General features: G+C 67.8%; 47 protein-coding genes and 2 pseudogenes. 21 read left to right on the plus strand and 28 right to left on the minus strand.

The window, feature by feature from the left end; translation table 11 throughout:
- Positions 1-139: 139 nt before the first annotated feature.
- From CKY28_RS17670 to CKY28_RS17680, 3 genes are all read right to left on the minus strand, one after another.
- Positions 140-388 (minus strand): hypothetical protein, encoded by a 249-nt coding sequence (locus CKY28_RS17670; RefSeq protein WP_095999724.1) that lies wholly within the window; start codon positions 386-388, stop codon positions 140-142.
- Between the two features lie 104 nt (positions 389-492).
- Positions 493-879, minus strand: coding sequence for a type II toxin-antitoxin system VapC family toxin (locus CKY28_RS17675; protein ID WP_095999725.1), 387 nt, complete (start codon positions 877-879; stop codon positions 493-495).
- Positions 876-1,169, minus strand: coding sequence for an AbrB/MazE/SpoVT family DNA-binding domain-containing protein (locus tag CKY28_RS17680; RefSeq protein ID WP_095999767.1), 294 nt, complete (start codon positions 1,167-1,169; stop codon positions 876-878). The genes CKY28_RS17675 and CKY28_RS17680 overlap by 4 nt, the downstream gene beginning before the upstream one ends.
- Before the next feature lie 240 nt (positions 1,170-1,409).
- On the opposite strand from CKY28_RS17680, the gene CKY28_RS19185 reads away from it, so the two are divergent.
- From CKY28_RS19185 to CKY28_RS17705, 5 genes are all read left to right on the plus strand, one after another.
- Entirely contained in the window at positions 1,410-1,973 is a 564-nt protein-coding gene (locus CKY28_RS19185; protein ID WP_095999726.1) for a recombinase family protein, read from the plus strand.
- 570 nt (positions 1,974-2,543) lie between these two features.
- Positions 2,544-3,560: a phosphoribosyltransferase family protein gene (locus tag CKY28_RS17690; protein ID WP_217989615.1), complete on the plus strand. Its 1,017-nt coding sequence runs from the start codon at positions 2,544-2,546 to the stop codon at positions 3,558-3,560.
- A gap of 333 nt (positions 3,561-3,893) precedes the next feature.
- Positions 3,894-4,298, plus strand: coding sequence for a hypothetical protein (locus CKY28_RS17695; RefSeq protein WP_095999728.1), 405 nt, complete (start codon positions 3,894-3,896; stop codon positions 4,296-4,298).
- 258 nt (positions 4,299-4,556) lie between these two features.
- Positions 4,557-4,682 carry a hypothetical protein gene (locus tag CKY28_RS19400; RefSeq protein ID WP_425442551.1) on the plus strand — a complete coding sequence of 42 codons (126 nt, stop codon included), beginning with the start codon at positions 4,557-4,559 and terminating at the stop codon, positions 4,680-4,682.
- Between the two features lie 1,179 nt (positions 4,683-5,861).
- The gene (locus CKY28_RS17705; RefSeq protein WP_095999730.1) at positions 5,862-10,091 is read left to right on the plus strand and encodes a Calx-beta domain-containing protein; all 4,230 of its coding nucleotides are present in this window, start codon (positions 5,862-5,864) and stop codon (positions 10,089-10,091) included.
- A gap of 33 nt (positions 10,092-10,124) precedes the next feature.
- Here the strand turns inward: CKY28_RS17705 and CKY28_RS17710 are convergent, their stop codons facing one another.
- Together CKY28_RS17710 and CKY28_RS17715 are read right to left on the minus strand one after the other, a co-directional pair.
- Positions 10,125-11,510, minus strand: a complete 1,386-nt coding sequence (locus tag CKY28_RS17710) for a DUF1501 domain-containing protein (RefSeq protein ID WP_095999731.1) — start codon at positions 11,508-11,510, stop codon at positions 10,125-10,127.
- Between the two features lie 6 nt (positions 11,511-11,516).
- Positions 11,517-13,409, minus strand: coding sequence for a DUF1800 domain-containing protein (locus CKY28_RS17715; protein WP_217989616.1), 1,893 nt, complete (start codon positions 13,407-13,409; stop codon positions 11,517-11,519).
- A 147-nt stretch (positions 13,410-13,556) separates the two neighbouring features.
- On the opposite strand from CKY28_RS17715, the gene CKY28_RS17725 reads away from it, so the two are divergent.
- Entirely contained in the window at positions 13,557-13,814 is a 258-nt protein-coding gene (locus CKY28_RS17725) for a hypothetical protein (RefSeq protein ID WP_095999732.1), read from the plus strand.
- Positions 13,815-13,859: 45 nt separating this feature from the next.
- Here the strand turns inward: CKY28_RS17725 and CKY28_RS18430 are convergent, their stop codons facing one another.
- Complete coding sequence (locus CKY28_RS18430) at positions 13,860-15,830, minus strand: M10 family metallopeptidase (RefSeq protein ID WP_176473183.1); 1,971 nt, start codon at positions 15,828-15,830, stop codon at positions 13,860-13,862.
- 5 nt (positions 15,831-15,835) lie between these two features.
- Positions 15,836-16,282: a hypothetical protein gene (locus CKY28_RS17735; RefSeq protein ID WP_095999733.1), complete on the minus strand. Its 447-nt coding sequence runs from the start codon at positions 16,280-16,282 to the stop codon at positions 15,836-15,838.
- A gap of 387 nt (positions 16,283-16,669) precedes the next feature.
- Between CKY28_RS17735 and CKY28_RS17740 the strand changes: the two genes are divergently transcribed.
- Complete coding sequence (locus tag CKY28_RS17740) at positions 16,670-18,313, plus strand: NHL repeat-containing protein (protein ID WP_141243996.1); 1,644 nt, start codon at positions 16,670-16,672, stop codon at positions 18,311-18,313.
- Between the two features lie 100 nt (positions 18,314-18,413).
- Entirely contained in the window at positions 18,414-19,523 is a 1,110-nt protein-coding gene (locus CKY28_RS17745; protein ID WP_141243997.1) for a glycosyltransferase, read from the plus strand.
- On the opposite strand, the gene CKY28_RS17750 is transcribed toward CKY28_RS17745, so the two are convergent.
- The 4 genes from CKY28_RS17750 to CKY28_RS17765 form a co-directional block, all read right to left on the minus strand.
- Positions 19,490-20,653 carry a glycosyltransferase family 4 protein gene (locus tag CKY28_RS17750; protein ID WP_095999736.1) on the minus strand — a complete coding sequence of 388 codons (1,164 nt, stop codon included), beginning with the start codon at positions 20,651-20,653 and terminating at the stop codon, positions 19,490-19,492. The genes CKY28_RS17745 and CKY28_RS17750 overlap by 34 nt on opposite strands.
- Positions 20,650-21,783 (minus strand): glycosyltransferase, encoded by a 1,134-nt coding sequence (locus CKY28_RS17755; RefSeq protein WP_095999737.1) that lies wholly within the window; start codon positions 21,781-21,783, stop codon positions 20,650-20,652. The genes CKY28_RS17750 and CKY28_RS17755 overlap by 4 nt, the downstream gene beginning before the upstream one ends.
- A complete protein-coding gene (locus tag CKY28_RS17760; protein WP_095999738.1) occupies positions 21,762-22,883 on the minus strand; it encodes a glycosyltransferase family 4 protein in 1,122 nt (373 codons plus the stop codon). Before CKY28_RS17760 ends, CKY28_RS17755 begins: the two co-directional genes overlap by 22 nt.
- Positions 22,884-22,999: 116 nt before the next feature.
- Positions 23,000-23,266: a hypothetical protein gene (locus tag CKY28_RS17765; RefSeq protein WP_095999739.1), complete on the minus strand. Its 267-nt coding sequence runs from the start codon at positions 23,264-23,266 to the stop codon at positions 23,000-23,002.
- Positions 23,267-23,961: 695 nt separating this feature from the next.
- On the opposite strand from CKY28_RS17765, the gene CKY28_RS17770 reads away from it, so the two are divergent.
- Together CKY28_RS17770 and CKY28_RS17775 are read left to right on the plus strand one after the other, a co-directional pair.
- The gene (locus tag CKY28_RS17770) at positions 23,962-24,567 is read left to right on the plus strand and encodes a serine O-acetyltransferase (RefSeq protein WP_245841922.1); all 606 of its coding nucleotides are present in this window, start codon (positions 23,962-23,964) and stop codon (positions 24,565-24,567) included.
- A 130-nt stretch (positions 24,568-24,697) separates the two neighbouring features.
- Positions 24,698-25,446 (plus strand): annotated as a pseudogene (locus CKY28_RS17775) (IS5 family transposase).
- A gap of 100 nt (positions 25,447-25,546) precedes the next feature.
- On the opposite strand, the pseudogene CKY28_RS17780 reads toward CKY28_RS17775, so the two are convergent.
- The 4 genes and pseudogenes from CKY28_RS17780 to CKY28_RS19205 all read right to left on the minus strand — a co-directional run bounded on the left by CKY28_RS17780 (position 25,547) and on the right by CKY28_RS19205 (position 27,593).
- Positions 25,547-26,567: pseudogene (locus CKY28_RS17780) on the minus strand (IS481 family transposase).
- Between the two features lie 49 nt (positions 26,568-26,616).
- Positions 26,617-26,874, minus strand: coding sequence for a hypothetical protein (locus tag CKY28_RS18880; protein WP_095999740.1), 258 nt, complete (start codon positions 26,872-26,874; stop codon positions 26,617-26,619).
- A gap of 25 nt (positions 26,875-26,899) precedes the next feature.
- Complete coding sequence (locus CKY28_RS19200; RefSeq protein WP_245841923.1) at positions 26,900-27,307, minus strand: LbetaH domain-containing protein; 408 nt, start codon at positions 27,305-27,307, stop codon at positions 26,900-26,902.
- Positions 27,308-27,452: 145 nt separating this feature from the next.
- Positions 27,453-27,593, minus strand: a complete 141-nt coding sequence (locus CKY28_RS19205; RefSeq protein WP_245841924.1) for a hypothetical protein — start codon at positions 27,591-27,593, stop codon at positions 27,453-27,455.
- Positions 27,594-27,737: 144 nt separating this feature from the next.
- Here CKY28_RS19205 and CKY28_RS18885 point away from each other — a divergent pair, with 144 nt between their 5' ends.
- Both CKY28_RS18885 and CKY28_RS18890 read left to right on the plus strand, forming a co-directional pair.
- Entirely contained in the window at positions 27,738-29,099 is a 1,362-nt protein-coding gene (locus CKY28_RS18885) for an O-antigen ligase family protein (protein ID WP_176473184.1), read from the plus strand.
- A 5-nt stretch (positions 29,100-29,104) separates the two neighbouring features.
- On the plus strand, positions 29,105-30,058 hold the full coding sequence (locus CKY28_RS18890; protein WP_176473185.1) for a glycosyltransferase family 2 protein: 954 nt from the start codon (positions 29,105-29,107) through the stop codon (positions 30,056-30,058).
- On the opposite strand, the gene CKY28_RS17800 is transcribed toward CKY28_RS18890, so the two are convergent.
- Positions 30,055-31,191, minus strand: a complete 1,137-nt coding sequence (locus tag CKY28_RS17800) for a glycosyltransferase family 4 protein (protein ID WP_095999741.1) — start codon at positions 31,189-31,191, stop codon at positions 30,055-30,057. The two genes, CKY28_RS18890 and CKY28_RS17800, sit on opposite strands and share 4 nt — an antisense overlap.
- Before the next feature lie 203 nt (positions 31,192-31,394).
- Here CKY28_RS17800 and CKY28_RS17805 point away from each other — a divergent pair, with 203 nt between their 5' ends.
- Together CKY28_RS17805 and CKY28_RS17810 are read left to right on the plus strand one after the other, a co-directional pair.
- Complete coding sequence (locus CKY28_RS17805) at positions 31,395-33,302, plus strand: hypothetical protein (protein ID WP_095999742.1); 1,908 nt, start codon at positions 31,395-31,397, stop codon at positions 33,300-33,302.
- 551 nt (positions 33,303-33,853) lie between these two features.
- The gene (locus tag CKY28_RS17810) at positions 33,854-34,648 is read left to right on the plus strand and encodes a hypothetical protein (protein WP_141243998.1); all 795 of its coding nucleotides are present in this window, start codon (positions 33,854-33,856) and stop codon (positions 34,646-34,648) included.
- Between the two features lie 86 nt (positions 34,649-34,734).
- Here the strand turns inward: CKY28_RS17810 and CKY28_RS17815 are convergent, their stop codons facing one another.
- The 4 genes from CKY28_RS17815 to CKY28_RS18895 all read right to left on the minus strand — a co-directional run bounded on the left by CKY28_RS17815 (position 34,735) and on the right by CKY28_RS18895 (position 38,680).
- Entirely contained in the window at positions 34,735-37,197 is a 2,463-nt protein-coding gene (locus CKY28_RS17815) for an Ig-like domain-containing protein (protein WP_095999744.1), read from the minus strand.
- Positions 37,198-37,359: 162 nt separating this feature from the next.
- Positions 37,360-37,890, minus strand: coding sequence for a hypothetical protein (locus tag CKY28_RS17820; RefSeq protein ID WP_095999745.1), 531 nt, complete (start codon positions 37,888-37,890; stop codon positions 37,360-37,362).
- A gap of 128 nt (positions 37,891-38,018) precedes the next feature.
- Positions 38,019-38,525 carry a hypothetical protein gene (locus CKY28_RS17825; protein ID WP_095999746.1) on the minus strand — a complete coding sequence of 169 codons (507 nt, stop codon included), beginning with the start codon at positions 38,523-38,525 and terminating at the stop codon, positions 38,019-38,021.
- Positions 38,525-38,680 (minus strand): spike base protein, RCAP_Rcc01079 family, encoded by a 156-nt coding sequence (locus CKY28_RS18895; protein ID WP_176473186.1) that lies wholly within the window; start codon positions 38,678-38,680, stop codon positions 38,525-38,527. Before CKY28_RS18895 ends, CKY28_RS17825 begins: the two co-directional genes overlap by 1 nt.
- 142 nt (positions 38,681-38,822) lie before the next feature.
- Between CKY28_RS18895 and CKY28_RS17830 the strand changes: the two genes are divergently transcribed.
- Positions 38,823-40,202: a lipopolysaccharide biosynthesis protein gene (locus CKY28_RS17830; protein WP_176473187.1), complete on the plus strand. Its 1,380-nt coding sequence runs from the start codon at positions 38,823-38,825 to the stop codon at positions 40,200-40,202.
- 1 nt (position 40,203) lies between these two features.
- Positions 40,204-41,406 (plus strand): glycosyltransferase, encoded by a 1,203-nt coding sequence (locus CKY28_RS17835; protein ID WP_095999748.1) that lies wholly within the window; start codon positions 40,204-40,206, stop codon positions 41,404-41,406.
- Here the strand turns inward: CKY28_RS17835 and CKY28_RS17840 are convergent.
- On the minus strand, positions 41,397-41,903 hold the full coding sequence (locus CKY28_RS17840) for a hypothetical protein (protein WP_095999749.1): 507 nt from the start codon (positions 41,901-41,903) through the stop codon (positions 41,397-41,399). The genes CKY28_RS17835 and CKY28_RS17840 overlap by 10 nt on opposite strands.
- Positions 41,904-42,439: 536 nt before the next feature.
- Between CKY28_RS17840 and CKY28_RS17845 the strand changes: the two genes are divergently transcribed.
- On the plus strand, positions 42,440-42,922 hold the full coding sequence (locus CKY28_RS17845) for a CatB-related O-acetyltransferase (RefSeq protein WP_095999750.1): 483 nt from the start codon (positions 42,440-42,442) through the stop codon (positions 42,920-42,922).
- Between the two features lie 136 nt (positions 42,923-43,058).
- On the opposite strand, the gene CKY28_RS18435 is transcribed toward CKY28_RS17845, so the two are convergent.
- The 3 genes from CKY28_RS18435 to CKY28_RS17855 all read right to left on the minus strand — a co-directional run bounded on the left by CKY28_RS18435 (position 43,059) and on the right by CKY28_RS17855 (position 47,166).
- Positions 43,059-43,835, minus strand: a complete 777-nt coding sequence (locus CKY28_RS18435) for a hypothetical protein (RefSeq protein WP_141243999.1) — start codon at positions 43,833-43,835, stop codon at positions 43,059-43,061.
- A gap of 70 nt (positions 43,836-43,905) precedes the next feature.
- Positions 43,906-44,844 (minus strand): glycosyltransferase family 2 protein, encoded by a 939-nt coding sequence (locus CKY28_RS17850; protein ID WP_176473188.1) that lies wholly within the window; start codon positions 44,842-44,844, stop codon positions 43,906-43,908.
- A 99-nt stretch (positions 44,845-44,943) separates the two neighbouring features.
- On the minus strand, positions 44,944-47,166 hold the full coding sequence (locus tag CKY28_RS17855; RefSeq protein ID WP_095999752.1) for a cadherin-like domain-containing protein: 2,223 nt from the start codon (positions 47,164-47,166) through the stop codon (positions 44,944-44,946).
- Positions 47,167-47,558: 392 nt separating this feature from the next.
- Here CKY28_RS17855 and CKY28_RS17860 point away from each other — a divergent pair, with 392 nt between their 5' ends.
- Together CKY28_RS17860 and CKY28_RS17865 are read left to right on the plus strand one after the other, a co-directional pair.
- Positions 47,559-48,134 carry a polysaccharide biosynthesis/export family protein gene (locus tag CKY28_RS17860; RefSeq protein WP_095999753.1) on the plus strand — a complete coding sequence of 192 codons (576 nt, stop codon included), beginning with the start codon at positions 47,559-47,561 and terminating at the stop codon, positions 48,132-48,134.
- A complete protein-coding gene (locus tag CKY28_RS17865) occupies positions 48,131-49,576 on the plus strand; it encodes an outer membrane beta-barrel protein (protein ID WP_095999754.1) in 1,446 nt (481 codons plus the stop codon). Before CKY28_RS17860 ends, CKY28_RS17865 begins: the two co-directional genes overlap by 4 nt.
- Positions 49,577-49,666: 90 nt before the next feature.
- Here CKY28_RS17865 and CKY28_RS17870 read toward each other — a convergent pair whose 3' ends face one another.
- The 3 genes from CKY28_RS17870 to murB all read right to left on the minus strand — a co-directional run bounded on the left by CKY28_RS17870 (position 49,667) and on the right by murB (position 54,281).
- Positions 49,667-51,790, minus strand: a complete 2,124-nt coding sequence (locus CKY28_RS17870; protein WP_176473189.1) for a GumC family protein — start codon at positions 51,788-51,790, stop codon at positions 49,667-49,669.
- 137 nt (positions 51,791-51,927) lie between these two features.
- Positions 51,928-53,235: a UDP-N-acetylglucosamine 1-carboxyvinyltransferase gene (locus CKY28_RS17875; RefSeq protein ID WP_217989617.1), complete on the minus strand. Its 1,308-nt coding sequence runs from the start codon at positions 53,233-53,235 to the stop codon at positions 51,928-51,930.
- A complete protein-coding gene (gene murB, locus CKY28_RS17880; protein WP_217989618.1) occupies positions 53,232-54,281 on the minus strand; it encodes a UDP-N-acetylmuramate dehydrogenase in 1,050 nt (349 codons plus the stop codon). The genes CKY28_RS17875 and murB overlap by 4 nt, the downstream gene beginning before the upstream one ends.
- 346 nt (positions 54,282-54,627) lie before the next feature.
- Here murB and CKY28_RS18900 point away from each other — a divergent pair, with 346 nt between their 5' ends.
- Both CKY28_RS18900 and CKY28_RS17885 read left to right on the plus strand, forming a co-directional pair.
- On the plus strand, positions 54,628-54,765 hold the full coding sequence (locus CKY28_RS18900; RefSeq protein WP_176473190.1) for a hypothetical protein: 138 nt from the start codon (positions 54,628-54,630) through the stop codon (positions 54,763-54,765).
- 292 nt (positions 54,766-55,057) lie between these two features.
- Positions 55,058-56,347, plus strand: a complete 1,290-nt coding sequence (locus CKY28_RS17885; protein WP_095999773.1) for an exopolysaccharide biosynthesis polyprenyl glycosylphosphotransferase — start codon at positions 55,058-55,060, stop codon at positions 56,345-56,347.
- A 106-nt stretch (positions 56,348-56,453) separates the two neighbouring features.
- Here CKY28_RS17885 and CKY28_RS17890 read toward each other — a convergent pair whose 3' ends face one another.
- Positions 56,454-57,242 carry a hypothetical protein gene (locus CKY28_RS17890; protein WP_141244000.1) on the minus strand — a complete coding sequence of 263 codons (789 nt, stop codon included), beginning with the start codon at positions 57,240-57,242 and terminating at the stop codon, positions 56,454-56,456.
- Positions 57,243-57,671 lie beyond the last annotated feature (429 nt).

The raw sequence follows: 57,671 nt of genomic DNA on the forward strand, positions 1-57,671 counted from the left end.
TCGTAAAGGTATATAGCTGCTGCGAGGCAGGCGACGCCGCCCAGCACCACCGCAAGGTTTCGCCGTCCGAAGACTTGCCACGCGCTCATTGGCCCCAGATGATCACAACGAGCGTCCGCTTTCCACCCATTGCGGACGTTCAGATGCTATTCTCCTCGCCCTGGTCCCCACGGAGGAGCTCTCGCCGGAGCTCCAGCAACATAACCTGCGGCTGGAGCCGGAGCAGCGCCAAGGTGAGCCCGCCAGATGCGGTCCCGAGAAGCAGGCCGCCGCTCACGAGCACCGGTCCCACGGCCTCGCGCTGCGCAGGGGTGGGGTTTCCGGTGATGCGGAACACCCACACCGCCCATGGCACGATCACCACGAGCAACGCGACCGTGAACGCCAACGCAGCAAGGAGCGCCCCTCGCAGCCGGCGGACATGCCGAAGCTACACCTCGACCAGCCCCCGCCCTTGTTCGAGCGCCTGCGCGCTCGCCGCTTCCGCTCCGTTCACCGGAGGTGCTCCAGCTTAAGCCCGTCCACCTTCACCTTGCGCCATTCCCGGTCGGCGGTGATGGCCGGCACGCCGAGCGTGATCGCCAGGGCCATGCAGGAGCGATCGCCCAGCCCGCGGCCGAACTCTTTGGTATGCTCATGCAGCGCTGCGGCCGCAAAGGCGGCGTCTGCATCATGAGTGTGCACGTCCAGCCTTAGCTCGGCCAGGAGTTCGCGGATGACGGGCTGCTCGAGACCGCTCAGCATGAGTTCCTTCACGACCTCCTGGAGGTTCACCGCCGAGATCGCCGCTCGCCCGACATGCGGGGCCACCTTGTCGCCGCCCGGCTCGTCGCGAACCAGCGCCAGCACGGCGGACGCGTCCAGCACCGCCGATGTCACGCCTTCTCCCCCGCGCCCTCTGACGCATCGGTTGCGTCACCCACATCGCGAGCCGCTTCCTCTCGCCTGTCATCAAGGAACTGCTCGGTGGTGCGCTCAACCTTGGCATGCTGACGAAAGAGCGCCCGCGCGCGAGCGACCCCATGCCCGATGGGCGTCAGCCTGACCTCGTCGTTCTCTAGCGTCAGGATGACCTTGGCCTCGCCCTGAAGACCCATCGCCTTCCGGACCGACTGGGGCAGGATCATACGGCCATTCTCGGCCACCCTGATGTCCATCGTAATCGTCATGTAGACCAACTCTCGCGTGGTAAGTGGTACAAAAGCCGGCAGTGACATTTGCGGCGATGTGTCGCAAGTAGCTTAGCTGGCACTTGGTCGGGCAGAGCCGTTGAATAGACGTCATTTAGGGTATACCCAAGCGGGACGGGTACCCGGAGCTGCTACTCACGTCCGATTAGGATTGCTCGCGACATTGTCGGACGCTAGCTGTCCTGCGTTTAGATCCACACGGGACAGTTAGGGATCAACATGGCCGTATATGGCTACGCGCGCGTGTCCGCGACCGATCAGGACTACTCGATCCAGGAGCAAGCACTCCGCGCGGCCGGCTGTCAGGTGATCCGGTCGGAGAAGCGCACCGGCACCAAGCTCGAGGGTAGGGCCGAGCTCGACCTGTTGCTCCAATTCCTGCGTGAGGGCGACACGCTGGTCGTGACCCGCGTGGACCGGCTCGCGCGCTCGCTGCGCGATCTCCAGAACATCGTGCACGAGCTGAAGGGCAGGGGAGTGGCGCTGAAGGCGACCGAGCAGCCGATCGACACGAGCACGGCGGCTGGCAAGGCGTTTCTCGACATGCTGGGCGTGTTCGCCGAGTTCGAGACGAACCTGCGCCGCGAGCGGCAGATGGAGGGCATAGCCGCCGCTCGCGCGCGGGACGTGTACAAGGGTCGGCCGCCCACGATCGACGCTGCCGAGATTAGGCGGTTGCACACGCAAGAGAAGCTCGGGCCGGCGGCTATCGCGCGCAAGCTCGGCATCTCGAGGTCATCGGTATACCGCGTCGTGCCCGAAATCGTGAGCGGGGCTAAGTAGAGCCGGGTTTTAGCGCCAGGCTCGCTTGAGCCGCTGCACCTCCTTGTTGACCCATCATAGCAGGACTAGCGACGTCCGGCGGGGAAGCTCGCACGTCGAGCGTCGAAGGAGATCGATGATCTTCTCCAACTGCGGCTCGACCGCATCTCGCGCGGCGTGGCGCTCGCCCGGTGCGACGCAGCAATCTGGTGCGCGACCGGCATCGGGCGCGTGCCGCGGGGTGACCACGGAAAACCAAAACAGATCTGACGTAGACGTCGGTGTTGCATCACAGCGGCGCGGACCTGCGCATTCCGGGCTGCTGTAACTCGCCGCTTGCATCGGTTTTTTAGATCAGATGGCTATGGAAGAAGTCAGGCAGGAGGCACGTCGGTCGGCAGCGGTTCTGTGACAGCCGACTCGGTTGATGGCGCATCCGGCACCTCAGCTCGCGATATGAGGACGACGTGCCACCCACTCGACTCTGTCAATAGAGAAAGAAATCCTGCAAGCCGTTGGACTGATCTGGCGTTTCTTCTAGAACGCGCGACAGGCGGAACAACGATGGGGGAATTCGTGCATTACCGATCAATGGACGATCTGAACCGCACGATCCAGGGCTATGTCGGCTTGCTGCCGCGCGAAGTCGACCTTGTTGTCGGTATCCCGCGAAGCGGCCTGCTCGCAGCCAATCTGATCAGCCTCGCGCTGAACCTACCGCTTGCTGACCTGGACGGGTACCTGGAAGGTCGGATTCTGTCATCGGGCAAAACGCGTCGTAAGGAGAGTTTTGACTGGCCCGCGCACGCGTTCAAATGCGTCCTTATCGTGGACGACAGCACCCGCACCGGCGCAGCGATGCGGGAAGCGCGTTCGAAAATCGCGGCGGCCGGCCTGTTGGACCGCTGTTTGTTTGTCACGGTATACGGGCCGGAGAAGGACGTAGTTGAGCTGGACATCGTTATGGAGCGGGTACCGGAGCCGCGAGTGTTTCAGTGGAACATCATGAACCACGTTATCTTAGAGCGTTGCTGCTTCGACATCGACGGCGTGCTCTGCTTAGATCCAACAGCTGACGAGAACGACGACGGGTCGAAGTATGCAGCCTTTCTAAGCTCGGCACGCCCGCTATTCCTGCCGGGGCGCAGGGTCGCGCACTTGGTGACTAGCCGTTTGGAACGCTACCGTCCCGAGACCGAAGCCTGGTTGGCCGCTAACGAAATCTCTTACGGTAAGTTGTGGATGCTCAACGCTCCCACAGCCGAAGAGCGCCGTCGCCTGAACGCCCACGGCGCGTTCAAGGCAGAAGTTTACCGGCACGTCGACGCGCAGCTTTTCGTCGAAAGTGAGGATCGGCAGGCGGTCGAAATCGCGCGGCTGTCCGGCAAGCCGGTGCTCAGCATCGAGACGCAGAGCTTAGTGTTGCCCGAGACGCACTTGAATCACAGCGAGCGTATGCGCCGCCGAGCAATACGGCTGCGGGAACAGTCGTCGAGCGAGCGGCGCGGGTGGCGGCGTTCACTGAAGCGGGCTATACGGCGATTGCTAGGCGACAACATAGCAAACAAGCTTCGTCGGACGAGATGGAGAGCAAAGGTTTCGTCGTAACGCGAAACCGCTAACGCGACCGATTCCGTTCCACCGATTGAGGACTCCCGCTCTTCAACTGAGGCGATTTGTGACGGACTTGAGCGGTTCAGTCATCCTATGCGCGCCAGTTTGCGTGCTATACCCCGTATGCGCGCATCCAAGGAGAGGGGTCGTGGCCATAATCCCAGCTCGGTTTAATTTAACACCTCGAGTGCCGACAGTTCCGTTGAAGCGGTAGTAACGACACGGTGAGTCACGCTGACGCGGCTCGCGCAATGAGAATCAAAACTGGCAGGCTGAGCGTGTAAGCTATTTCGCATTCTATTCTTTGGCGACTCGATCACGCGCGGCGTGATCGGCAGCTCCACCGATACGGAGAGCGGCGGCTACCGGACGTACATGCAGGAGCGTTTAGGCGCCCTGGACGTCGCGGTGGATATGGTGGGCTCGCTGCGCGACAGGCCGGACCGCATCGACCTCGACCATGAGGGCCGGCGCGGCTGGACGGTCAACCAGCTGAATGGCATCGACGCGCAGACGATCAGGACGCATTGGCCCGACGCCGTCCTGCTAATGGCAGTCACCTACGACAGCGCCAGGGACAGTTCGACGACTATATTCGCCGACCTGCGCGCTGATCATCAGCATTACGGACGCCGCTCGGGACATCGCCCTGTGCGTCGCCTCCGTGCCGACGGTCCGCGTCGGGCAGCAGCCGGCGACTCGGGCGGCGCGTGTCGACGATTACGTTGGTAAAATGTTGCGCTGATTGCCGAGCTGGCAGCGGCGGGGCGCACCGTCCACTTTGTCGACATGCGCTGGTGAACGACCGCCGACAGCTCCGCGCCGCCGACGGACAACGGGTTGCACCCGAACGCGCAAGGCTAATTCGAAATTGAAGATTACTGGCTCGACGCGCTAGAGCGCGATCTGGGGCTTGGTGAGGGCGTGATCGAGGCCGATCAGGACCGGTTCGACGGCATCGAGATCCTGATCGGCTCTGCGTTCGACGACGTGCTCACGGGCGATGCCGGCGCGAACCGGTTGGCGGGCCGCGGCGGAAACGACATGAGCGATGTTGAGCGCGTGGACGCCCACGCCGGGCTCGGGATCGGACGCGATCATCAGCCTCTCCGCTAAGACCGGGACGGTGCTGCGGTTCGCCATCTCGGTGCCGTGCTCACGCACCACGCTTATCGAGCCGTCCCGGCGCACCACCGCGGCCGCGTCGCGACCGGCCGTGGCGGATGCGAATACTTCCTGCTCCTTGATCAGCCTTCGGCGCTTCGGGCACCGCCACGCGAAAAAGATCGCCTCCTATGCGAGGACGGCCGAGGCGAGGTACGTCGTCAGCCAGACGAGCGCGAACACCCGCGACCGGTGCACTCCAGTTCGGTAGCACCTCTCCGAGAGTTGTCATCCACCGGCCAAGTCTACGACGAGGCTCACGCCGAGGCTCGCCAGCCATGATCCTGCCAAACTTGCGCGCGGACACGCCGTCGCACTTCCGTACGGCTACTTGAGCGTCGCTGAGCTTGGCCTGGGCAGTCGCGAAATCCCGCTCCGCCGCGGCGGGTCCGCCTGTTTCATGATGGACTGGAGCTCGGCGTTCCTCAGCGACTTCCGGACATCGTTCTCGAAGTCAGTTATCACGTTCCCTCGTGCGATGCCCCGTTTCACGCAAGGCTATCCTGCAAAGAGGACGGGCGTCGAACCGGACGCGGCCGGGCAAAACCGCCATGTCCCGCTCGCCCCTGCCGCTGGCTTCCGAAGCTGAAGTTCCGGTCGGAACTTCTCCGGAGCCTATAAGCTAGATCCGCACGAGCACGGCTAGCAAGTTGCCGTCCACCGGCTGCTCGCTCACGTCCGTGCGGCCCTCACCATTCATGTCTGACCGCTGTGCTTAGCGGGAGTCGGGCGTCCGCTTGGAGGAATTGGAATGCTTGGACCGACAACGTGGAGCCATGTCTGTCGGCGCAGGACTCGCCGGGGGCGGGTCGGCGGGTGGCACGAAGCCATTTGCCAGGCGAGGATCGACAGTTTCGGCCGGCACCCACATCGTCGAGCACTCGCTCGGATCGACTTAGCAGATCACCCGCGTACCCTGAGCTAGCGACGGTGGTGGCGTGTTCCCTTCACCTGCTCCAGCTTCCGCGGCGATCTAGCGCGCACCCTTCCGACACCCCGTCCCGAATTGACGCGGCCTTTTCGCGCGCCGGCCGCATCGGGTCATTGAACTGTCACCCGCCCGACCTAATCGCTGGCCGATCAAGAGCCGGGGCGTTGTCGCCACCCGGCCTACAGGGAGCAGCGTGAACCATGCCGACCAGCGTCTTCGTGAACGAGTTCCATTACGACAACGCCGGCACCGACGCCGGCGAGTTCATCGAGATCGCGGGTCCGGCGGGCACCAGCCTCGCCGGCTGGTCCGTCGTCTTCTACAACGGCAGCAACGCGCCGACCGCGGCGGTACCCTATCGCACGCTCGCGCTGTCGGGCGTGATCGACGACGAGGGCGGCAGCGGCTTCGGCGCGCTGTCCTTCGCGCTGCCGGTCGACGGCCTCCAGAACGGCGCCAATGACGGCTTCGCGCTGGTGAACGCGGCGAACGAGGTCGTGCAGTTCCTGTCCTATGAGGGCGTGATCACGGCGGCGGCCGGCGCGGCGGGCGGGCCCGCCGCCGGCCTCACCAGCACGGACGTCGGCGTTGGCGAATCGAACGGCACGCCCGCCGGCTTCTCGCTGCGCCTCGCGGGCGCGGGCACGACCTATGAAGGCTTCACCTGGCAGGCGCCGGCCGACGACACGCCGGGCGAGGTGAACCAGGGCCAGACGTTCGGCGCCGCGCCGCAGCCCGGCCGGCTCTCGATCGCCGACGCGTCAGTCGTCGAGGGCGACGCCGGCGAGACCGACCTCGTCTTCACCGTGTCGCGCACGGGCGGCACCGCGGGCGCGGTGTCGGCGACTTATACGATCGGCTTTCCCGCGGGCGGCGCGGACGCGGGCGATCTGGCGGCGGGCCAGCCGCTCACCGGGATCGTCAGCTTCGCCGACGGCGTCGACGAGGCGACGGTGACCGTGCGCGTCGCCGGCGACACCGCCGTCGAGGCGGACGAGGCGTTCACCGTCACCCTGAGCGCGCCGGAGGGCGGCGCGACGCTGGACGACGCGGCCGCGACCGGCACGATCACCAACGACGACAGCGCGGCCGCGGGCGGCACGGCGTTCATAAATGAACTGCTTTATGATCCTGCTGGGGCTGACAGCAACGAGGCGGTAGAGATTGCGGGCACGGCCGGGCTCGACCTGACCGGCTGGAAGCTGGTGCTCTACAACGGCAATGGCGGCGGCGACTATCAGACGATTAATTTGTCGGGCACGATCGACGACGAAGACAACGGCTTCGGCGCACTATCCTTCCCGACGCCCGGCATCCAGAACGGCGCGCCGGACGGCCTCGCGCTGGTCAACGCGTCGAACAACGTCGTCCAATTTCTCTCTTATGAAGGTGTCTTCGCCGCGACGAGCGGCCCTGCCCAGGGCCTGACGAGCGAGGACATCGGCGTCGCACAGACCGGCTCGGAGCCGAACACGCATTCGCTGCAGCTGAAGGGCGCCGGATCGGAGGAGGGCGATTTCACCTGGACCGCCGCCAGCGCGTCCAGCTTCGGCTCGATCAACGCGGGGCAAGACTTCGCCGCGCCTAACCCGAACGGCTCGTTCCGGGTAGGCGACGCGAACGTCATGGAGGGGAATGGCGGCACGTCGACGATCGAGTTCACCGTCCGGCGCGCCGGCGGCACGGATGGCACGGCGACCGTCGGCTATTCGGTCGCGTTCGGCTCCGGTTCCGGCCGGGCGGACGCGGCGGACCTGTCGGGACCGACGGGCGGCACGCTGACCTTCGCGGACGGCGAGGACGAGCGGACGATCGCCATCCAGGTCGTCGGCGACACGGCGAGCGAGCCGGACGAGACCTTCACCGTCCAGCTCGCGGACGCGACGGGTGGCGCGGACATCGCCGACGCGACCGCTACCGGCACGATCGTCAGCGACGACATCGCGACGCTCCGCATCCACGAGATCCAGGGCGCGGGGCACCGTTCGGCCTATGAAGGCCAGGCGGTGGTCACCTCCGGCGTCGTCACCCAGGTGGTCGGCAACGGCTTCTACATCCAGGAGCCGAACCCGGACGCGTCGCGCGCTACGTCCGAGGGCATCTTCGTCTTCACCCGCACTGCGCCCGGCGCGGCGGCGACGGTGGGCAACCTCGTCCGCGTCACGGGCGAGGTGGGCGAGTTCCGGCCCGGCGCCGACCCGCTGAACCTCACGGTCACGCAGATCGCGCCGAGCGCCGCGCTGGAAGTGGTGAGCACCGGCAACGCGCTGCCCGGCGCCGCGCTGATCGGCCCTGACGGCCTCGCGCCGCCGACCACGATCATCGAGGACGACGGCTTCTCGAGCTTCAATCCCGCGACCGACGGCGTCGACTTCTACGAGAGTCTGGAGGGCATGCGCGTCACCGTGCAGGACCCGGTCGTGATCCAGCCCACCAACGGCTTCGGCGAGATCTGGACGCTCGCCAGCCGCGACGGCGCGGACCTGCTCGGCACCAACCTGTCGGCGGACGGCCTGCCCGTCGTGCGCGGCGGCGAGGGCGGCCTGGGCGTGGTGAACCAGCTCGCCGGCTCCGACTTCAATCCGGAGCGCATCCAGATCGACGGGTTGTCCGGCGACCTGGCGGACGTGGCGACGGGCACGGTGCTGGCCGACGTCACGGGCATCCTCTCCTACAGCTTCGGCAATTACGAAGTGCTGACCGCGTCCGTGACCGTGGCGAAGACGGCCGCGCCGACGCAGGAGACGACCGCGCTCGCGGGCGCGGACGACGCGCTGCTGCTGGCGAGCTACAACGTGCTCAACCTCGACCCGAACGACGGCGACGGCGACGCGGACGTGGCGAGCGGCCGCTTCGACGCGATCGCGTTCGACATCGCGACCAACCTCAACTTGCCGGACGTCATCGTGCTCCAGGAGGTGCAGGACGACGACGGTTCCGTGAACTCGGACGTCGTTTCGGCGAACGGCACGCTGTCCCTGCTCTCCGACCGGATCTTCGCTGCGAGCGGGATCCGCTACAGCTTCCAGGACAACCCATTCATCACCGACGACCGGAGCGGCGGCGAGCCGGGCGGCAACATCCGCGTGGCGTTCCTCTATCGGCAGGACCGGGTCGACCTGGACGAGGCGTCGGTCGCGACCCTGGTCGACCCGGCGGCCCAGGCGAACGATCCCGCCAACCCCTTCTACGCCGCGCGGCCGCCGCTGGTCGGCGATTTCCTGTTCAACGGCGAGCGGGTGACGGTGGTCGGCAACCACTTCACCTCCAAGGGCGGATCGAGCCCGCTCTACGGTTCGGTCCAGCCGTCCGTCGCGGGCGGCGAGGTCCGGCGCGCGCAGCAGGCGGACGTGGTGAACGACTATGTGGAGGCGCGGCTCGCCGCCGACGCCGGCGCGCGGATCGTCGTCGCGGGCGACCTGAACGAGTTCCAGTTCGAGGAGCCGCTCGGCGTGCTCACCGGCGTGCTCGAGCTCGACGGCGCGACCCTGTCGTCCGGCGGCGCGGCGGAGCTCCGGAACCTGACCGAGCTCCTGCCGGAAAATGAGCGCTACAGCTACGTGTTCGAGGGCAACGCGCAGCAGCTCGACCATGTCCTGGTCACGAACGCGCTGTCGTCGGGCGCGGCGGTGGACGTCGTCCACATCAACCGCGACGGCTTCGCGGCGGACCACGACCCCGTCGTCGCGCGCCTGGTGATCCCCGCCGCAAACCCGGGCTGCCCCGTGCTGGACCGCGAGGGCACGGTGGACGGCTCCGCGGCGGCGAACGAGGTGCTGACGGGGTTCGCCGCCGCCAACACCTTCTTCTTCGACGTGGAGGCGGCGAGCGGCCGCGACCGGATCACGAACTTCGGGCGGAACGACGTGCTGGCGACCAGCCGGGCGCTGTTCGACGGCAACCGCGACGGCGTCGTCACTTTCGGCCGCGACAACCGGCTGGGGCTGGACGGCCAAAACGGCGGCGACACCGTGGCGCTGCCGGGCGTCGGGTCGCTCCGCTTCCTGGGCGAGGCGTGCGACGGCGTGTTCGTCTACGCGGACGCCCGGGTGCGGCCGAGCGGTGCGTTCGAGGGGACGCTGGGCGACGACGTGCTCGCCGGTGCGGCGAACGGCGCGCGCGTGGAGGACTTCTTCTACGACACGGCGCTCGGGATCGACCTGGGCGACGACCGGATCGAGCGGTTCGACGCGAACGACCGGCTCGTCACCACCGTCGCCCTGTTCGACGAGGACGGCGACGGCGTAATCGAGTTCGGAACGGACGGACGCTTCGATTTGTCGGACGGGTCGGGCGATCTGGGCAGCGTCGCGATCTTCGGCGCGGCGGGCGAACAGGTCCGGACCCTGCGGTTCGACGGCACGGTCGCCGCGAACGGCGTCACCTATCACCGCTACAGCTTGGTCGACGATCCCACGTTCGGCGGCTGAGCCGGCATGGCGGGGCCGGTCGGGGCCGACGGATCAGACGAATCCGAGGTTCCAGCCCGACCGGTCCCAGTTGCCCAGATTGGGCAGCACGGTCGTCAGGTCGCCGTCGGCGACGCCGAACCACGACGCCAGCGTCGCGGCGTACTGGTCCACCGACGTCGAGGGCAGGAGCCGGCCCGCGCCGACGTCGTCGGAGGTGTTGCTGCCGATCTGGGGCGCGCGGCCGTAAAAGCGGCGGCCCTTGACCGCGCCGCCCATCACCCAGTGCATCGCGCCCCAGCCATGGTCGGAGCCGTCGCCGTTCGAGCTCAAGGTACGGCCGAAGTCGGACGCGGTGAAGGTCGTGACCTTGTCCGCCACGCCCAGCGACATGGTGGTGTCGTAAAAGGCGCGCATCGCGGCGGCGACGCGGGCGAGCTGCGCCGGATGCTTGGTCAACAAGCTGTCGTGGTGGTCCCAGCCGCCCAACGAGACGAAGAAAACCTGCCGCTTGACGCCGAGATCGGCCGAGGCGGAGATCAGCCGCGCGACGAGCTTGAGCTGGTCGGCCAGGGTCTCCCCCGCGGGGAAGAGCGGGAAGTTGTCCGCCGGCGCCCCCGCGAGCGCGCCGTTGACGCGGCCATAGGTGTCGAGCGCGCGCCTCACGGTAGCCGAATAGTCGTCGGCGAACAGCGTCTGGCCGCCTTCCGTCATCAGCTGGCGCAGCGTTTGAGCGGCGGTGGCAGAGCCGTACAGCGTCCGGCTCTCGCGGAGCAGCGACACGGGGCCAGCGCCGCCAATCGTGTAGGGGATCGCCTGGCGGCCCGACACGTACACCGCGTTGCCGCTGGCGTTGATGCAGGTCAGCGCCGCCGCGCCGTTGCCGGCATAGACCATGTCGCCGATGCGGCCGCCCCAGCCGGTCTCCGCGCCTTCGGGGTTCGACGCCTGAAAGAAGCTCTGCTGGTCGTTGTGGCTGAACAGCTTGGGCGGGATCGGCGCGGACCTGGCGACGTACTGCGCCTTGGTGAGCGGCTGCTCTAGCGTGCCGACGTTCAGCACTATCGCCATCTTCCCCCCGTCGAACAGCGGCAGCAGGGGACTGAGCGCGGGCGCGAGCGCGTACTCCCGGCCGTCAGGCAGCGCCTGGTCGGGCCGGAGCGCCGTAGCGGCTAAAGCGTCGCGCCCCAGCGCGAGCGTGGGACGGTATCTCTGGTACAGCGCGTGGCCCGCCGCGTCATAGGGCGGCAGCGTGTTGGCGTAGTCGTTGCCGCCGTAGAGGAAGACGCACACCAGCGCTTTGTAGTCGGTGGCGGTCGCCGCCGCGGCCTCGCCGATCCAGCCCAGGCTACCGACGAACGGGGCCGCCGTGCCCGCGAGCGCGAGCTGGGCGCCCCGGGTCAGAAAGGCGCGGCGGGAGAGCTGCTGATCGATGTGCATGGGGGTTTACCTGAGGACGAGGGCGTCGGGGGTGGCTAGTGTTAACATGATCGAGACGCCGACGCGGTTGATCGGCCCGTCCGACTTGGCGAGCCCGATGCCCTCGACCACCTGCTCGATGCGCGACACGGTGGCGGGCGGCAGCTGGCCGGCGGTGAGCAGGAGGTTGACCTCCGCCACCAACGCCTTGGCGTCCGTCGCCTTAGCCAGGATCGCCGAATAGTCGGCCGATAGGTCGCCCGCGCCCGAGGACACGGCGGTGTACATGAAGTTCATAAAGGCGAGCACCGTCTGCTCGTTGACCGCCTGGAACTCGGGCGCGGTCAGCTTGGCAGCGCTGAGGCTGGTGTTGGGCGGCGTGTAGCCCGGACGGAACCACCCGAAGACCGACGGCGCGTGCCCCACGCCGTGGCCGAGCTTGTTGTGCGGCGCCGAGGTGTTGCCGATGTTCCAACGGTCGCCGTTGGAGCGGGCTTGGAAGGCGCGCGCCCAACCGGTGAAGCGGTGCACTGGGTCGCGCAGTCGGCCCGCCGCCCGGTTCGCCAGCGCTTGCGCGCCGCGCACCTCCGGGTCGAGCAGGATCGCGCGCGCTACCGCGGCCAGATCGCCGCGCACGCCCTTGCCGTTGTCGGCGAACACGCGGGCGACCCGCTCGATGTAATGCGGCGACGGATTGCTGGTCGTGAGCCGCTTGATCAGGTTGCCGGCGATGAAGGGCGGCACGTTGGGGTGGTGGAACAAGGCGTCGAGCGCCGCGGCGATTGCGGTGGCGCCCGGACCGCTGACAGTGGTCCCTAAAAAGGTCGACGGCCCCGCCTCGTGCAGCCCTTCGTCCATCACGAGCGGCTCGCGCAGCCGGTGGGGCGCGGCGACGCCCGGCGCCTGCACCATGCCCGTCATCACCCGCGCGAGCTGCGACACGTCCTCGGAGGTGTAGGTCTCGATCGGCTGGCCGCCGCCGAGCTTGGGCGTGCCGTCCATGTTGAGCTGGTGGAGCCCGATCGTGAAGAGCTGCATCAGCTCGCGCGCGTAGTTCTCGTCGGGCATCGCGCCCGTCTTGGGATTGGCTTTCCGGTTGCCGAGATAGGTGAGGAAGGACCCCATGGCGACGTTGCCGGTGACGGCGCCCAGCAACGTGCGGTAGTTGCCCAGCGCGTTGTCGAGGAGCACGTCGGCGTAGGCACCCATGGCCAGCCCGCGCCACTGCACGCCCAAGCCCTCCATGCCGACGACGAGGAAGTCGAGCAGCGCGACCCCCATCCGCTGCCGCAGCTGGTCGGGGCCGGCGATGAGCTGGCGCCAGCAGGTGTTATCCCACCCCCAGTTGGTCTGCCGGTAGAATTCGGCGGCGTAGTTCGCCCCGATCAGCCAATCCCAGTGGCTGCCAAGCCGGGGCGTGGTGAGCTGTTCGTCGATCCAGCCCTCGAAGCCGAGCGCCACGACGCGGTCGATCTCGGCCCGTGTCGCGCCCATCGTCGCCTGGAGGAGGAAGCGGGCGGCCTCCGTTTCGGTGACGGGCGCGCGGACGACGTTCACCGGCTCCGACGGTTGGGAGGGAGTGGGGGTCGGGGTGGGCGAGGGCGTCGGGCTCGGCGAAGGCGATGGCGTTGGTGTGGGAGTGGGCGACGGAGTAGGCGACGGCGTGGGGGTCGGAGTGGGCGTCGGGCTCGGCAGCGGCGCGGGCGTGGGGGGCGCCACGGGGGCGGGCGTCGCGACCGGCGTCGGCGCCGGGACAACGGTGACGGGCGCGCTCGCGGCGGCGCTCCCTGCCTCGCCGCCCGAGTCGCCGCACGCCGCGAGTAGCAGCCCCGCTGCGGCGGCGGACATGCCGGCCGGCGGCGCGCCCGTTCCGTTCTCGGCGGGCAGTTCTTCGCGCGCCGCGCCGGCGTGCTGGGTCATCGGAAGCAAACCTCAAGGCGGCGGCCGCACCTGTCGCGGCGCCTTCACGCTCGCTTCTGCCGGGAACATGGTTAAGGACTTGTTTCGCTGACCGTCTCTCCGGCGATGGCCCGGCCGGGAACGGGGCGATCGGGACTGGAGGCGGACGTGGCGAAGCAATCGATCGGGGCGTTGGCCGGATGGAAGCGGTCGGAGGTGGAGCACGGCGTCGTGCTCGCGCTGCAGCTCGTCCGGTCGGCCGACGCCTATCGCGAACGGGATTTCGACGTGGTGGAGGTCACGATGAACGACCGCCAGCTCCGCTCGCTGGCGCGCGACCTCATCCGCGCGGCGCACGCGCGGGGGCTGGACCTGCATGCGCGGCCGGCCTGGTGGCGCTTCTGGCGGCGCCGGCGCCGGCGCTGACGTTCGGGGCCGGGCGGGATGGCCCGGCCCCGAAGCGCTGAGGCGTCAGCCGACGCGCAGGTCGGCCAAGCCGACGTCGGACCCGAGCGCGCTGTAGACGTAGTAAGTGACGCCGTTGCGCACCACGCTGCCGTCGAACTCGAGCTGCGACAAGCCGGACGCGCCGTCGGAGAGCGCCACCGTGCCGCCGTTACCAGACAGATCGAGCACGCCGCCCGAGAACGAGATGATCCCGTCGCCGTTGCCGTCGGCGATGGCGGTGGTGGTGACCAGCAGGTCGCGCGAGGTGAAGCGCACCGTGTCGTTACCCGTGGTCGGCGCCGCGTTGCCCGTGTCGAAGAAGAACACGTCGGTCGTCGAGGCGCTCGTCGACCCATTCATGGTGTCGTCGCCCACCGTTCCTTCGCTGACGCGCTGCCCGGTCCCGGCTACCGGCCGCGCCCCGCGCTCGGCATAGAAGAATAGCCCGTCCGCGGAGCCCAGGTAACGCAGGCCCCGCGACCCGGCCAGCAGCACCGAATCGCCGTCGGTGTCGAGCGCGAGCGCCCGGTTCGAGGAGAAGGTGATGATGCCGTCGCCGTTACCGTCGCTGATTGCCTTGGTGGTGGCGAGCGCGTCCGACCGGCTCCAGTCTGCGATGCGGTCCGCCCCCGACGTGCCGGCAGTCCGGAGCTCGAACAGGTCGGCTCCACCCTTGCCGCTGAGCACGTTCGCGACCGAGTTGCCGATGATGCGGTCGTTGCCGCCGCCGCCCACCGCGTTCTCAATCGTGGCACCATATGCGATCGAGATGTTGTCCTTGAACAGCGGACTCTCGATGTCATAGGTCGCCTTCAGCGCCTGATAGGCGTCGAACACCGCTTGGGTGCGCGGCGCGAGGCCGGCCGCCGCGCGGTTGGCGTTGATCTGCTCCAGCGTCAGGAACTGCTCGATGCCGCCGCCGGACGAGAAGGCGCCGGGATTGAGGTCGATCGTCGACGGCGTGTTCCAGCCGGAGAAGTCGATCGTGTCGGTGCCGCCCGCGTCCCAGATGGACACGATCGGCCGCGCGTTCTTGCTGAAGTCGTACTCGGCGCGGTTGGCGGTCGAGTTGAAGCCGTACACGGTGTTGCCGGTCCGGGTGGTCGTGTCCGCGCCGTAGATCGCCTGAATCGCGGCGATGTCGTGGACGAGCGGCGTCGCGGCGTAGGCGAAGTTCAAGAGCGACCAGTCGATGTGCTGCGCGCCCGTCTCGTACGCATCGAAGTAGCTCATGATGCTGTATTGCGCCGAGTCCTGCGCATAGGATGCGTCGTTGCGGTAGGTGATGGGATCGGGCTCGCCGTCGCCGTCGTCATCGTCGAGCGCGTCGTAATCGCCCGGATGGCTTAGCCCGAGCGAGTGGCCGAGCTCGTGGACCATGGTGGTCTTGGCGTAGTAGCTGTCGGCGAGCGGCGTGAAGTTGGACGACACGAACCCGTCGATCCATACGTCGCCCGACAGCTTGCCGACCTGCCACGGGCCGTAGAGCTCGGAGTAGGTCTCGTCCAGGATGTCGCCGAACGGGAGGTAGGCGTAGGCCTGCGCGCCGCCCGTGTCCGTATTGGCGAAGGTGATGTCCGCGTTGGCCGCGCCGTCCGTCCGCTCCGTGATCGAGATGCCGATCAGGTCGTCCCACAGCGCGATGCTCTGGCGCGCGACGGCGCGCTGGCCGTTGGTGAAGGTGGAGAAAGTATTGATGTTGACTTCGGAGAAGCCGACGGTGCCGTCCTCGTTCAGGTAGTAGCTGTTCGCCAGCTCGCGGAAGCTGTTCCAGAAGGCGAAGGTCAGGTTGGTGTCGCTCCCGCCCAACGCGCCGTAATTGTTGGTGTACCAGTCCCAGCCCGTGCGGTTCAGGTTCTCGGACACGGTGCCGACGTCCCAGATCGGCTTGCCGCGATACGCGCCGCCCGCCTGCGGGTCGAGCGACTGCGCGTCGACGGTTTCGCCGCGGTCGCCCGGCCAGTCGCGCTCGGCGGGACCGATGATGGAGGTCATACCACTCATAACTTCTCCCCTTTGGTGATCGGCAATATGTCGAAGCCGCGGCGCGCGCGCCACGGCAGGACCTGGTCCAGGGCGCGCGCGACCGCCGCGGCGCAGGCCCTGCGTCCGGCGGGCGCACACCACGCGAAGCGGCGCGGCAGCAGCTCGCCCTGGCTCTCGTCGAAAGCGGCGGCGCGGCGCGCCGAGAGCGTCAGCGCCCGCTCCGGCCCGTCGGCGGCGAGGGCGACCGACAGGATCACCGTTCCCGTGAGCTCCCGCCCGCCGGCGCCCGTCGGCCAGGCGGCCACCGCCATCGGCGCGCCGCGGCGCACCTCGCGCACGAGATCGGCGCAGGGGACGAGCTCGGAGGGGAGCGCGCACTCGATCGCGAGCGTCTCCACCCCGCGCCAGAACGGCGCGGGCAACTGCGCCGGGACGCCGACGGCCAGGGCCAGGGCGTGCACCGACGGCACGATCGTTGCCGCAGGATCAACCATCTAGGATGTTGGAATCACCCGCTTCCGCGGCTTTGTCAAACACTGTCTGGATTCGGCGCGACGGTTGTCCTGCATGGGGCGCAAAGCATTGTGGCTGAACAACATAGTCGTAACTGTCCCGAAACGGTATCGGCTATAGTAAACAAAGCGTGTACGGAAATTGATCGAGGATAGCACCGTCCGCTAAATTCCCCCGAGTCGTTTGGGACGGGGAAAGAAATGGGCGAGCTGAAAATCTCTTTCGGAATAAGCGGGACCGAAGAAGCCTGGTACATCGCGAGGGGTTCGACGCCGGGATTCGCGGCGATCGACGTGTCACGACTCCCCGGACCCAAGCCGGAATTCACCGGACCCGTGCAAGTCTTCACCGCGTTCGAGCGCGAGACTTGGTCGGGCAAGATCTTCGCCAACCAAGTCGCCGCACGGACCGATGCGTCGGGCACGGACACGTTCGATTACCTCTTCACCTGGAATAAGGTGAAGAACGTCCAGCTGCTGTCCGACACCGCGCAGTCGGTCGTCCTGGACGGCTTCGTCCATGTCGACGCGCAGATCGGCGTGGACGACGTCGCGGCCACGTCGCTGATGCTGGTCGGCGCCAAGCGCGCCAACGTGATCACCGGGCTGGGCGACGACAAGGTCGACATCCAGATGGTGTCCGACGTCAATTCGAGCTGGGTGGACGATTTCCGGGTCGCGACCGGCGCGGGCGACGACCTCGTCAAGCTGTCCGGGCTCGATGTCCAGGCGCAGCTCGCGGCGGGCGACCGGACCTATTTGGAGGCGGTCAACAAGCCCGGCCTGCTGCTCACCAACTCGGGCGTGGGCGGCAATGCCTATGTGGACCTCGGCGCGGGCGACGACCGGTTGTTCGGCTACGAGAGCAACGAGTGGGTGATCGCGGGCACGGACGACGGCGCGGTCGAGCAGGTGCTGGCGACGGCGCCGCCCAAGGGCTTCGGCTACGCCGTGGGCGGCTCGACCGCCAAGGGCGGCTGCGCGAGCGTGCTCTACAAGATCGACCTGGCCACCGGCGCCGCGACCGCGGTAGGCGAGGTGAAGCTGCAGATCGGCTGGCTGCCCATCACCGGGCTGGAGATCGAGTCGCTCAGCCTCAATCCCAAGGACGGCCAGCTCTACGGCTTCGCGAGCAAGTTCGGCATCCTCGACGCGTTGGTGAAGATCGACCCGCTGACCGCCAAGACGACCTACATCAAGCTCAACTGCAACAACCTCCACGCCGAGCTGCAGGACATGGCGTTCGACGCGGCGGGGAACCTGTACCTGGCCGTGAACGGCGACTTCCTGCAGGTCGACACCAAGACCGGCGCGATCAAGACGCTGGGGAACGACACGCTGGACTGCAAGATCGGCGCGCTCGCGATCGACGCGTCGGGGCGCGTGTTCGGCCTGGCGGAGCTCGGCGTCAAAGGCACGATCGTCTATGAGATCGACCGCGCGACGGGCAAGACGATCGCCGCGCACAAGATCGCCGGCCTCGACAAGAACTCGGCGATCGAGGGCATGTCGTTCGACAGCGCGGGCACGCTCTGGGCGGTCGACCGCGTCACGGGCGCGACGTACAAGATCGACCTCGCCGCCAAGAAGGCCGTGCTCGCCGCGACGACGCTGAGCGACAAGCAGCAGTTCGGCGACGGGTTCGAGGCGCTGGCGATCGACGGCGCAGTCGTGAAGACGCTGGTCGACCTGAACGCGCTGGGCGGCGACGTCGTCACCACCGGCCTGGGGTCCGACCGGCTCTATTATGCGGCGGGCGACGGGGTCGACACGATCACCGACTTCGACGTGGCGAACGATACGCTGCACATCGCGGGCTACGCCGCCGACCGGGTCAGGATCGACGTGTTCAACGGCGACACGTTCATCCGCTTCACCGACTCGAGCCCGGACGGCTTCGTCGACGACGCGATGATCCAGCTCTCGGGCGTCGCCAACTTCGCGCTGTCGATGCTCAAATTCGAGGACACGCCCTGGTGACTGACGCCGCAGCGTGACCGCGGCGCACGGGCGTGGCAGAGGGCCGGGGGTGGACGACCGCCCAGGCCCCGAGCCGCGCCCCAGGCCGCGGATTCTGTTCGTGATCAACTCGATCGGGAGCGGCGGCGCGGAGCGCGCGCTGGGCCGCATCCTCGACGCCGCCGGCGACCGGCGGGGCCGCTACGAGCTGCACCTGGCGCTGCTCGACCGCGAGCCGGAGATGCGCGCGCTGCCGATGCTCGACGGACGGCACCGGCTCGACGCGCGGGGCGGCCTGCTCCGGAGCGTCGTCCAGCTCCGCCAGCTGCTGCGCCGCCTGCGGCCGGTGCTGGTCGTCAGCTTGCTTGTGCGCGCCAACATGGCGACCGCGCTCGCGGCGCCGGCCGCCGGCGCGCGCGCGGTGCTGTGCGAGCGCATGCACCTGTCCTCACACCTGGCCGGGCGCTACCGGGGCGCGAAGCTCCGGGCGCTCCGCCTGCTCGCCCGGCGGCTCTACCGGCGCGCCGACCTCATGCTCGCGGTCTCGGAGGGCGTGCGGCGCGACCTGGTCGAGCGGTTCGGCATGCCCGCGGGCCGCGTGCTGACGATCGAGAACCCCTACGACGTCGACCGGATCGTCGCGGGAGGCGCGCGCGCGCCCTCGATCGCGCTGCCGCCCGCGTTCATTGTCGCGGTCGGCCGGCTGGTCGCCGCGAAGGGCTTCGCGCTGCTGATCGACGCCTACGCCCGCGCCGACCCGCCGCTGCCGCTGGTCGTGCTGGGGGAGGGGCCCGACCGCGCGCGCTTCGAGGCGCAGGCTGCGGCGGCGGGGCTGGGGGAGCGGATCCGCTTTGCGGGCTTCGTGGCCGACCCGTTCGCGGTCATGGCGCGCGCCGAGTTCCTGGTGTCCGCCTCGCACAACGAGGGCTTCCCCAACGCGATCGCCGAGGCGATGGCGCTGGGCGTGCCCGTGGTCGCCACCGACTGCCCGTCGGGTCCGGCCGAGCTCCTGGGCTCTGAGGCGGGGGCTCCGGGTGAGGTGGCGGAGGCGCCGTTCGGCCTCGTGGTGCGCGACGGCGACCGCGACGGGCTGGCGGACGCGATAGGGCGGATGGCCGACCCGGGCTTGCGCGCGCGGCTGGCGGCGGCCGGGCGGAGGCGGATCGAGGATTTCCGCGCCGAACGGATCGCGGAGCGCTACTGGGCGGCGTTCGACCGGTTCGCCAGCTGACGAAAGATGCGCAGGTGCGCCTCGACCGCGGCGGCGGGGTCGTAGCGCGCCGCGATCGGCGCGGCCGCGGGCCAGGGACCCTCGCGCGGGCCGGTCGCGGCGATCACGTCCGCGATCGAGTCCGTGTCGCCGACGGGGAAGTAGCGCTCGGGCGGCAGGCCGAACTCGCGATGCGCGGACAGGTCGGACAGCGCCACGGGCGCGCCCGCCGCCAGCGCCTCCAGGACCACCAACCCGAACCCCTCCATCTCCGACGCCTGCAGCACCAGCGCCGCGTGCGCGTAGAGCGCGGATAGCTCGTCGCCCGCGCGAAAGCCCAGGAAGCGCACGCCCGGCCCGGCGGTCGCATGGAGGTGCTCCTCGTACCGGCGGTCGCCGATCGAGCTTCCGACGATGACCAGCGGCAGCGCGCCCTCGCCCGCGCGGGCGTGCGCCGCGATCAAATCCTCAAAGCGCTTGGTCGCGTCCAGCCGGCCGACCGCGAGCAGGTAGCCGCCATGGACGAGGCCGTGCGCCGCCAGGAATGCGCGCCCGGCCTCGGCGTCCGTCGGGGCCAGGCCGTGGCGGATCACGACCGTCCGCTCCGCCGCGTCGGGATAACGGCCCAGGAACTCGGCCTCGAGCGCCGCGCTGACGCAGACCACCCGGTCGGCGAATCGGGCCGCGAAGCGCTCACCCAGGCGCAGGAACGTGCGGGCGGCGCGTCCCCATTTGGGACGCTGGAAGTCGGAAGCGTGGTGCGTCACCACCGCCCGCATGCCGAGCAGCCGGGCCAGCGGTGCGAAGAAGCCGGGCCCGATACCGTGGAGGTGCACGATCGCGGCGCGGAGCCGCCAGCGCGCGTACAGGACGGCGAGCGGCGTGTGGAGCAGCGTCTCGAGCGCGTCCTGCGGCGGCGACGGCAGCGCGACGCAGCGCGCCGGGCCCAGCCGGTCGCGGTGCGGGTCCATGTAGCGCCGCCGTCCGATCAGCGTCACCTCCAGGTCGGGCGCGGCCGCCGCCAGCTCCGGGTAGAGATGCTCGCAATGCGTCTCCACGCCGCCGATCACCCGCGGCACGCCGCGGAATCCGATCACCGCGAGGGGAGTGGACGACGGATCGTGGATCGCCTGCCGTTGCGTCCCCGTCATCGCAGAACGGCGTCGAACGTCGCCCAGTAGCGCTCGACCGCCCTGGCGACGCCGAACTCCTGCGCGCGCCGCCGTCCCGCCTCGCCCTGCGCCGCGAGCCGCTCGGGCGAGGCCTCCGCGTCGCGCAGCGCGGCCGCGAGCGCCTGGCGGTCGTCGACGGGCACCAGCGTGCCCCAGTCGGTGGCCAGCGTGCCCCGGACCTCGTGGCGCGGCCGGTCGGCGAGGATCTCCGACGGGCCGGAGGCGCAGTTGGTGGCGAGGACGGGCACGCCCAGCGCCATCGCCTCCACCAGCGCGTTGGGGAAGCCCTCGCCGTTGGACGCGCTGACGTAGAGCGCGGCGCGGGCCAGCACGGCGAACGGGTTCGGCCGGAAGCCGAGCAGGTGCACGCGCCCGCCGAACCCCAGCGCGGCGACCCGAGCCTCCAACGCTTCACGCTCCGGTCCTTCGCCCAGGATCACGAGCGGCATGTCGACGCCCGACTCGGCATAAGCCTCGACGAGGAGGCCCATGTTCTTGGTCTCGGTCAGCCGGCCCATGGCGGCGATGAAGGGCGTCGCGACCGGCAGTTTGGCCGGCTCGCGCCCCCGTGCGACGATCGCGTCGATGTCGACGGGGTTGGCGATCGTCACGATGCGCTCGCGCCGGACGCCGTAATTGGCGGCGAGGTCGTCCGCCACGCCGCCCGACACGGCGACCACGCGGTCGGCGTGGCGGTAAGCCGCGCGGACGAGCAGCCGGGCGAGCCGGTTGCCGCTCAGGTGCGCGGAGGTGTTGACGCGTTCGCTGATCACCACGCGCCGCCCGGTCAGCCTCGCCGCCGCGACCGCGATGATGTTGGCCCGGGTGAGGAAGCTGACGATGAGCGCCGGCCGCTCGCGCCGGACCAGCGCCAGCACGCGGGCGAGCCCCCGCGCGAGCGAGCCGCCGGTGCGCAGCCGCGCGACGGGCAGCCAGTCGGGCGCCCGGTACGCGTCCGGATCGTCGTCGAGCAGCGCCAGCGCGAAGGGTGCGTCCGCCATGCGCGGCCGGGACGCGGAGAGGAGCGTCAGCATGACGCGCTCCGCCCCGCCGCCCGCGAGCGAGTTGAGGAGGAAGCGGACCCGTGTCACCGCGCCGCCGCGCCGCATAGCCGGTCCATGATCGCCGCCGTCTCGGCCGCGATCTTGTCCCAGTCGTAGCGCTCGCGCACCGCCGCCCCGTCCACCGCGAAGGTTTCGGGCGGCAGGCGGAGCTTCGCCGCGAGCGCGTCCACCGATCCGACGGGGAAATGGTGGGACGCGGGCAGGCCGATCTCCCGGTTGGCGGCGATGTCGCTCAGGAGCGTGGGCGTATCCATCGCCAGCGCCTCCAGCGCCGCGATCGGCAGCCCCTCGTGGTGGGAGGGCAGCACGAACAAGGACGCGCCGGCGTAGAGCGAGCGCAGCGCCTCGTGCGGCTGGAAGCCCGCGAAGACCACCTGCGGCCCGGCGCGCTCGAGGAGGCGGCCGGCATAGGCGTCCGCATGGTCCGCACGCCCGGCGATGACGAGCTTGCGACCGTCGCCGGACGCCCGGTGCGCGTCGATCAGGTCGTCGAAGCCCTTTTCCGGCACCAGCCGACCAACGCCGAGCACATAGCCGCCCGGCTCCAAACCCAACCCCGCCAGCACGGCGGGGTCGGGATCGCGCGACGCTCGCGCGAAGGTGAGGCTCGCGCCGTTGGGTACGAAATGAATGCGGCCGGCGCTCCCGGGGAACCGGCGGCGGAGCGCCGTCGTCACGTCCTCCGACACGACGATGACCTCGTGCGCGTGGCGCACCGCCACCCATTCGGCGAACCGCAGCAGCGCCTTGGCGGGGCGGCTCCACTTGGCCCGGTCGTAATCGCGGCCGTGGTGCGTCAGCAGCACGCGCAGGCCCAGCGCGCGCGCCAGCGGCACCGCTAACCCGGGACCGATCGCGTGGAGGTGGACCGCCGAGCAGCGCCGGGCGAAGCGGAGATAGGCGACCGCCCAGAGCGTGTGCGCGATCGTCTCCAGATATTTGTTGCGGACCGCCCAGAGAGGCAGGAGCGAGACGCCCCGCCATTCCCGCGCGTCTCGGTCCACATAGGGCGCGCGCATCGCGACGGCGATGTCGCCGTCGGGCCTGAGCGCCTTCAACCGCGGATAGAGCTCCTCGGCATGGGCCTCGATCCCGCCCATCACCCCGGGTATCCCGCGCAGCCCCGCCACGCCGATCCTCGTCATGCGCGCCATTCGTCAGGCGCGCGGGTGGGCGGGAGCGGGGGTCGGGCGCATAGCGGGCACGATGTATCCCGCGCGCGCCGGCCCCGCAACAACGCGTCGTGGGCCGCCGCGGCGCGTCAGCGGATGACGACGGCGCCCAAGCCGAACACCGCCGCCCAGCCCAGCGCCCCCGCCGCGGCCGCCGCGAGCAACCGGCCGAGCGGCAGGCGGAGCGGGGCGGGCTCCGGCTTCATGAAGAATCCGCGCAGCGCCGCGTCCGACACGCGGCGCTGGAGGTCGCCCGCCGGGGTGGCGCCTTCGGGCGGCAACGGCGCGGCGGGCGCGCCGCCGCGCCGGGCGGTGCTGGGTATCGGATCGGCACGGGGCGCGTAAACTGGACTCATGTTAGTCGCCTTGACACTGTTCGAGGCGCGGCCTAGCCGGTCACCGGTTCTCCAACGCCGAAAAAAGGCGGCTTCCGTCAAGTTAACCATCAGTCGGGAAGGGTCGCGCAGCACAAAGATTCTCAGGGTGGGTCACCGGGCTATGCACGACCAAGAATTGCGGCATTTGGCGTTCGATCTGTACGGACGCGATCGTCACTAATTAATAGCGCGCGCCCGTTTCGTTCTGTTCTTCTGAAATGACGCCCGGCGGGCGGTTGTTCGATACGCTTCGTCGGTATTTCGGCCGGCGGGCCTAGCTCTTCTTGAAGAGGTGCTGCGCGGCCAAGCTCCGGCGCGCGCGTTGATCGCGGCTGCACGCTCTATCCTCAAGGTAGCCACTCAATAGCGTCGGCGTGGAACGGCTTGGGGAGCAGCGGATTCGAGGTTTCAGGACGTGCCCCATCGGGCAATGGTGGAAAGTTTCAACGTCTTTGAACGCAGAGTTGGATCTGCCCTCTCCGCCGACTATGCCGGGGGGTGTGGTGCAATCCTACGCCTAGGTGGTCGAGATTAACATGTTCAAGTCGCCATTCCATGTTCCTCAGGATCGCTTGCCCACCTTGGCGCAACCGCATACCCGGGGCTGTGCCCGAAGCTGGAAGGAGCTGCGACTTCTCCTCAGCGCCGATCTCTACCGATATCCAGGATCAGGAATGTTCAAGTGGCTGAAGCTGTTCTTATTTAACGCGGGCTTCAAGTACATCGCGCTTGTAAGGATAGTCGGTTTCTTAAAGGTTAACCGTATTACCAGATACGTTCTCTACCCTCCGGCGAAGCTGATCCTACTGCACTATAGGCATTTGTACGGCATGGCAATCGCCGAGTATGCAGATATCGGACCCGGCCTGTTCGTGACCCGCTTTGGAGGCATCTACATAAATGGTGATTGTCTACTCGGGGCGAACGTAAATCTCAGTCCTCTGATACTCTTTGGCCAGACAAATCGAGGAGAAGTCATTGGATCGCCTGTCATAGGTAATCGTGTATTCATCGCATCTGGAGCGAGGGTCACGGGCGCCATTACAATCGGCGATGATGTTGCGATTGGCGCGAACGCTGTAGTGGTGAAAGATGCTCCTCCAAGAGCGGTCCTTGCAGGTGTTCCGGCGAAGATAATCTCAGACCGTGGCTCTGAAGGGTACATTAATCGTCAAGTGCCGCCCGAGGTTATTGCAGCGTGTGCCCGAGCACGCCGCGACTCAGGTGGTCCTGATGCAATTTGGTATCCGCCAGATATGCTTGAGCAAGAGGCTTTATAGTAAATGAAATCACGGCCTCTCCAGTTCACGGGAAGACAACTTCGCAAAGTCAGATCTAGGGTCAGGACCTAATAACGCTGGTGTGGAACGGCTGGCGGCGTAGCGGATCCGGGGTGCCAGGAGGTGCCCTATGGCCGAGCTGTTCCTGCTGTCGGAGGCGCAGATGCGCCGCATCGAGCCGTTCTTTCCGTTGCAGCGCGGCTTGGCGCAGGTGGACGACAGGCGGGTGCTGTCGGGCATTATCTACGTCATCCGCAACAGGCTGATGTGGCGAGACGCTCCGCCTGCCTATGGCCCGCACAAGACGCTCTACAACCGCTTCGTTCGCTGGAGCCGGGTCGGCGTGTTCAATTGCATCTTTGCAGGTCTCGCGGCCGAGGGCGGCGCACCTGACCAGCTCATGGTAGACGCCACACACCTGAAGGCGCACCGGACTGCGGCTTCCCTGCGTAAAAAGGGGCTCTTCCGCGCCGTATCGGCCGCACCAAGGGCGGCCTGAATTCCAAGCTCCACGCTGTCTGCGACGAGTAAGGCCGGCCGCGGGTGCTGCTCCTGACGGAAGGCCAGGTCAGCGACTACAAGGGAAGCGCCACCATGCTGCCCGCCCCGGTGCTCATCGCCGACCGGGGCTACGACGCCGACTGGTTCCGTCAGGCGCTGCGTGCCCGCGGCACGCGACCGTGCATCCCCGGTCGCGCCGGCCGTTCACGCCAGGTCCGGCACGGCAAGAAGCTCTACCGCTCACGCCACAAGATCGAGATCATGTTCGGCCGCCTGAAGGACTGGCGACGCGTCGCCATCCGCTACGACCGATGCGCCCACACCTTCATGTCCGCTATCGCCCTCGCGGCAACGGTTATCTTCTGGCTACAGCGGTAGTGAGTTCTGAGCCTAAGCGAGAAAATTTTCGATTCAATGCCGTTTTAGATTAATTTGATACGTGGGATTGCTGACATTAAGTTCAGATTTTAGGATTTTATTAATTGGGCAAGATATGTTTCAGAACTCGCAAAAGGTCCTGCAAACGAGTCGTCAAGCAGTAGGAGTTCGGTCCCGGTAATTGGTATTGCGGGTTGCTGTTGAAGCAGTTGAGCTGGTCGGCCCACGTTTTGCAAATGGGTTCGTAGAGTTTGAGGCCGCGTAGGGTCTTTAGTCGGCGTGCGAAGTCGTAGGCGGCGATGAAGTCCTGGAGGTGCGTCTCGAGCTGCGCGTGCGTGTCGTAGTGGTAGCGCTTGACGATGGCTTCCTTGATGGTCCGGTGCATGCGCTCGACCTGCCCGTCGGTCCAAGGGCGCTGCACCTTAGTGAGCCGGTGCTCGATGCCGTTCTCTTCGCAGCACATGTCGAACATGTAGGTGCCTCACTGTGCTGTGGACCCGTCGAAGTATCTGGGCGGGAAGGTGAACCGGATCTCGTTGTCGGTCAGGACGGTATGTATGGTGTACGGCACGGCTGCGACCAGCGCTTCCAGGGACGCAAATGCGGAGACCCGGCTGGTGTTCTTGGTAAGCTGGACAAAGACGAATTTGAGTGTGCGATCGATGGCGACGTACTGGTAGAGCTCGACTTCGGCGGTTCTGACCTGGCGGTGTCGATATGAAAGTAGCCGATCGGGTAACGCTTCAACTTCTTTCGGGCCGGCCTATCGCCGTCGACCTCAGGCAGCTGGCTGATGCCATGCCGCTGCACACAGCGGTGGAGCGACGACCTGGTGAGGTGCGGGATCGTGGCCTGGAGCGCGTAAAGGCAGTCGCCAGCGGCAACAGCGTGTGCCGACGAAAGGCGACCACCACGGCTTCCTCTTCGACCGTCAGCGAGGTTGATCTAGAATCCTTCGGACCCGTGGGCAGGTCGGCCGTCGAGCGCCTCTTCCACCTGGCGACGGTCTTCTGGTTAACGCCGTGGCGCTTGGCCAGCGCTCTCAGGCTCAGTTCATTCCGCTATATTGCTCGACGGACAGCCGCTGTCGTCCGGGCGCTGCCGTGTAGAACCTGGCCCATAGTGCCTCCTTCCACTCGCGCGTAGATGGTGCACAATCAAAGCCTGGGATCAAACACCTAGATCACGCTGGGCGGCGCGCGCGTCGGTGATTGGAAGCAGGGCCGCTATCCCCGGCTCGGCGATGCAATTTGCGTGTTCGCGGGCGCCAAGCTCGTCGGTGACCTCTCGGCCGGCGACGGTACCGTGGTGGGCGCTAACGCCGTGATCCTGCAAGATGTACCCGCCTACCACAATGCGGTGGGCGTGCCGGCGCCCCAGATTGCTCGCCGGCCACGCCGTCGCGCTGCCGCCAGCGATGCGCGTCATTACTTAAGAGCGGAAGCCTGCCGCGTTAGGGAAAGCCGGGCGGCACTCGCCCTACGAAGGCGTCGGCCCAGCAGCGCATCATCTCGGTGGGCACCTGCCGAGTGATATAGCCGTGCGATCCAGCGGTGGAGGGGAGCTTTGCTAGCACCCCGCCGACGACGCCCATGGGCGGCACGTCTTTGGTGACCACCGCGTTCGAGCCGATCGAGCTGTCGTCGCCCACGCTGATATGGCTGACCACCTTGGTGCCCGCGCCCATGAACACGCAGTCGCCTAGCACCAGGCTGCCGCGCTGCGCGCCGCAACTCGCCTGGCCCAGCATGATGCCGTGCGTCAGGTTGCAGTTGCAGCCGATCACCGCACCGCCATTCATGTAAATACCGCCGAAGCGGTTGATGAACAGGCTGGACCCAATCAGCATGTATTCGGGCATTGCGAAGCCGAAATTGTATCGGCTGCGCAGCAGGACGAACTAGGCGAGCGGCTAAAGGCCAAAGGCCATCGCCAGCTTGGTGCGCAGCCAGCCGCATAGGCGCATCTGCACCGTATACTGTGGGCCGGCGTGAAGGAATATTGTTTCAGGAACGGTTGGCGCCCGTCCGCCCTTCATAGCGGTAGAGGTCGGCGGCCAGCACTGCGCGCAACGACCGGTACTGCTTGATGCAGCCGCGCCGGTGCGGCTTGCCCGCGTCGTTCAGCTCGGAGTCCCCGTCCATCATCGCCCGCCCCCATTCCGTGGGGACGGACGCTTGGCCCGGCTCCGACGGCTGTCAACGTGCGCCGGGGCCAGGGGGTAGAGCCCGCGTCCAGCGGCGGGGCGGCCGGTAGCGCGCAGGCGGGGACTGGGCTAAGGGTCGCCGCCTATGGAGACCACGTCCCTTCTCGCGCGCGCCCTGCCGGTGCTCGCGCTGGCGCCGCTGCTCATTCTCGGGCTGCTCGCCGTGCTAGCGCTGACCCGCAGGCTGCCGTCACCGGCGGGGCGGACGCTGGTGATCGTGGTCGGCATGCGCCCGCTCCTGTCGGCCGCGTGGCAGTTCACTTTCACCTCGTCGCCCGTCGGCCTCAGCTGGAACGCGCTCTCCTCCGTCCTTTTCTTCGCCGCCGGCCTGTTCGTGCTCAGGCGGCGCAGCATCTCGCTCCTGGTGCTCGCGCCATTCATCCCGCTGCTCGGGGTCGCGATGCTGAGCGGCGCGATGAACGACGCGCTGCCGGACCTGGCGACCTATGCGACCAAGCTCGGTTACCTCGTCGTGGTCGCGCTTCTAGTGGTGGACGCGTCGGAGCGCCACGGCGGCGACGCGGTGATGCGCACCCTGGCGCTGGCCCTGGCCTCGCCGCTGGTCCTGCAGATCGCAGGCCTGGCGCTCGGCATCGTCAAGCAGAGCGAGCTCGACGGGTCTGCCGCTTATATCGGCGGCTATCAGCACGAGGCGTCCTTCGCCGTCCTGCTGTGCGGGACCATGCTCGCGATCTGCCTCGTCCGGCGCTTCGATTTCCGGCTCAAGCTGGCGATGGTGGGATGGGTTCTGCTCGGCCTGCTGCTCGCCAACTACCGCACTGCGCTGCTCGCGATCGCGCCGCTCGTCGCCCTATCGCTGCTCGCGGACGGGGCGCGGCGCTTCCTGCCGGGCCAGCGCGCGATCATGGGCGCGATGCTGGCGGTGCTTGTCGCGGCCGCGGGGCTGGGCATGGCGGTGACGCTGCGGGAACGGTTCGCCGACCTGGGCGTGTTCGTCAGCCGCAATACGGAGCTGATCAAGCCGCCATACACCTTTTCGATCGAAGACCGGCACGTGTTGAACGGCCGCCCGCTCATCTGGAGCCAGTACTACTACGCCTGGGACGAGGGTACGACGATGCAACACGTCTTCGGGTTCGGTCCCGAGACCTGGACCGGAAACTTCCGCGTCTACGCCCACAACACCCTGGTGTCGGCGCTCTACGAGGTGGGCGTGGTCGGCGTCATCTGCTATCTGCTGCTCTGGGCATGGTTCCTGCTGCTGGCGTTTCTCGCGCCCGGTCCGGTGCGCGCCGTCCTGGTCGCGGCCCACCTCGCCTTTCTCCTGCTCAACATGGCGACCATGCCGATGTGGAGCATCGAGGGGCTGATCTACTACGGGCTGCTGTGCGGCTATACCGCCTACCAAGTGCGCGGCCGGCTGCGCGGGCCGGCGCGGGCACCGGTCGCGCCGCGCTTCGCCCGGACGGCCGCGGCGCGGGCCTGATCGCGATGCCGCGCGTGTCGGTGGTGATCGCGGCTTACAACGCCGCCGGCTATATTGAGCAGGCGCTGGACAGCGTGGCGGCACAGACAATGGGTGACTGGGAGGTGCTGGTCGCCGACGACGGTTCCGCCGACGACACCTGCGCGGTGGTTGAGCGCCGCGCCGCCGACGGACGCATCCGCCTTCTCCGCGCCGAGTGCAACGGCGGCCCCAGCGCCGCGCGCAACCGGGCGATCGACGCGGCGCGGGGCGACTGGATCGCGGTGCTCGACGCCGACGACCGCTGGCGCCCGAAACGGCTGGAGCGCATGCTCGCGGTCGCCGAAGGGGAGGGCGCGGCGATCGTCGCCGACAACTACGTCCGCTACGACGAGGGCGCGGGCCGCGAGCTCGGCGCGGTGCTGCCCGTTGACGACGGCGTCTCGGCCATCACGCCCGCGCGCTTCCTCGACAGCGAGCGCCCGTTCGGGAGCGTGCGCTTCGGCCTGCTCAAGCCGGTCGTCTCGCGCGCGTTCCTGAATGCGCACACGATCCGCTACCCGACCGAAATCCGCTACGCGGAGGACTTCCACTTCTTCATGCGCGTGCTGCTCGCGGGCGGGAAGGGCGTGCTCGTGCACGAGCCCTTCTACCTCTACACGCTGCCGCGGAGCATGGCGTCGAGCGCCGTCTCGGGCGGCACGCGCACCGTGCCCCGGCACGCCGACCGCTTGTGGATCGCCGACACGCTCCTCGCGCTCCACGGCGACGCCGCCCCGCCGGAGACGCGCGCGGCGCTCCACCGCTACCGCCGGAGCATGCGGACGCTGGGCGAGGGGCATCGCGTCCACGACCTGTGGCGGAGCGGCCGCCGCGCCCGCGCGCTGCTGCTGGCGGCGACGCGCCCGCTGGCGGTGCTGAGCTACGGCTGGACGCTGCCGAGGGCCAAGCGGCTGCGCGCCCGCCTGCGCGGGCGCTAGGCCGCCCCGCGCTCCAGCCGCTCGTAGATGGCGTTCACCTCCGCCGCCTCGCGGGCGGGGGCGAAGTCGGCGGCGATCCGCGCGCGCTCGGCCGGCGTCGCGGCGACCGCGCCCGGGTTCTCGAGGATTTCCAGCGCCGCAGCGGCGAAGGCGGCCTCGTCGGCGTCGATTGCGACGAGCCGCCCGCCCGGCCAGCGCCGCCCGATCTCGCCATGGCCCGCGTCGTCGGTGGCGATCCAGGGCGTGCCGAGCAGCGCGGCCTCGATCGGCGTGCGGCCGAACGGTTCGTTGATCGCCGGCGCCATCAGCAGGTCGAGCGCCGCGATGTTGTCCTCCGCGGGCATCATGAACCCCGCGAACGTCACCCGGTCGGCGATCCGCAGCTCGGAGGCCAACGCCTCCATTTCCGGCACGTCCACATCCCCCTTCCGCCCGAACAGGATGAAGCGCTTGGGACCTTCCTCCGACCGCATGGCAGCGGCGGCGCGCAGGAAGAACTCGGGCCGCTTGCGGTGCCATAGATTGCCGACGAAGCCGATCAACGTCTCCGCGGGGTCGATCCCCAGCTTGCCGCAGACGCGCGCGCGGGCGGCCGCGCAATCGAACGGCTCGGGCACCTCGATCGGGTTGAGCACCACCCGCAGCCGCTCCGGCGACACGAAGGAGAGCGGCGCGCGGCACGTCTCTGACACGGCGATCACCGCGTCCGCCCGCCCGATCAGGAAGCGATAGGGGAGCACCATGCGGTTGAGCGCGTGGTGGTGGTACACGATCCGGCCGCCGAGCAGCTTGGCGAGCAGCCCGAACGACTGGATCGCGACGATCTCGTTGGCGTGGACGATGCAGCGGCCGATCCGCCGCATGATTGCTAGCCGCGCGGGCAGCCGGCGCAGCATCCGCACGGGGCTGCGCCGCTCCTTCAGCGACGCGTGCGCCCAGGCGATCTCGCCCGTGTCGACCACCTCGATCCCGCGCCGCCGCGCCTCGGCGGCGATCGGCGTCTCCGCCGCGCACAGGAAGATGCAGCGCCGCCCATGCCCCGCCTGGAGCGCGGCCGCGAGCTCATAGGTGGCCACGTGGCTGCCGCCGATGTCGTGGCTGGAGAACGGGAACACGATGGGTAATGGCGTCACGGCTGATCCCCCGGCTGACGTCGCCCGCGATCCACGCCGCGCACGTCCGGGTCAACACCCGCCGCGCGGCCTTCGACCCACGACAGGGTTAAACGTCGTTTCACCCGATCCGCAAACCAGTTCAACAAATCTTGGTTGCTAATGACCCCCACGATCGCCCGAGTAACACGCGGGGGCGAGACATCTCGTGCGGGACATCATTTATGGGCAAGTTTTATATCACCCCGACCGGTTCGGGTAACAAAAGCGGCTCGGACTGGGCAAATGCGGCCGCCATCACCAGCTTGGACGGCGCGGTGCGCAAGGCGGGGTCGGGCGGGACGGTGTACCTCGCGGCGGACCAGGGCGCGTACAAGGTGACGAACGGCATCAACATCTGGAGCGGCGCGTCCTTCAGCGACGAGGTCACGATCAAGGGCGTCAACAGCCGGACGGGCGCCGACCAGGAGGCGGTAATCGAGGGGACGCGCCCCGCCGCCTACAAGATCGGTAACCCCGCCGGGAACGAGCTGTTCAAGTTCCAGAAGGGCGCGGGTAACCTCCACTTCGAGAACTTCCAGGTCAACAATACCGCGACCGTGTTCCGGGCGGTGGGCGACGTGGCCGACATTACTATCGAGAATGTCGACGCCGACAACGTCGCGCACTTCTTCCAGACCTATGCCGGCTCCGGCAACAAGACCGCGAGCGTCACCGACCTGACGCTGCGCGACATCGACGTGGACGGCTTCTCCAGGGCGCTGATCTACATCGGCTATAATAGCCGCGACGTGCTGATCCAGGACGTGCGCGGCGACAGCGAGCGCCAGGACGGCGACGAGTTCGCGATCGGCGTGCACCTCGTCGGCACGGCGCACGACGTCACGCTGCGGCGCGTCACTATGGAGAACGCCACCGACACCACCGGCGGCAACTACTGGAACGGCGACGGCTTTGCCACGGAGGCGGGCGTCTACGACGTCCGGTTCGAGGACACGGTGGCGCGCGGCAACACGGACGCAGGCTACGATCTCAAGTCCAAATCGACCACGCTGGTCCGCGCGGTCGCGGAGGACAATTCGCGCAACTTCCGCATCTGGGGCGAGGTGATGATGGTCGACGCCGTCGGCCTCAACCCCGAGAAGCGCGGCGGTCTCCTGAACGGGCAGAACCAGATCCACGTCCTTAAGGGTGCCGAGCTGAAGATCGACGGCGGCTATTTCGCCGACGCGGGCTCGAGCACGCGCGTGTTCCTGAACGACGGTGGCATCGTGTCGATCGCGGACGTGGAGATCGTCCGTGCCAAGACGGGCGCGCTGAGCGCGGGCGCGATCGGCGGTCTGGATAGGGCGAAGATTGAGCTGGTCGACGCGGTGGGCAAGCACTCGGCGGGCACGCCCTTCACCCCGACCGACATCGACGATGACGATGAGGACGACGCCGACGACGCGCCCGCTCCGGCGACCCCCGCGCCGACCGGCACGATATTCGTGGGCACGGCGCGCGCCGACGGCTTCGCGGGCACGGCGGCCGCCGACCAGTTCCACTTTGACGCGGCTGTCAACCGCGGCGCCGACCGGATCGCAGGCTTCGGCTCGAACGACGCGCTCGTCACCCGAACCGCGCTCGCCGACGGCAACCGCGACGGCATCATCGGCTTCGGCGCCAACGGCACGCTCGAGCTCGGCGGCGGCGCCGTCAAGTTCGACGGGCCGACCAAGGGGCTGCGCCTGCTGGGGCAGACGGACGACGGCTTCTTCTACGGCGACGCAGCCGTGCGCCCGACCAAGGCGGTCGAGGGCAGGCTGAGCGTGGGCGACAAGCTCGTCGGCGACGCCAAGGACAAAGTCGCGAACAGGTTCTTCTTCGATACCGCGCTGGGCCTTGATCTCGGCGACGACAAGGTCGTCTCGTTCGGTGCCAAGGACGTGCTGATGACCACGAGCCGCTTGGGCGAGGGCGCGCGCGTCGCGGCGGGGCGGGACGGCTCCTTCGCGTTCGGCGGCGACGCCGACCTAGGCGGCGTTAAAGTCACCGACACGACCGGCCGCACGGTCGCCGCGCTCGAGCTCGACGGCGTGCAGCTGGTCGGCGGCGTACAGTACTTCGTCTACAGCCTGCTCGACGGCTGACCGCGCCACCACCGTGCCGCGATCGCCGGGCCTGCGCCGAGGGGCGCAGGCCCGGCGATCGTGTGTCTGGCCCCGAGGTGACGGCCCCTCGCATCGAGTCGCGACGAGGCCTCTCCTGAGCCGCCGCCCTTCAACAGCTCATCGGTTCGTCGTGCCCGACGAACGCATTCTGAATAAATGTTCCAGATCGGGACTCCCGTCCGGAAGGTGGTAGGTTGCACCTCCGATGTCGATCGAGCAACGCGCGGCGCGGCATGAGCCAATAGGACGGGCGCGGACGCTGCGGCGGGAAACTTCTGACGGCCTCCGCGCAAACATCTGGGCGGCGAACCTCAAATGTCAGAAAGTCGGAAACTTTTCGGCACGTCAGCAGTATAAGCGCCCGCAGGCCGAGGACGCCAGCCCCGCGGACCTTGCAGGCCGCCAATAGTATAAATATTCAGTTGACGAACCGTTACGTTTCCGGCACTGCGGCAGTGAAAAAAAGCGGAGCGTAAACGGGACCTTACGACTTTTTCCGCCGACCCTGCCCAGTCCAACGGTCTGGGCCTGTGATTTATCAGGGAGATACCGACATGCCTTTGGGTGATAACAGCAGCCTCTACACGACCTCCGAGCGGGTCGACATCGCCTTCAATAACTCCAACGACGAGTACGACACGTTCGATTACTCGGCGCTGGCGGTATCGTTCTACTTCGGGAACGGGACGACCGCAGACGACAGCCTTGTCAACTTCGGCAAGAACGATACGGTCGTGAACTTCAAGCAGATCTTCGACGGCAACGGCGACGGCATCGTGGCGTTCGGCGGCAACGGGGTGCTCGACATCGACCGCACGGGGTCGGGCGGCAACCGCGCCGGCGAGGCGCAGATCACCGTGAACAGCGGCGACGCCGACATTCTCGCGCTCCGCTACCTTGGCAGCAAGGGCGGCGATCCCAACGGGAACGGTGGCCACGTCTATGCCGATGCCAGCACCCGGCTTGCGGGCTTCACCGAAGGTACGGTCAGCAACGACAACTTCAACGCCGCGACCGGCAACTTCACTTATTTCTACGACACCGCGCTCGGCCTGAACCTGGGCGGTGACACGATCACCGGCTTCGGCGCGGGCGACCGCATCGTCACGACGACGCGCATCCACAACGGCCCCGACGCCGGTGCGCTCATCACTTTCGGTGCCAATGGCGTGCTCGATCTGCCGGGTGAGATGGACGGCGTGAAGGGCGACATTGGTCCGGCGCAGGGCGGGCAGATCGACTTCGGTGGTTCGGTCAGTTCGCTGGTGCTGCTTAACACGGTCGCCGGCGACGGCGTGACCTATTATTACTACGGCGTGGCGTAAGCCGGCCGGCGTTCCGGTCGTCCGCGACCGGCGCGAGAAAGGGGGCGGCCTCGCGGCCGCCCCCTTTTTTCGTCCGGGGAGCTCCGTTAGATGATGACGTTGCCCAGGCCGGCGCTCGACCCCTCCAGGCTGTAGACATAGTAGGTCGCCCCGTCGCGGATGATCGTCCCGTCGAACTCCAGCGCGGGCGTGCCGCCACCGATCCCGCGTAGATCGATCCCGCCCAGCTCGTGCGCGCCGTCCGCGCTCAGGAGCGCGATGTCGCCGTCGTCGTCGCGCGTTACCCGGCCGCCGTCCAACGTCAGCGCGGTAGTGGTGACGAGCACGTCCTTCCGGCCGAAGTTCGCGACCGTGTCCTGGCCCAGATCGAGGCCCAGCGCCGAGTCGAAGAAGAAGACCTGCGTCTTCTTGTCCGTCGCGTCGCCGGCGAGCCGGTCGTCGGACATGCGGCTCTCCCTCGCGCCCTTCGGACGGCCCGCGCCCGAGGCGTAGACGAAGGTGCCGTCCTCGTCGGCGCCCATCAGCCGCAGGCTGGCCACGCCGGCCATCTTCAGCGCGTTGTCCGACGCGGGGTGTTGGAGCGAGACCACGCCCTTCGAAAGGTTGATGATCCCGTCGCGGTTGCCGTCGTGGAAAGCCTCCTTCACGCCGATCAGGTCACCGCGGCCGAACCCGTCGATCGTGTCGATCCCCGAGGCGCGGCTGTTGTCGACGTAAAACACGTCGTTCCCGGCCGTGGCGGTCAGGACCTGGGCGGCGGCGTCGGAGCCGTGCTGGACGTGCGCGCGCTTCAGCAGCGAGAGCGCCGCCCCGGCGTCGGACGTCTCCACGGACGCCTCCACCGCGATCGTCACCGCCGCGTTCGCGGACGCCTTGCCGTCCGAGGCCGAGTAGGTGAACACGTCGGTGCCGGCGAAGCCTTTGTTCGCGACGTAGCTGTAGCTGCCGTCGGCCGCGAGCGTCACCGTGCCGTTCTTGGGGCCGGTTACCAGCGTCGCGCTGAGCGCGTCGCCGTCGGCGTCCTTGTCGTTGGCGAGCACGTTGCCCGCGGCCGCGGCCACGCCCTTGGTGGCGGCGCCGTCGGCAGCGGCGGTCGGCGCGGCGTTGGGCGGCGCGGCGACGCTGACCTTCACCGTCGCGCTCGCGGACGCCTTGCCGTCCGAGGCCGAGTAGGTGAAGACGTCCGTGCCCACGAAGCCCTTGTTCGCGACGTAGCTGTAGCTGCCGTCGGCGGCGAGCGTCACCGTGCCGTGCTTGGGGCCGCTGGCGAGCGTTGCGCTGAGCGCGTCGCCGTCGGCGTCCTTGTCGTTGGCGAGCACATTGCCCATCACCGCTTTCGCGCCGACCGTCGAGGCCGTGTCGTCGATCGCGCTCGGTCCGGAGTTGGGTGTCGCGCCGACGCTGATCTTGACCGTGGCGTTCGCGGACGCCTTCCCGTCCGAGGCCGAGTAGCCGAAGCTGTCGGTGCCCACGAAGCCCTTGTTCGCGACGTAGCTGTAGCTGCCGTCGGCCGCGAGCGTCACCGTGCCGTTCTTGGGGCCGGCTACCAGCGTCGCGCTGAGCGCGTCGCCGTCGGCGTCCTTGTCGTTGGCGAGCACGTTGCCCGTCACCGCCTTGGTGGCGACCGTCGAGGCCGCGTCGTCCACGGCCATCGGCGCGTGCTCGACGGGCGCGGGCTTGGTGGGCTGCGGCGGCGCGCCCTCCTGGCCCTTGATCTCGGCCACCGTCGCGGCGAGGTCGCCCGTGATGCCGAAGTAGAAGGTAAGGGTGGTCGACTCACCGGCGGCCAGCGTGCCGACCGCGAAGTTGATGTTGACGGCCTCGTCCGCCGACTTCGAGAAGCCCTCGGCCTGCGCCTTGTCCATCGCGAGCGCCGTGTAGGGGTCGTAGTTCTTGAGGCCGAACGTCGACACCATCGCGCGCTCGTCGCTCGAGTAATAGAAGAACGGCGTCTGGCCCTTGCCGGCATAGGCCGCGAGCAGCGCGCCGTCCGCGCCGTCCCCGCCCTGCTCGACGATCGTGTTAATCGTCGAGAAGCCCGGACCGTGGTCGGGATCGATCGTACGGAGGTAGCGCAGGTTCTGCATCGCCGCGCCCGACTCGTTGGTCAGCGTCACGTCGACGCGCACGAACTTGGCGTCCTCCGCGACCGTCATCACCTGCTCGACCTTGAGGTCCTCGTCGGTGCTGCCCGTCCAGCCGACGCGCGAGCCGTCCGCGGTCGACTCAAGGCTCGTCTCGCCCGAGATCTGCGCCTTGGAGGTACGCTCGGCGTTGATGTGGATGTGGCGGGACCCGCCGACGTCGTAGCCGATCGTGAAGCCCTCGGCCGCGGTCCCGGCGAGCATCGCCTCGCGCGTCGCCCCCGCGCCGGCGCCGAAGCCGTCGACGTCGGCCACCATGCCCAGCCGCGTGAAGCCGTTCGCCTTGTCGGTGTGGACGCCCACGGGCGCCGACTGCTTGGTGCCCAGCGTGCCGCTGCCGTTGATCCCGAGGCTGAGATATTTGCCTTGCAGGAAGATTTCGTCGCCAAGAATCTTCTCGAACATGAACCGCCCCCATGTGCGGGAAGGCGCCGGGCCTGTTCCTGGCGGAACGGCGGGTCGGACATCTTCGCCGGTGGTGATGAACCCGCGCACGGACTTGGCCGTGGCCGGACGACCTCTTCCGAAGTCGCCCGGCGTCGTTAGGGCGGCGCGGCTTGTGCGTTCCTAAAGCGACGAGGTTGCCCACCAGGTAAGAAATGCGGCCGCGTCAGTCGGCGAACCGCAGCAATCGGTTAAGGGCCGGGTTGCCGCCGTGGAAGAACGCGTCGTTCGCCACGTGCCAAGTGCCGTCCGCGCGGACGATCCCTCCACCGCGTCCGCGCCGGCGAGCGACGTCAGGCTCTTGAGCACGGGCGCGCCGTAATTGGAGACACCCTCCGGATCGAGCTCGGCGATGCCGCCCGACTGCCCGTTCGCGCCGTAGCTGTAGAAGAGGCGGTCGGCTTCCGCGTCGTAGAGAAGGTGGTCGGCTTTCGGCAGGTGCACCGCCGCCATCGGCCCGGTGGGCGCGCCGGTCGTCTTGTCGCGCCAGCTGATCTGCGCGCCCAGCAGGACGATCCGATTGCGCCGCGCGTCGTACGCCACGCCGTTCGCCCCGCCGCCGGGCAGGAGCGTCGCGGGCCCGGCACTCCAATCATCCGCCAGCGCGGCGCGGTACACCCCGCTCGCGCCGCCCACGACGGCGAACCAGAGCACGCCCCGGCCGCCGCCGGACAGCGGCTCCTAGGCGACGCCCTGGACGCTGCTTGGCGGCAGGCCCCAGCCGGCGAGCGTCCACTCGCGCAGGATCGCGGAGCCGTCGGCGGCGAGGTGGACGACCGACTTCAGAAGGGGATCGCCCGTGCCGACGGCGCCGCCCGTCGTCGCCGTGCCGCTGTTGAGCCGCGACGCCATAACCCCGACGCGCCGCGCGGGTTGAGGCCGACCGCGGTGGATCCCGCGAGCCCGAACCCGCTCACCCCCTGGGCGGGGCTGGCGTTGCGCGCCCACATCGCCACAGTGGCGCTGCTCTGCTGGAAGCGGACGCCGTCGGCGGGCGCGAAGCCCAGGTCGACCCAGTCGTCCGCCCCGTCGCAATAGACGCCGCGGTCGGGCACGAACACGGGCGCGCCGCCGCCCACCGTCGCCGGGCCGCGTCTGCCCGTCCAGTCGATCAGCGCCGCCTGGCGGCTGTGCGCGGCAGGCACGTGCAGCGACTCGAGCTTGTCCCACACGCCCGCCGCGACCAGCGCGCGGACGAGCGCGTCGGCATGCCCTCGGCGCGCGGCGGTCGCGGGGTGGAGGGGGCTCGCAGCGGGCGGCGCTCCCGCCCAGTCGTCGAAGCCGAACATCAGCAGTGCGCCAGGATGTCGGTAGCGGTCGTGCCGGTGGCGCGCACGTGGCTGGCCCGCACGCGCAGCAGAGCGCCCGCGGGCACGTTGCGGAACACCACGTCGGCATCGTCGTCCGCCGCGCCCGGCGAATCGGTGGAGAAGGGATCGGACATGAATAGGGCTCCTTGCACGCTGCGACTTGTAGCGTTCATGGTATGTTCTGGTCCAAAGCTTTTAGGAAAGCCCCTTTTCGGGGCGACCGCCGCCGTATCGACCGCCGCGCGCTTTCTGCTAAGGCCGATGAGGGTGCAGGCCATGAAGAGCGTCGACACGGTGGTGGAAAATAAGGGCGACGCCGAAAGGCCGGTCCAGTCGCGCGCGTTCGGCGTGGAGGCGGCGCTGATGGCCGCGGTCAGGGTGGTTACGCGCGCCACGGGCTTCCTCATCAGCATGCTGGTCGCGCGGATGCTGGGCGCAGAGGGGCGCGGCGTTTTCGCAGCGTTGGCCGCGCCCACCGCGCTCGCAACAAATTTCTCGGAGATGGGCATCCGCCAGGCGACCGCCTTTTACGTCGGCAACGGAACTCTGACGGCCAAACGCGCGGTGCCGACGCTCCTGACCATGGTGCTCCTGTCCAGCGCGCTCGGCGCGACGCTGTCGCTCGTCTATTTCGAGATCGTGGGCGTTGCCGAGGGCGAGTGGCTGTGGCGCGCGCTGGCGGCCATGGCCATCCTGCCCTCGCTAGCCGTCAGCTACGCCACGGGCGTGTTCCTGGGCCAGAAGCGCATCGCCGATTTCCGCAAGCTGTCGTGGCAGCCGCCAATCGTCCGGCTCGTCGCGATCGCGGCGGGCGGGTGGGTGCTGGGAATGGGCTTGTCGGGCGTGCTGGCCGCCAACCTGCTCGGCGCGTTCCTTGGCGCGGGGTACGCGCTCCGCCTGCTTGGCCGAAACGGGCCGCTGCGGCTCGGCTACGACCGCCGAATCGCGGCGATGCTGCACCGGAAGGGGTTAAGCTATGCGGTTTCGCTATTCATTCTGATGGTCAACTATCGCATCATGACGCTGCTGCTGACGATCGACGGCGACATGGTGGCGGTAGGCCTCTACGCGCAGGCGGCGCTGATGGCCGAGTTGCTCTGGGAAGTGCCGAACACCTTGTCGGCGCTGGTGCTGTCGCGCGCTGTCACCACGTCCGAGGAGGAGAAGGCGGCGTTCTCGGGCAAGGTCATGTCGCTCGCGCGCGTCGCGGTGGCGCTCGGCGCGGCGGCGAGCCTCTGCCTGGCGATCGCCGCGCCTTTTTTCTTCCCGCTGGTGTTCGGTCCCGACTTCGCCCGCAGCGCGGACCTGTGCGTGGCGCTGCTGCCGGGCGTGGTGGCGTTCACCCTGTTCAAAATCCTCAACATCGACGTCGCCGGGCGGGGCAAACCGTGGGTGACGATGATCGTGATGCTACCAGTGCTGCTGCTCAACATCGGGCTGGGCTGGTGGGCGGTGCGGGAAGCGGGCGCGATGGGCGCGGCGCTCGCCTCCAGCGTGTCTTTCATTGTGGCAAGCTTTGCTTACCTGTTCGTCTACGCGCGCGTGGTCGGCGTGTCGCCACTCGCGGTGGTCACGCCGACCCGGACGGATCTGGAGCTGCTGCGCCGCGCGCTCGGCGCCTTCGACCCGCGCCGCAAGTTCAAGAGGAAGGCCTGAGATGGCGGACGCGCCCCCGCCCGCTGTCACGGTGATCGTCCCCACGTTCAACCGCGAGGCGTACATCGCCGAGACGCTCGACAGCGTTCTGCCCCAGCTCCGCCCCGGCGACGACGTGTTGGTGGTGGACGACGGCTCCACCGACGGCACGCCCGCGCTGATCGGGTCCGGGGTCGGGTCCGGCCGCTGGCCCTTGCGCTACCTGCGCCAGGAAAACGCCGGAAAGTCGGTCGCGCTCAACCGCGCGCTCGCCGAAGTTGCGGACGACCGCCTCGTCTGGATCGTCGACGACGACGACGTGGCGATGGCGGGCGCGCTGGAACGGATGCGCCGCCCGCTGGAGGAGGACGCGGAGCCCGGCTTCACCTTCGGCCATTACGACTATCTCGTCCGCGAGGGCGGGGACTGGGTGACCAGGCCGACGCCGGTGTTCGATCATCCCGACGAGCCGCTGCACCTGTCGCTGCTGCGCCGCTGCTTCATCCACCAGCCGGGGATGCTCGTCCGGCGACGCTGCTACGCGGCGGTGGGACCGTTCGACACGGCGCTGCGCCGGTCGCAGGATTACGACATGATCCTGCGCCTCTCGCGCGCGTTCCGAGGGCTCGAGGTGCCTGGCCCGCTGTTTCACCAGCGCCAGCATGAGGGCCAGCGCGGCGCGGGCGAGGCCGCCGTCGCCGCCGAGGACCGCGCGCGCGCCTGGATGAGGTACGACGCCCTGATCTTCGAACGCGTCCACGCCGACTATCCGTTCGACGAGTTCCGCGCGATGGTGCGCCCCCGCGGTCATGCGGAGGGCGCCGACCTGGACGTCGCCGCCCGGATCGCCCGCGCGGGCGTCATGGCGCGTAAGGCGCAATGGGGCCACGCCGCCAACGACGTCGCGTCGGCCGCCGCCCTGCTGCCGGACAGGCCGTCGCGCCGCCTGACCCCCGCCGAGCTGTGGGACCTGTCGGAGGTGTTCGGTTGGGCGGGTCATGGGCTGATAAGCCTCGACGACGCCCGCCCCTTCTTCCACGCGCTCGCGCGCCTGCCGCGGCGGGAGCGGGTCCGCGCGCTCCGCGCGGTCTCGGCGCGCCTGCCTCAGAGGCTGAGAACCGCCCTGCGCCGGAAACGGCGCGACGAGGCGATGCTCGTGCTGCGCGCGGCCGCGCTGGCGGGCCGGAGCTTATTGGCGCGTCGGCCGCGCGCGCCTTACGAATAAGGCGGCGCGCCGGCCCCTTCCGGCGCGTTCGGATCGCCATAGGCGTCCAGCAGGCGCCGTAGCTGCGCATCGCTCTCGGTCGCGTTCAAGTTGAATAGCCGCTCCTTCTGCGTTGAGTCCCAGTTCAGGATCGGAAAAGGACCGCCGATCTTCTTGTAAAGCGATCCCGCCCGGCGGGCGCACCAGGAGCACCACAGATCGTCCGCGTGCGGGCACAGCCGCGTGAACGCGTCGTGGTCGGTAGCGTCGGGATGCAGCGAGCGCGACGGGTAGAGCGTCCCGCCCAGGCCCACGGCCAGCAGGTCGGTCGAGGGCCGGCGCGCGGCTTCGTCCTGCACGTCTGATTCCCGCTCGAGGTACAGGGGAGTGTTCGCACTTCCGAACTGGAGAACGGGGTGGGCTCGGTGGCAGACGATCGTCGGTGCCGCCGGATCGTAGCCGGCGACGAGCTCCTCCAGCCAGTTTGGCACGTAGAAATCATCGTCGGCGGTGACCACAAAGGCTCCCGGGAAACTCTTCCAGCGCGAACACGAGCTTCTTATAGCTCTTGACGTCTGGCACGACGCGCATCTCCACGCCGGCGTCGATCAGCTTGCGCGTGCGACGCGGCAGTGACCGCTCGTCTCGTTCCGGCGATCCAGAGCACGACCCGGTCCGGCCGGACCTTCTGGTTGAGCAAGCTTCGGAGCGTCAAGTGCAGCGTCAGGAAACGCGGTGGGAAGGAGGTGAGGGGAAACAGCCAACTCGCCCGGTAGGCCGTGCGGGCGGCGCGTGCGAGGGCGACCGTAACGGCGCCGATAGCCGAGCGACTGCCAGGCCGACCTGGTCCAGACGCCGAGCCGGCCGGGGATGAGCCGCGAGGCGCGACGCACATTTTTCTTCACCAAAGGGGTCACGCGCTCAGCTTTCCTGGATAGGAAGTGCGACCTCGCCGCCGCGTCCGCGATACCGCAAGAGCGGGGGCGGGAGCTGTGGCTAGTCGAACGGCGGCCCGGGCCGCAGAGATCGTCGCCGACAGCATGGGGATAGGTGAATGCTTGATCGTTTTGCGCGGGCGAAGCGGCGGCTGTTGCGCCAGCCGCATCCAGTCGAGAGAGTATTGGTCGAAAATCATGTAGCACTAAATCAATGTGGGCTGTTTGCGCCGTCGCTGATCAGTTTCCGCAGCTACGCGAACGACAGCCTGCTCAGAAATGCAGTGATCGGCCGCCTCTACTCAAGCGGCTGGCGCTGCACCATCGGCGCGCTGCGCCACCGAGTCGAAATGCTGACGAGACATCCGGCTTACGCCAGGACGTTGGCACCGCGTACGGTGATAGGTAATGATGTCTGGATCAGTGATGGAGCGGCAATTGTCAGCGGCTTGACGATCGGCGATGGCGTCATGATCGGCGCGGGCGCGATCGTCACCAGAGACATTCCGCCCTACGCCATCGTAGAGGGAACGCCCGCCCGGATTATCCGCATGCGATTCGAGCCGGAGATCGTCGACCGGCTGCTGGCGTCGCGCTGGTGAGAAGCTGGCGACGCGGTGCTCGGCGCGGCTAGTACTGACGACGCCCTGGCCCGCGCGGCGCGTGCGCCGGTCTTGCCGCCCCACTGCCGGCCGCTAATGCGGCCTTGATCCCCCGGCACTCAGCGTCTGCAATCGTTCAACTCAACAACGTGGCACAGCTGAATTCCTCAGCTACATCGGGCAAGCTACTATTTGGGATCTCAGTTCTGTTAATAAACTTACGTATTCGACGTTGAATTGAACGTGCCAATCCAGGATTTTCCCTAAAAGAATGATTCTCGCCGTTGTTCTTTACGGCTATTGCTGCGGGAAAAGGGACAGACGCCATTGGCCGTGGGCTTGCCTCTGAAAAAGGTCCGAAATCTTGATGTCTCATAACTGTAATGTACAATGGCCAATTAAAACGCATTGTATCCTGATCTGCCGGATCAAGGTAGAATATGGATGATGATCCGCAGATAGCATCAAAGTTGTCAACCCGCTCTACGCTGGATCGCCTCAAATCAAGTATATATCCATGCTGTAGAAAATATCCAGAACGATTATCATCAGTTAGGACGTAGCTTGCTAGCCTATTACTTACAAGGTCATCAGAGTCTAGCAGCATCATGTAGCCCCCACCTTGACGATAATGCTCTTCTGCAAGTTTCATTTTCTTAACAGATTTATCGAACATCTGTAGACTCAAGGACGTTGGAGTAACATGATCGACCTGAACGAAGCTGACGCGGGAGTCAGATGCCACTTCCACGTCAGGTATTTCATGACACGCTACAATTATTCTTACATCTGCATCTATGCTCGAAAGAGCTGATGAGGCCGTATGCTGAAATTGCGCACTCACTCTTGCCCAATCTACAGAGGCCTGCGCGCTACGCAGGGGTATTGCAAAGGTGAAATTCGGAAGGCTCATGCCGGTATCCTACAACTTACATCAAGAAAGAGGAAGTCACGCCAGGCTAGTCACCGAAAGCACTGTACCTCTACTTGGAATCCATGATAGCAGAAAAAAAGCGCTGCTTCTGTAACCATGAAAAGGTGAGGGCGGCAACAGATCGGGGGTTGCGGCGTGCAGCATATCCTGCTGCTATCAAAAGTTGCCCATTCTGATCACCACGTAATAACGCGGTTACGCCCATACTGCTTAGCTTGCGACTAAGAGACTTTGATTTGGGTGCCATAAGTGCTGCAGCATATCCGAATCTGTCAAGCGGATCATAACCTTCCGCTTCGCGGACGCGAGCACAGTATGCAGCGAAGTCGCCATAGTGACTTTGAAGCATCAATTTGATGATACTGGTGTTGATAGAATTATCAAACTGCCGCCGCTGGTATAGGGCTTCCGGGACAGTCATAAAATGACCATGCTCCGCCATTCGCAGCCAGAGGTCAAAATCCTGCGCAAGCTGAAAAAAATGGCGGTAGCCGCCCACCTTTTCGAACAACGGCTTGCGGAACATGGCTTCGCCGTGCGTCATCGGATAAGTGCTCAGCAGATCATGGAAGCCCATCGGCTGACCGACCTGCAACATTCCGGAAGGGGCGCGAACTACACCAGCGTTGTCCATCACGAGGCAACCCACGACAGCAAGCTTCGGGTTGGCCTCTAAAGCCGCGAGCTGCCGCTCGACACGCGTTGGGGAGGAGAAATCGCCCGACCCGTGGATGGCAATTACCTCACCTCTGGCGGAACGGGCTGCTCGGTCCACTGCTACGGTAAATCCGACATTGGCCTGAACGCGCACATCGAGCCGCGGGTCCCGGAGCTTAGCCAGCTCGGCCGAAGTGTCGTCGGTGGAGCCGTCGTCGACGACGATGATCTCCAGCTCGCGGTGCGTCTGCGCCAGCAAGCTGCCCACCGACGCCGCGACATGGCGGGCGCGGTTGTGGAACACCGTCACCACTGAGACCAGCTTGCCCATTCGTCCCCCGCGCCCTTGCTCTCGGCAGGCCCATAGCCGCAAAGGCGGGACGGTGCCACCACCGCCCCGCCTGCACATGGCGTCGCGATGTGCGTCCGCTCAGATGAGCGAGTCGGTCCCCGCGGCGGACCCGACCAGGCTGTAGACGTAGAACACGGTGTCGCCGTGCACCACGGTGCCGTCGAACTCGAGCGCGTTCACCGCGGCGCCGCTCATCGAGCGCAGCGCGACGCTTCCCGCCTCGCCGGCGACCGACTGGTCGTCCGGCGCGCCGGTCGAGCCCACCAGCTGCACGCGGCCGTCGCCGAAGCTGATGATGCCGTCACCGTTGCCGTCGGCCAGCGCGGAGGTGGTGACCAGCACGTCCTTCGCGCCAAACCGGTCGATCGTGTCCTGCCCGAGATCAAGGTCGAGCGCGGTGTCGAAGAAGAACGTGTCCGCCGCCGCGTCGCCCAAGTCGCCGGCGAGCGCGTCCGCGCCAAGCTTGCCCTCGATCGCGCCGGTCGGGCGCACGTTCGCCTTGGCGTAGACGTGGAGCCCGCCCGCGGTCATGCCCAGCTCGCGCAGCGCGTAGACGCCGTCGATCCGGACCATGTCGCCCCCCGACGGACTGTCCAGCATGACGCGGGTGCCGCCCAGGCCGATGACGCCGTCGGCGTTGCCGTCGTGGAGCGCCTTGGTGGTGACCAGGACGTCGTGGTTCTGGAAATTGGTGATGCGGTCGTTGCCCGACACGCCCTTCGAGTCGACGAAGAAGCTGTTGCGGTGGTCGGCGCCCGACAGGAACTGGTTGTCCGCCGCCGAACCGTCGCGCGTCCCCGAGCGGGTCAGCACGGCGTCGGTCCCCGTGGTCACGGGCGGCGTCACGACGGGCGGCGGCGCGGTGGGCGCGGCCACCGTGACCGACACCGTCGCCGCGGCGCTCTTCGCCGCGCCGTCGCTGGCCGTGTAGCTGAAGGTGTCGACGCCCGAGAAGCCCGCCTTAGGCGTGTAGGTGAACGCGCCGTTCGCCGCCATGCTCAGCGTGCCGTTGGCCGGGCCCGCGACCAGCGTCGCGCTCAGCGCCTGGCCTTCCGCGTCCGTGTCGTTGGCGAGCACGTTGCCCGCGACCGCAGTCGCCGCCTTGGTCGAGAAGCTGTCGGCGCGCGCCACCGGCGCGGTGTTCGCCGGCGCCGTCACGGTCAGCGTGACGGTGGCGGCGTCGGTCGCCTTGCCGTCGCTCGCGACGTAGGTGAAGCTGTCCACGCCCGTGAACCCGGCCGTCGCCGTGTAGCTGAAGCTGCCGTCCTTGTTCAGCACGAGCGCGCCGTTCTTGGGGCCGGCGCCGATCGTCACGGACAGCGCGTCGCCGTTGGCGTCCTTGTCGTTGGCGAGCACGTTGCCCTTGGCCGTCGCGCCGGCGACGAGCGCGAAGGCATCGTCCTCGGCGACCGGCGCGGCGTTGGGCGGCGTGGTGGTGGGGACGTCGGCCCCGCCGCCCGCCTTGATGGCGGCGATCGTGGCGTCCAGATTGTCCGTCACGCCCATGTAGAAGGTGAACTTGGTCGTCGCGCCCGCCGCCAGCGTGCCGGCGTCGAAGGCGATGTTGACGACGTTATCACCCTTGAGCGTATGGCCCACCACCTGCGGCGCGTCCGTCACGACGGCCGTATAGGGATCGACGCTGCGATAGCCCGCCGTGGTGGACACCACCGCGCGGGGATCCTGGGCGTAGTAGAAGAAGGGCGTGGCGCCCGAATAGGCCGCGACCAGTGCACCGTTCGCGCCGCCCTGCGCCACGATCTTGTTTTCGGTGCCGAAGGTCGCGCCGTGGTCCGGGTCGATCGAGCGCATATAGACGAGGTCGGTCATCGCCGCGGCCGACTTGTTGGTCAGCACGATGTCGACGCGCACGAACTTGCCGTCGTCGGTGAGCGAGATCGTCTGGTCCACCGCCAGCTTCTCGGTCGTGGTGCCCGTCCAGCCCGTCTTGGCGACGCCGCCCGCCGAACGGTCGCTCGTCGCGCCGTCGATATGCGTGCGCGCTGTGCGCTCCTGGTTCTGGTGGACGTACTTGGCGCCGCCGACCTTGTAGCCGATGGTGAAGCCCTCGGTGGGCGTGCCGTCCAGCATCGCCTCCGTCACCGTGGACGCCCTGCCGACGCCGAACCCGTCCAGGTCGGCGTACAGGCCCAGCCTGGTGAAGCCGTTGGACGCATCGGAGAATATGCCTCCGGGCACGTTCTGCTTGGTGCCCAGCGATCCGCTGCTGTTCACGCCCAATGCCAGGTACTTGCCCTGCATGAAGGCTTCGCCGTTAACCACGGTGTTCTTGATGGCCATGATAAATCCCCGCTCAAGCCCGCCGCTCAGACCACCTCGGGACGATGAAGATCGTCCCGAGCCACATCCGCGCCTGCTCGTCGTGCTTACCGATAAAGAAAGACGCTCGACCCCATCCGCACCGTCCCGCGTCCGCCTTGAACTCGAAGGCTGACGATGCGTCCCGATGGCTGCATAGGCGGGGCCGCCTGACCCGGCGACCCCTTATCGGTGAGACGTGTTTACCGTGGGTCGAACCGCTTGGAAACGTGGAACTTCTTACAACTGTGCCGGACGCTACCCGACGATGGCGGCAGGTGTCCGGAACCAGCACGGCCGCTCGCCCACGCATGGCTGGCGTCCGCGCCGCGTGGCCGGTATAGGATCAGGCCCAGGGGTTCAAAGGAGGGATCATGACGGCCAGACTCGGCTCGGCGCTCGCGCTGATGGGAGGCTTGGCGCTCGGCGCCACGGGCTGCACGGGTGCGCGCGCCCCGGCGCTGCCGCCCCAGCTCGCCGCGGCGTCCGCCGACGTCTATCGCCTGGGCCTGGGCGACAAGCTGCGCGTCAACGTCTACGGCGAGCCGGCCCTGAGCGGCGAGTACCAGGTGGGCGGCGCGGGCGCGGTCACCATGCCGCTGATCGGCGACGTCCCCGCGGTCGGCCTGAGCGCGCGCGAGCTGGAGGCCGCGCTCGTGCAGCGCTACGGTTCTGGCTATCTGCGCTCGCCCCGCATCGCCGTCGAGGTGTACGACTTTCGGCCCTATTTCGTGCTGGGGGAGGTGCAGCGCCCCGGCCGCTACCCGTCGACGGAGGCGACCACCGTTCTAGGGGCGATCGCGACCGCAGGCGGCTTCAGCTACCGCGCCAACACGAAGCGCGCCTTCCTGCGCCGCGCCGGAACGCCCCAGGAGTATGAGATCGACCTGAGCCAGGACGTGCGCATCCTGCCTGGCGACGTGCTCAGGATCGGCGAGCGCTACTTTTGAGCGGGAAAGCGGGATCGTTCGGCGGCCTGCGCCCGCTGCCGACGTTGGCGGCGCTGCTCGCGACGACGGCCGCGGTCGCGCCGGCGCACGCCCAGGAAGCGGGGGCGGGGGCACGAGCGGAGGCGGCCGCGCCGCTCCAGTTGCCCGGTCCGGGGGAGGTCGCGGCGCCGGAGGACCGAGCTGGCATCCCATCGCTGCGCTTGCCTCGGACCGACTCCGCGAGCGAGCGGGACCGTGCGGCCGAGGCGGTCGCACCGCGGGCGGCGACGCGGGTGCGCGGTGTCACCGTCGCCCAGCGCGCCCGACCGGACTTCGACCCGGTCGGGGTCCGCCTGGGCGGCATGGTGCTGTTGCCGGAGGTGGCGGCGCGCGCCGCTTATGACGGCAACGTCTTCGGCCAGCCGAACGGCGTCAACGACGTGTTCGGCACGGTACGCGCCGCGGCGACGCTGCGGTCGGAGTGGTCGCGCCACCAGGCGGTGATCGACGGGTTCGTTGCCCGGCGCGAGTACGCCACCTTCGGCACCGAGAGCGCCACGACTTATCGGTTGAACGCGCGGAGCCGGCTCGACATCGACGGCGAGACGTCGGCGACGACGGAGGTGAGCCGTGAGCGGGTGCTCCTCCTCCGCAACACCTTGACTGAGGTGCTGCCCACCCGACGACCGGTTCGCTACGACCTGACGGCCGCCAGCTTCGGGCTGCGTCGCGACCTCGGCCGGTTTCGCGCGAACGCGATCGGTTACGTGGCCCGGTATGATTTCGTGGACGCCGAGCGCCCGGACGGTAGCCCCTTGTCGCAGCGCTTCCGCTCTTATGACCTCTACCGCGGCTCGGTTCAGCTCGGCTACGCGTCGGGCGCGGGACCCGTGCTGTACGTTCAAGGCATCGTCGATCTCCGCCGATACAACGTGCCCGCGCCGCCGATCGACCGCGACTCGGACGGATATGAAGTGCTCGCCGGCATCACCAGCGACATCACGCCGTTGCTGCGCGGGCGTCTGGCGGTCGGCTACGTCCATGCGGACTTCAAGGATCCTACCGTCGAGAGCCGCGGTGCGTTCGGCTTCGACGTCGACCTCGATTACCTGGTCACCGAGCTGACGACCGTACGCCTATCGGCGCGGCGATACCTTCAGAATATCGCGCTCGCCGCCTCGCCCGGGGGGCTCAACACGGACGCGGCGCTGGGCGCGGACCACGAGCTGCTGCGCAACCTGATCGTGTCGGGGAACCTGCTCTATGGTCGCACCAGCGTCATTCGCACGGGCGGCCAGGGCACCAGGCTGGGAGCCGAGGCGCGGGCGCGCCTGTTCATCAACCGCAGGCTGCGCGTCGACGGCGATGTCGCCTACTTCCGCGGAAGCGGGAGCGGCGTCGTCGACCGCGGCGGCGGCTTCAACGAGGTACGCGGCTCCGCGGGCATCAGCTTCGTGCTCTGAAGAGCGCCGGGCATGGGTGGGAGCCTGGGGACCAGGCCGGCGTGATCCGCGATGGGGCGGGCGGGCGGGCACCGCCCGCCCCACACCCGTTCAGGCGTAATACTGCTTGAATTTATTGTAGTAGGTCATCTCGTCGCCGTGACCCGAGCGCGCCTGCTCCTTAAGGTCGACCAGGGTCAGCGCCACGCCGCGCACATGGGCGCCCGCGCGGCCGAGCATGTCGAGCGCGAGCTGGGCCGCCTGGGTCGGCGTGCGGCGCCAGCGGGTGACGAACAGCACGCCGTCGGCCATGCTGGCGACCGCGCGCGCCTCCGCCAGCGGCAAGACCGGCGCGGTGTCGAGTACCACCAGGTCGAACCGCCGCCCGAGGTCCGAGACCAGCTGCTGCATCGCCGGCGATGTCAGGAGGTCGTAATCGGCTTCCTGCAGCGCGCCCTGGCCCAGGATATAAGCCCCGGATGGTTCGTCGCGGACCAACGCGGCGTCGAGCGCGACCTGACCCTTCAGCACGGAGGTCAACCCGGCCTCGACCTCGCCGACCAGGGTGCGGCTGGACGCGCGGCGGCGCACGTCGCAGTCGACCAGCGCCACGCGCTGCCCCGCCAAGGCGGCCGAGCGCGCCAGGCACATGGAAGCGGTCGTCTTGCCTTCGCCGGGCAGCGCGGAGGTGACGGCGAGCGTACGCACCTCTTGGTCGGCATGGCCGATCCGCAGCGCGCTGCGGATCGACCGGAACGCCTCTCCGAATACCGAGGCCCGATAGTCGATCAGGTAACTGGCCGGCCCCATCGGATCGTGCCGCGGCAGCGCCACGCCGGGGACCGTATTCAGGTCCGGCACGGTGGCGACCACCGGCAGGCCGAGCTTCGCCTCGACGTCGGTGCGCGATTTCAGCCCGCTCTCGAACAGTTCCAGGATCAGTACCAGGAGCGCCGCCGCCAGGATCGCGGCCAGCAGGCCGCCGCCCGCGTACAAGGGCAGCTTGGGCGAGGCGGGCGCGGACGGGACGAGCGCCTGCGAGATCACGTAAGCGTCGCTCTGGTCGGTGCCTTGGCCCGCCACCGACTGGCGATAGCGCTCGAGCAACACCTGATAGAGCCCGCGGACCGAGTCGGCGTTGCGCTCCAGCTCGGCGAGCTGGACGGAGGCGGCGTTGCCGGCCGCGAGGCCGCCCTGCGCGCGGTTGAGCGACGAGCGGATCGCGCCCGCGCGCCCGCTCGCGACCTGGTAGTCGGCCTGTGCGCCCGAGCGGACGCGCGAGAGCTCGGCGGCGATGCTGCGGTTCACGTCGGCGAGCTGCCGCTCGATGCGGGCGAGGTCGGGGTGGAGCGGTCCGTAGCGACCGGACAGGTCGGCGCGTTGCGCGCTGAGCTGCGCCTGCTGGCCGCGAAGGTCGCGCAGGAGGTTGCTCGCCTCGCTCTGCCCCGCGGTGGAGCCGAGCGCGTCGAGGCGGGCCCGCGCCGCCGCCTGCTCGGCCTGGGCGGTGGCCAGCTGCGTGCTGAGCGCCGACAGCTCCTGCTGGACGATCGTGCTGTCCTTCTCGACGTCGATGAGGTTGGTGGCCGCCCGGTAGCGCGCCACCGCCGCCTCGGCCTGGATCACCTGGCCGCGCAGCTGCGCGATACGGTCGCGCAGGAGGTCGCTCTCGCGGTTGCGCGCGCTTTCCCGATCGCCCTGCTGGTTGCGGATATAGCGCTCGACGACCGCGTTGGGCACGCGCGCGGCGAGCTGGGGATCGGTCGACTCGTAGCCGACGGTGATCGCATAGGAGAGGCCGGTGCGCTTGACCTGCAAGCCGCCGCGGATCTGGCCGATGGCGGCACGGCGCGCCTGTTCGGGCGAGATCGGGGTGGCACTTCCCGTGCGGATCCGCTCTGTCAGGCCGATCGCATCGGCCACTTCGCCGAGCAGGCGGGTGGAGGTGAGCACCTGCACCGCCGTGTCGACGGTGGGCGAGTCGGTGACGAGCGAGGCCTTGGGGTCCTCGCCCACGACCACCTCCTCTACCCGCCGGTCGAGCGCCAGCACGGCGCTCGCCGAATATTGCCGCGGCGCGGTCTGGTAGGCGAGGGCGGTCAGGCCCAGGACGACGAGCATCGTCGCCAGGATCCACCACCGCCGGCGTCGGATCGTGGCGAAGCTCTGCCGAAGGTCGATGAGCCGCGCGCCGGACTCGCGGTCGTGCCGCTCGTCCAACACTTGTGCACTGGCCATGTCCATGCCGTTAAATCCCCTAACCTCCCGATCCTACATGCGTCGGGCGCATTTCGGAACCGTCATCGATGCACGCCGAGCGGCCCGGCGCGGGACGAGGGCTCGACGCCGCCGAGGTTGCGCGCGCGTCCCGTCGCTTACTGCGAATAGCTCATGTCGGCGCCGAGCGCGCGTGCCTTGGCGAGGAAGTTGTCATAGCCGCGCTCGATCTGCCACGCGTCGGCGATCCGCGTCTGCCCATCCGCGACCATTCCCAGTAAAGACAGCGCCGCGCCCGCGCGCAGATCGAGCGCCCGAACCTCGGCACCGCGAATCGCGGCGGAGCCATGGATGTGCGCGGTGCCGTCGCGCACATCGCTCTCGATGCCCATGCGCGCGAATTCGCGCAGATAAGCGTAGCGGCCCGCGAAGCGCAAGTCGACGATGCGCGACTCGCCGCGCGCGCACGCGCCCAGCACCGCGAACAGCGGCTGCATGTCCGAGTTGATGCCGGGATAGGGGCCCGTGCTGATCTCGACGGGGTAGGGCCGGCCCGAACGGACGATCGCCACGTCGCCGTCCCGGAAGATCTTGGCCCCGCTCTCGCGCAGGAAGATCAGCGGTACCTCCAGGTCCTGCGCCGGAAAGTCGTGGATCTCCACGTCGCCCCCGGTGACCACGGAGCCGATGACCCAGGTCATCGCCTCCATATTGTCCGGCATGACGCGGTGCGTGATGCCGTCCAGCCGCTCGGCGCCGGTGATCTCGATGCTCTCCTGGCCGTGCACGACGATGTTGGCGCCCATGCGCGTCAGGAACGCGGCCAAGTCCAGGATCTCGGGCCGGACGTGCGGGTTCCACAGCCTGGTCGTGCCGCGCGCGAGGCTGCCGGCGATGAGCGCGTTCTCCGTCGCGCCGGTGGACCTCAGCGGCAGCACGATGTCGGCGCCGGTGAGCCCGTTCGGCGCTTCCGCGCAGAGCCGCTCGCCCTCCCACCAGACACGCGCGCCCAGCTTGCTCAGGACCATCTCGTGGAGATCGGTCTTGCGCTCGCCCAGGTTGCACCCGCCGGGCATGGGCACGCTGCCCGCGCCCGTGCGCGCTACCAGCGCCCCCAGAATCAGCAGCGTGTTGCGGATCGACCGACCGTCCCAGACGAGCTCGCTCGCCGGCGCGCGATCCTCCTCGATCGTCAGCGTTCCATCGGCCACCGAGCAACGCTTACCGAGGGCTTCCAGCATTCCCACATGCACGATCGCATCCAGCAACTTGTCGGGATAGTTGCGGAGGACAATCTTTTCGGGCGTGAGCAGCGACGCCGCGAGCAGGCGCAGCACGCTGTTCTTGGCGCCGCTGACGCGCACCTGCCCGACTAGGCGCGAGCGGGACACTTGGAGAAAACGGGCTTCGGACGCGCCTACGTCGTCGGCCTGAACGGGCATGAGCTTGGGGGCGGCGCTGGTCATGGTCGATGCTCCTGGCCAGGAGGTTGAATGAAGCGCGGGACTGCCGCGACCTCGTGAGCGGGGCGCATGACGCCGTCGGGCGCCAGGTGGCGCACCTCCGCGTCCATGGCGATACCGGTGAGCGCGCGGACGCGCTCGCGCGCCAGTCCGATAAGCGCCAGCACGTCGGCGGACCGCGCCTGGCCGTTGTTGACGATGAAATTGGCGTGGTCGGGCGAGATCTGCGCATCGCCGATCGCGAAGCCCTTTAGCCCGGCCCGCTCGATCGCCAGCCCAGGCGGACCGATAAGGCTATAGAGCTTGGGATCGCTCACGAACACCGACCCGCAATTGGCACGTACGCGGGGGAACTTGGCGCGGCGCGCGGCAAGGATGCCGATCGCTTCCCGCCGCAGCGCGTGACGGTCGCCCGGCTCGAAGCGAAAGCGGGCGGCGACGACGATCGCGCCTGCATCCTGGAGGGCCGAAGCGCGATAGGAGTAGCGCAACTCCGTCCGATCGATCCGGCGGCGCGTGCCGTCGCGCTTGACCACGTCGACCGACAGCACGTTCTCGCCGATGCCGCGACGCTGGCTTCCACCGTTCATCGTGACCAGGCCGCCCAGCGTGCCCGGGATGCCGATCGCGTGCGTGGCGCCGGCGAGCCCCGCCTCGATGACCTGGCGCACGAAGCTGGGAACCCAGAGGCCAGCACCCGCCTCAACATGACCGTCCGGCTTCGCCGCGAAACCGCCAAACGCGCGGCCGACGCGCACTACGACCCCGCGGAATCCTTCATCGTCGAACAACAGATTGGACCCGTCGCCGATGACGACATGCGGCACGCCCGTCTCCGCGATGACGCGAAGCGCGGCCGCCAACGACTCGGTCGAGCGGGGCGTCACGACCAAATCCGCCGGCCCGCCGATCCGCCAGCGGCCCAGTCCGGCTAAGGCTACGTCGCGCGACAACTCGTCAGCCGCCAGCACTTGATGCAAGCGGGTCAGCGCCGATCCAGCGGTCGGCCGCCGAGCAGGAACGTCCAACATATCCGAAATCTTGCCCATCACCCCTTGAGCGCCACCGCTACCTTCCTGGGCTCCGCTCGCGACGACGACACCGCTGATCATAGCTGTCCGTGCGCGCATCTCGCGCGACGACCAGCGGTCGCGGGATAGCAGATCGGGAGAGCCATGTAACCTTGAAAGCCGCCTCGTGCGTCTGCACGAGCCCGGCGCGAGCTTTAGTGTAACCTCGACGCATCATCGTGACGCCAAACACACGAGAAGCTCTTGTTTATTTTACGAACGCCCGGCAGTCTCGTTTCGGGACACCGGAGTCGCTCTCCATATGGCTGGCGGGTCGCAAGCCGGGCAGCGAAACACGCGGTGCCGACATTGGAGAGGATAGAACGTGGACGGGTCCAACGGGATCGAAGCCGGCGTCGTGGTGCGCGAAGATATCGTGTCGGCCGCGGCTACCCGTGCGTTGGCGGGGTCGCTGTTGATCGGCGCGCTTTTCTGGATAGCGGCGCTCTTCCTACTTCTCTGATCATCGCTGATAGCGCGAGATCCTGACGGCTCCGGCCGGCGCGCTTAGGGCGCGTTTGGCCGATCCTCCGCTTTACGTTTTCGCCACGCGTCGACGATATCCCTTCAAGCCGAAGGGCGCCTGTGATATCGGCGCGCTTACTTCGGCCGACACGCTTTGTTGCATGCTTGTGCAAACAGAGGGGAAATGCGTGAATTTTGCGGGGAAGGTCAGACGGGACGCGCTTGAGGCGCAACCGAATCGCGCCGTGACCCGCAAGGATCGTGTCAGGGTGGTGCTCTATTTCGCTCTGATGCTGCTGGACGCGCTCGCCGTACTTGCCGCGTTCGGGCTGGGGTCACTGGTTCGCTTCGGTGATGTGTCAGGCAGATCCGAGGTCGACATAGGAATAGCGGCGCTGCCGTTGTTCATCGGAACCGCGCTCAACAGCGGTGCCTACTCCATCGATGTGCTCCGGACCACGCGGGTCGGCATCTCGCGTGCGCTGGGCGCGTTGCTGTTCGCCTTCGGCTCGCTTCTACTTCTCTTTTACTACCTCCGCATCCTGCAGGACGTGTCGCGGCTCGCGGTCAGTGTCGGCATGGCGGGCAGCTTCGTGCTCGTGGCCGCCTTTCGCATGCTGTTCGCGACCGCGACCCATCGCGCGACCGGTGGCGGGGTCACGTCCGAGTTGATAATCCTCGACCATATCACCTGCCCGACACCGTCATCGGCGCAGGTGATCGACGCGGCGGAGAACGAGCTCCGCCCTGATCTTCGCGATCCTTTGATGCTCGACCGGTTGGCTAAGTGGCTGAAGGGGGTCGACCGGGTGGTGATCGCCTGCCGTCCGGAGGCGCAACGATCCTGGGCGCTGATGCTCAAAGGCGCGAACATACATGGCGAGGTGGTCGCGACCGAGTTCGATGCGGTAGGCGCGATCGGCGTGAATACCTTGTGCGGCCGGACCACGCTACAAGTCTCGACCGGCCCGCTCAGCTTACGTAATCGCATGGTCAAGCGGCTCTTCGATCTGGCGTTCGCCGTACCGGCGCTCATCCTGCTCGCGCCGATGCTCCTCATCACCGCGTTGGCGATCAAGCTCGACAGCAGGGGGCCAGTCTTCTTCCGCCAGATGCGCGTGGGACGGGGAAACGAGCTGTTCGCGGTTTTCAAGTTCCGCAGCATGCACGTCGACAGGTGCGACGCCGATGGCTCGGTGTCCACACGACGTGACGACGACCGCATCACCCGTGTCGGCGCGTTCATCCGCAGGACGAGCATCGACGAACTGCCTCAGCTCCTTAACGTGTTGTTCGGATCGATGAGCATCGTCGGTCCCCGCCCGCACGCGCTCGGCTCGCTAGCCGGCCAACAGCTCTTCTGGGATGTCGACGAACGCTACTGGCACCGGCATGCGCTCAAACCCGGTATCACGGGATTGGCGCAGGTTCGCGGCTTCCGCGGAGCGACCTACCGGCGGGACGACCTAACCCGGCGGCTCCAGGCCGATCTGGAGTACATAGCCGGCTGGTCGGTGTGGCGGGACTTCAAGATCCTACTCTCCACCATCACCGTGGTTGTACACAAGAACGCATATTGAACCGATTTCTCTCGGTGACGAATGACCTGATGCATACCTATAATCGGACCCGATCGGGCGTCGGGTAACCCGTAACGGTGTCTAACGTTTTCATAGGACGCGTCGCTCAGGGCGCCTTGCATCCCGGCCCCAGCCTCACCGTCGTGTTCGCCGTCGATGCGCCTGGGTGCCAGTAGATCAGCCGTCCACCGGTCGGCATGCGAATCGTGCATCGATCCACGATCAGCGTAGTACCCTTGGCTAAGCCGAAGATGGTGCCGGGCCTATCATCCTCGACCAGAAGGTGCCTGATTCGCGCCACGCAGCCGGGGTTTGTCTGGAAATGCCCTTTGACGGGTTTTCTGCTCACAAGCGTGCCGGCCGTCCAATCGCCCCAGCAGCGATAATTGAGCCCGTTCCGCTCGGAGACGACGTTCTCCAATAGGGTTTCGCCCTTGCTGTCGATACCGGCATCCGAATTGTCGCGGTAGGCGCCCCCGATTACGGTCAGCCGCGTCCTCCGCGCGGCCATGACCCCGTCACCGTTCGGGTATTTCGCGGATTGCACGAACCCTTGAGCAGTGACGTTACGCAGCGTCACGTCGCCCGCGACGAGTGACACGCCGGCTACGATCTTCCTGCGCGGCCCCTTGTAGCTGAAGACGCTGTCCTCGATGGTCACCCGCTCGGACCCGTCTTGAATGCGAACGCAGTTGTGGGAGCAATCCGCGATGATCCGGCGCGCGGTGAAATCCTGGTAGCGACGCGATCCTTTGGCGGGCAGCGCGTCGATCCAGCTATAGGTGCTCACCTTACGGTCCGACACCGTTCGCGGTGCGGACTGCGCCATGGCGGGAGCAGCGGGCGCGAGGACGGCGAGAACGAAGAAAATTGTTCGCAACGGTTTGTTGGGCATGCCGATGGGCGGGTAACTCGCCGGCCCTTCGAGTTCCAGTCCGATACAGCTGGCTAGTCGGGATCCGTTTGCCGTATTTCTTAACGGTGCGACGGAACGGGCCGGTGAGAGTCGCATTCTAGTCGAGAGCAACAAAGCGTCGCGCCGCGAAGACGCCCGCTAATTAGGAGAGCGGAGCTGCAGCGGGTCGATGCCGGAAATCTGCCCTCATCCTCTCACGGGGACCTAGCGACGGGCAGAAGCGTCGCCACCCTGACCGTGTCGATGTTTCTGGGCTTATACTTCTGGACAGTCTTATCTATACCGATGTTCGGCTGATCGCTGTGACCGCGCGATGTATCCAACTCGCTTAGGGGAGGAGCAGATCCGTTCGACTGCACGGGTTGCTTCCGCTGAGTTGCCCGATTTTCGATTCCGCGATTTACAATG

Source organism: Sphingomonas lenta, from assembly GCF_002288825.1.
GTDB classification, from domain to species: Bacteria; Pseudomonadota; Alphaproteobacteria; order Sphingomonadales; family Sphingomonadaceae; genus Sphingomonas; species Sphingomonas lenta.

Bases quoted from the DNA above. Each gene is read 5' to 3' on its own strand.
- CKY28_RS17870 (WP_176473189.1), bottom strand. From the start codon at position 51,790: ATGGCCAGTGCACAAGTGTTGGACGAGCGGCACGACCGCGAGTCCGGC.
- CKY28_RS19205 (WP_245841924.1), bottom strand. From the start codon at position 27,593: ATGATGGACGGGGACTCCGAGCTGAACGACGCGGGCAAGCCGCACCGG.
- CKY28_RS17885 (WP_095999773.1), top strand. From the start codon at position 55,058: ATGCTGCTGGACGCGCTCGCCGTACTTGCCGCGTTCGGGCTGGGGTCA.
- CKY28_RS18885 (WP_176473184.1), top strand. From the start codon at position 27,738: ATGGAGACCACGTCCCTTCTCGCGCGCGCCCTGCCGGTGCTCGCGCTG.
- CKY28_RS17860 (WP_095999753.1), top strand. From the start codon at position 47,559: ATGACGGCCAGACTCGGCTCGGCGCTCGCGCTGATGGGAGGCTTGGCG.
- CKY28_RS18430 (WP_176473183.1), bottom strand. From the start codon at position 15,830: ATGACCTCCATCATCGGTCCCGCCGAGCGCGACTGGCCGGGCGACCGC.
- CKY28_RS18890 (WP_176473185.1), top strand. From the start codon at position 29,105: ATGCCGCGCGTGTCGGTGGTGATCGCGGCTTACAACGCCGCCGGCTAT.
- CKY28_RS17890 (WP_141244000.1), bottom strand. From the start codon at position 57,242: ATGCCCAACAAACCGTTGCGAACAATTTTCTTCGTTCTCGCCGTCCTC.
- CKY28_RS17845 (WP_095999750.1), top strand. From the start codon at position 42,440: ATGCTTGATCGTTTTGCGCGGGCGAAGCGGCGGCTGTTGCGCCAGCCG.
- CKY28_RS17690 (WP_217989615.1), top strand. From the start codon at position 2,544: ATGGACGATCTGAACCGCACGATCCAGGGCTATGTCGGCTTGCTGCCG.
- CKY28_RS17835 (WP_095999748.1), top strand. From the start codon at position 40,204: ATGGCGGACGCGCCCCCGCCCGCTGTCACGGTGATCGTCCCCACGTTC.
- CKY28_RS18880 (WP_095999740.1), bottom strand. From the start codon at position 26,874: ATGACGCGCATCGCTGGCGGCAGCGCGACGGCGTGGCCGGCGAGCAAT.
- CKY28_RS17715 (WP_217989616.1), bottom strand. From the start codon at position 13,409: ATGACCCAGCACGCCGGCGCGGCGCGCGAAGAACTGCCCGCCGAGAAC.
- CKY28_RS17825 (WP_095999746.1), bottom strand. From the start codon at position 38,525: ATGTTCGGCTTCGACGACTGGGCGGGAGCGCCGCCCGCTGCGAGCCCC.
- CKY28_RS18895 (WP_176473186.1), bottom strand. From the start codon at position 38,680: ATGTCCGATCCCTTCTCCACCGATTCGCCGGGCGCGGCGGACGACGAT.
- CKY28_RS17765 (WP_095999739.1), bottom strand. From the start codon at position 23,266: ATGAGTCCAGTTTACGCGCCCCGTGCCGATCCGATACCCAGCACCGCC.
- CKY28_RS17850 (WP_176473188.1), bottom strand. From the start codon at position 44,844: ATGGGCAAGCTGGTCTCAGTGGTGACGGTGTTCCACAACCGCGCCCGC.
- CKY28_RS18435 (WP_141243999.1), bottom strand. From the start codon at position 43,835: ATGAGCCTTCCGAATTTCACCTTTGCAATACCCCTGCGTAGCGCGCAG.
- CKY28_RS17855 (WP_095999752.1), bottom strand. From the start codon at position 47,166: ATGGCCATCAAGAACACCGTGGTTAACGGCGAAGCCTTCATGCAGGGC.
- CKY28_RS17705 (WP_095999730.1), top strand. From the start codon at position 5,862: ATGCCGACCAGCGTCTTCGTGAACGAGTTCCATTACGACAACGCCGGC.
- murB (WP_217989618.1), bottom strand. From the start codon at position 54,281: ATGGGCAAGATTTCGGATATGTTGGACGTTCCTGCTCGGCGGCCGACC.
- CKY28_RS17805 (WP_095999742.1), top strand. From the start codon at position 31,395: ATGGGCAAGTTTTATATCACCCCGACCGGTTCGGGTAACAAAAGCGGC.
- CKY28_RS17830 (WP_176473187.1), top strand. From the start codon at position 38,823: ATGAAGAGCGTCGACACGGTGGTGGAAAATAAGGGCGACGCCGAAAGG.
- CKY28_RS17680 (WP_095999767.1), bottom strand. From the start codon at position 1,169: ATGACGATTACGATGGACATCAGGGTGGCCGAGAATGGCCGTATGATC.
- CKY28_RS17755 (WP_095999737.1), bottom strand. From the start codon at position 21,783: ATGCGGCGCGGCGGCGCGGTGACACGGGTCCGCTTCCTCCTCAACTCG.
- CKY28_RS17875 (WP_217989617.1), bottom strand. From the start codon at position 53,235: ATGACCAGCGCCGCCCCCAAGCTCATGCCCGTTCAGGCCGACGACGTA.
- CKY28_RS19185 (WP_095999726.1), top strand. From the start codon at position 1,410: ATGGCCGTATATGGCTACGCGCGCGTGTCCGCGACCGATCAGGACTAC.
- CKY28_RS17710 (WP_095999731.1), bottom strand. From the start codon at position 11,510: ATGCACATCGATCAGCAGCTCTCCCGCCGCGCCTTTCTGACCCGGGGC.
- CKY28_RS17750 (WP_095999736.1), bottom strand. From the start codon at position 20,653: ATGACGGGGACGCAACGGCAGGCGATCCACGATCCGTCGTCCACTCCC.
- CKY28_RS19200 (WP_245841923.1), bottom strand. From the start codon at position 27,307: ATGCCCGAATACATGCTGATTGGGTCCAGCCTGTTCATCAACCGCTTC.
- CKY28_RS17760 (WP_095999738.1), bottom strand. From the start codon at position 22,883: ATGACGAGGATCGGCGTGGCGGGGCTGCGCGGGATACCCGGGGTGATG.
- CKY28_RS17815 (WP_095999744.1), bottom strand. From the start codon at position 37,197: ATGTTCGAGAAGATTCTTGGCGACGAAATCTTCCTGCAAGGCAAATAT.
- CKY28_RS17770 (WP_245841922.1), top strand. From the start codon at position 23,962: ATGTTCAAGTGGCTGAAGCTGTTCTTATTTAACGCGGGCTTCAAGTAC.